The organism is Clostridium sp. MCC345 (assembly GCF_018785345.1).
GTDB classification, from domain to species: domain Bacteria; phylum Bacillota; class Clostridia; order Lachnospirales; family Anaerotignaceae; genus Anaerotignum_A; species Anaerotignum_A faecicola.
This window is the reverse complement of the sequence record NZ_WQPP01000009.1, coordinates 1-57,671: the sequence shown is the minus strand read 5'-3', so window position 1 is coordinate 57,671 and position 57,671 is coordinate 1. Positions and strand designations below refer to the sequence as shown.

Here is a 57,671-nt window from a genome sequence, read left to right as displayed (position 1 = left end):
GCTTTCTGCGGTATCCTTGCCGTATTATCGCCATATACTGCCCTATGCCATCCCGAAATTCAAGCGTTTTGCTGTGAATGTCTGGAACATCAATGCAGAGGGCAAGGCAGCAGAACAAGTAGCACAGGAGGGTCTCTCTGCTATGGAAGACTGGATGCGTGAAATCGGCGTAGTGCTGCATCTTGCAGAGCTTGGTGTAACCGAGGATATGCTGGAGAGCATCGCAGATGTCACATTGATTCTGAAGGGCGGCTATCACGTTCCCAATCGAGCGGAAATCATCGAGATTTTAAGAGAAAGCCTTTGATTCTACTCAGGCAAATCAAAAAAATACGATACACATTTCGACCCCACCGGGCAGAACCGAATTTTCGGCTTCTGCCCTTTGTAGTATAAAGCAGGTTTTTCCCAAAGAAACAGGCCGACATTTGCCGACCCATTTCCCTTGCTATCATTCATTTTTTAGGTATCCGTTTATGCTTCTGCGCCGCCCTGCCCTTCCAAATAATGAAACAGATTTTCCAATACCTTTTCTTGCAATCGCTCTAACGCCTGTGTTGTCCCACCGGAGGCTTTATTCTTAAAATATACATTATCAAAATCCAATAGGGTTAAATCCCCCAGAGCCAAATCCGAATCACAGGAAAGATATGTACCGGTGTGTTTCAACCACTCCCGCACAGCCGAAATCTCATAGGAAGGACTCAGCCCGGTATTGATGAGCAGCTTATGCTCTCCCAGCGCCGCAAATTCCTCCGCCCCCAAGAGAACAACATTCTTATTCAAGCAGGTGCATACAACCTCAGCTTCCGTCAAAAGCTCATGCAATGGCAAATATTGAATCCCCCTTGCCTCCTGCTCCGACTTTCTGGTTCTGCTGTAATAGCACACATCTGCCCCCAGCGCCTGCAAAGCATGCGCAATTTTTCTACCTGTATCCCCCAAACCGATGATTCCCATTTTGACTCCTGTCATTTCCTTTGCATAGGATTCAAAAATGTGTTTACCGTATCCATGAAAGAGACCGATGATTTCATATAATACAAATTCCACAACACCATTGTCACCATATTCCCTCACACCTGTTACAGTAATCCCCAACTCCTTTGCCGCCTGCATATCCACATTGGCACTTTCCGGAGAATAAAGACTACAGCACAGTCCGATATAGTGCAGCTTCGGGCAATTTTCCAAAACCTCTCTGCTAATGCTGCTGGTGTAACTCATCAAAATCCCATCTGCATCCTGAATACGCTTCAAAATCTCTGTATCACCCTTTGGTACGGTATCATAGGCAGTAATCTGTTTTGCCGTTTTTTTAAGCGTCTCCATCATTTCAGATGAAACATTGGAGGGCTCCATAATCACGAGATGTTCAAAAGTAAACAACTGCCTCCCTCCTTTTTTACTGCAATGTGTCGCGAAGAACCTTACCCAGACGGCGAACCCCCTCTACGATTCGTTCTTCATCCATATTCGAGAAATTCATACGAAAATGGTTTTTGCCGCCGCCATTGGGATAAAAAGCATCACCAATAATAAATGCAACCTTTTCATCTAAGGCTTTTTCGGAAATATCTGCGGCATCGATGCCCTCAGGCAGGGTTACCCAAACAAACAAGCCACCCTTAGGATTGGTATAGGTTACGCTTGCAGGGAATTCTTTTTCCATCTCTGCCAGCATCAAATCTTTTCTCTTTTTATAAACCTCTTTAATCTTATCAATATGCTTTTCAAGATCATACATCTCCATAAATTTCACAATTTCCATCTGAGAAATGGTGCTGGACTGCAAATCTGCGCCCTGCTTAATCAAATTAAATTTATCAATAATTTCCTCAGATGCGTTAATCCAGCCCAAACGCAGACCGGGAGAGAAAATCTTAGAGAAGGTGCCTAAAAATACAACTCTGCCTTCTGTATCATAATGCTTTACTGCCGGCAGCATTTCGCCCTCAAAGCGAAGCTCTCCATAAGGGTTATCCTCAAGAATGGCAACATCATATTGATTCGCCAGCTCTACTAAACGAATACGGCGTTCCTCCGACCATGTCTTACCGGAGGGATTCTGGAAATCGGGAATCACATAGATAAATTTAATTCTATCATTGGAGGACAAGGCTTTTTCCAATTCTTCCATATCCATCCCGTCATCATCTGTACGGATATCAATATATCTGGGTTCATAGGAACTGAAGGCTGTCATTGCACCAAGGTAGCTTGGGCTTTCACAAACGATAATATCACCGGGGTCAATAAACAGCTTTGCCATAAATTCCAAGCCCTGCTGAGAACCACTGGTTACCATAACTTCTTCCATCCTTGTCTGAACCCCTGATTTTTGCATACGTTCTGCAATTTTTGTACGAAGAGGGATATAGCCCAAGGTAGGCCCATACTGCAAGGCATCACTGCCGTTATCCTGAATTACGCTCTGTGCTACCTTCGCATATTCCTCCACCGGAAACAGCTCCGGTGCAGGCAAACCGCCCGCAAAAGAGATGACACCGGGTTTTCTTGTAATATTCAGCATTGCTCTTGCTGCGGAACCCTTCATAGAATTGACTCTCTGCGCAAATTTCAACATACCAATTCCTCCTTTTTGCCATTATGCTTGTTATTCAAAAAATATTTTTCACCAAATATGGTCAATACTATGCTTACAATTAAATTTAGCCAACAGAAAACTGTATACGGGATGAACTGCATCCCATTCAACTGAAACAGGCTTGTGTAGTATAAATAACTGGAATGCCATGGAATAAGCGGTGTTGTAATTGTTGTGGTTTCCTCTATCGTTCGGGATAGGATACTGCGGTCGATCCCCCTTTCATCGTAGTATGCCGCAAACAACTCTGCAATCAATACAGCAGATACATACAGAGAGGACAGCAGCAGAACCATGACAATGCCGCAAAGTATGGTAAACAGGACAACCGCCCGTTCACTCTGAAAGCGTTCCCTCATGCTGACAACCAATACATCCAAAATCCCCATTTCTCCAATCAAGCCGCCAATCGCCAGTGCCAAAAGCACAATGCAAACGGTTGGCAGCATCGAAATCAAGCCGCCCTTGGAAAGCATTGTATCCAAAAGCTCAATTCCCAAAGAGCTGTCCACGCCGCCATAAACAGCTTCCATTACCTGTGTGATGCTGTTTCCCTGCAATCCTATTGACAAAACCCCACCCAAAAGCCCGACTAAGAGAAGGGATAAGGTTGCCGGCACCTTTTTGATGCTCATTAAAATGATGGCTGTCGGCAATAGGAACAGTCCCCAGTGAAATGTGTAGCCCGCCTTCAAAGCCGCCCTCATTTCAGGTATGAAGGAATCCTGTATAACATGCGATTCTAAATGCTGCCCGATAACAATATAAATAATCATTGTCAAAATCACGGTTGGGATTGTTGTTTTCATCATAGAACGAATGTGGTCGTAAATATTCACATGCGTGATATAAGATGTGAATACCGTTGTATCCGAAAAGGGAGAGAGCTTATCCCCAACAGTTGCTCCGGAAATCGCAGCGCCCGCTGTGATATAAGCAGGAATCCCCATGCCTTCCCCAATGCTGACACAGGCAATGCCGATGGTACCGCAGGCACCCCATGAGGAACCGGTACAAACAGATAGCAGCACACACAGCAGGAAGGTGCAAAGAAGCAAAATTTGGGGAGAAAACAAACCCAGTCCATAATAAATAATCATCGGTACCATGCCGCTCTGAATCCACATGGATACAATTACGCCAACACAGAGCAGCAACAGAATTGCCGCACTCCCCTTCTTCGCCCCATTGACAAAGGCATTTTCAATTTCCTGACTGCTCATGCCGGAAAAAACTGCAACTGCGAAAAGCCAAATCAAAACAACAACGAGGATAGATGCTGTAGGAAAATGAAAAGAAAGGCCTGCTATGAAGATCAAAGCAATACTGATTAGCACAAATGCCGAGAATAAAGCAGTATGTTTTATATCTTTCCGTTTCATAGACACGCCTTCTTTCCACTCGCTCAGTTCCGGTTTCTTTTTATCTCAAACGCTGTTTATGTATTCTGTTTTCTATCACTTTTATACTCCTGCATTATTCTCCTACGGTATCTGCCACGGGAGGAACCGTCAAAGGCTCCGTCAGCTTATCATCCTTCAGCTTTACAACGCCAATTCCCAAATAGCCAAAGATGATGTTCATAATAATCGGCACATATACCAATGTCAGATAAGGAATAAATTGAATTGCCCTCACGCCTACAATACTCTGTGCGTATACCGTAACCGCACACCAGGGGAAAAGCAGTACGCCCATTGTACAGGAGAACTGGAACGAAGTAACCATATTTCTTCTGCTGATGCCGCTTCTTTCATAAACGCCTGTAAACATCTTGGAGGCAAGCACGCCGGGAGCCATAACACTACCGGTTGCTGCACACAGGAACATAGATGCAAAAGTGTTGACTGCAATTGCATTGCCTGCCTTTTTGATATCCTTCAGCAATGTTTCGGAAATCACCTGTGCTACACCAATCGTTTGCAGCACACCGCAATAAGCCATCATGATTGGAATGGAAATCAAGAAATCTGCCATGGAGAACATGCCGCCACGGCTCACCAGACTGACAAACTGAGGCATCAATTCTGTGCCCTCCGGAAGATTGAGCATGGAGGTGTTAAATCCGGAATAGGCAGAAGAAAATGCCGCCTGAATGGAGAAGCCCTGATAGAAAATCCCTACCAAAAGAGCTACGATACCGGAGGTAAAGAGCGTCGGGATAACATCAACCTTCTTAATAACCAGAAGGAACAGAACAACAGCCGGAAGTAAAACGATCGGAGAATTTTTAAAACAAGTGAAAACGGTTTCCACCAAACGATTGATTTCCTCCAAGGATTCGGGTGTGGTCTCTGCATTCATCCGCATCCCGATAAAGAAGAAAAATGCAATAGATACGATTGCACCAATCGCTTCTGCCGGCATACAAAGCTTGATTGCCGAAGACGGTGTATTGCCTGTGATGGAGGCATTGTAGTTAACCATATCTGCCAGCAGAGAACAAACCTGCCCGATGAAGGAGCCGCTGATAACAGCCGCCGCTGCGATACCGGGGTTTATACCCTGAATGGTTGCAACACCCAGCATGATAACACCGATGGTACCCATCGTTGCACTGGAGGTACCGATAATCATAGCGATAATGCCGCAAAAAACAAATGATAAAACCAAAACATATTTTACACTAATCAATTCAGCCAACCAGCCAATCATAACAGGAACCGTACCGGCAAATACCCATGTGCCGATAACAAAGCCGATGCCCAGCATAATTACCATCATCTCTGCATTTTCCGCAACACAGCCAATCATCCCGTCTTTGATTTCTTTATAAGTAAAGCCACATCTTTTTCCAATATAGCCTATAAAGAAGATGGCTACAACAAACATCAACTCTACTGATAACCCGAAGAATACATTCCCCACAACAATAATTATGATTAGGAACAGAACAGCCATTAAAGATTCCGCTAACGTTGGTTTCCTTTTTACCTTCCCTTGTTCTGTCATTGTGCATCCCTCCATATTTTCATTCGGTTATTTTGAGGGGAGGGATACGATTCACCGCTATGAACCGTATCCTCCAACCTCTTTATTTTTCTTCTTCATACATTACAGCAAGGGCATCCGCAATGGCAACGCCTTCGCCTTTTGGATAAACAAACAACGGGTTCATATCCAATTCTTTTAAGGTATCCTTCTTGCGATATGCAAAATCAGAGATTTTTACCATCATATCTGTCAAGGCCTCAATATCAGCGGGCGGATTCCCACGATAGCCGTTCAACAGCTTAAAGGATTTTAAGGACTGCAGCATGTGCAATGCCTCATCATGATTCAGCGGTACCGGATACAAAGCAGCATCCTTGAATACTTCTACAAAGACACCACCCATGCCTACCAGCAGCATTGGTCCAAACTGAGGATCGCTATTCAAGCCAATAATCATTTCTGTACCGGCTTTTAACATCTTCTGCATCAGAATACCGTTGATTTTCGCATTCGGTGCATGCTGTGCAGCATTTGCTAAAATCTTGTCATAGGCTTCTTCTGCCTGCTCCAGAGATTTGATGTTCAGCATAACACCGCCAACGTCGGATTTATGCAGGATATCATTGGATTCAACCTTCATAACCAAAGGATAGCCAATCTTTTCCGCATACTCTTTTATCTCTGCCTTTGTTTTTGCAATATATCCCAAATCTACAGGAACACCATTATCTGCCAAAAGCTTTTTGCTTTCATATTCACTCAACGCCCTTGTGTTTGCAGAATGGGCTTCCGGAATTGCCAGACGCGCCTCACGCTTTATAGTATCATGCGAAATAAAATCCTGTAAATGCTGTAATGCACGGAAACCATATTTTGTTGTCGGCAAAACAGGAATACCTGCATTCTGGAAGCGTTCCACCAATTCCTTATTTCTTGCTGCCTCCATGAAGCTCATCACAGCCAAAGGCTTATCGGGAATCTGCTCAAAGGCTCTGCGAATCCCTTCAAACATGATGTCATTAGAAACCGTTACTTTATCGGAAATTGTCAAACCAACCAAGCCCATTTCAATCGAAGGATCGGACATAACGGTTGTAATCCCCGATGCAAACGCATCTGCATCATAGCACAGGGCTGCTGTCATATCCAGAGGGTTTCTGGGTGTTGCAAAATCCGGCAGCATATCATTCAGCTTTTTCAAGGTTACCTCAGAAAAATCGGGATATTCAATGCCATGCAGGAAGCCGGTATCTGCGGAAACCGCTGTTTCCCCACCGGATAAGCACATTGCAGAGAATGCAGGCTTTTTCGGCAATACCCGCAGTGTTGCCAGCAGAGAGGCTGTGCTGCGCAAATCCTGCATATCATCTGCACGAATTACGCCGAATTTTTCAAACACTGCATCGTAGGTCTTATCACTGCCTGCCATACTGCCTGTATGAGAGGCTGCGGTTGCCTGCCCCTTCGGGCTTCTGCCTGCCTTCAAAATAACTACAGGCTTCTTCTTTTCCATCGCCTTTTGCAAACAAGCTTCAAACTTATGCGGATTCTTTACCCCTTCCAGATACAATGCAATTACTTTTGTATTGCTGTCATCAATCAGGAAGTTCAGGTAATCCTCCATCTGCACCATCGCACTGTTTCCGGCAGAAATTGCAAAGGAATATTTCATTTCCGCACTCTTCATCATATCAATACAGAACTGACCGCTCTGAGATACAAAGCCGATGTTGCCCTTTTTCCCTTTATAATCCCCAATGAATGCAAAGCTGAAAATATCATCACCGAAATTGATATAGCCTGCACAGTTGGGGCCCATAACAACCATATCCAGTGCCTTTGCCGCATCAACTAATTCCTTTTCAAAAGCCTTCCCTTCAGCTGTACCTACCTCGGAATAGCCGCTGGCATAAACAACCGCTGCACCTGCACCCTTCGCCTTTGCCTGCTTCAGGAAATCCACAATGGTTTTCTGAGAGGTACAAAGGATAACCAAATCAATCTCCTCCGGCAAATCTGCCAATGTCGGATAGCATTTTTTTCCAAATACAGTTTCTTTTTTCGGATTAACCGGATACACATGGGAAGTATCTGCTTGGTTTTCTAAAATATTCCGACAGGTGTCACCGCCAAAGCCGGATTTCTCACTGGCACCAACAACCGCAACTGCTCTAGGTCTTAATAATTTTGAAATATCCATACAATACCTCCTTATTTATGCACATAGGAAGCGCCTTCATCAAAACAAATATCATTTTTTGGGTTCTTTTTCCCCTTATCCGCAAAATATTGATTCATTGATTTTTTCAGATAATCCTTCTCAAAAATATCTGTTGCCTCTGCCAATGCGCCTAGCATAATGATATTCAGCCCCTTCGGGTTATTCGTCTGTGCTGCAATGTCATTTGCAGGAACCTGAATCACACGAATGTCATCACGATATTCTCTGTTGGGAGATACGATAGAGCTGTTTACCAGCAGAACCCCGTTGGGACGCAGCTTGCTTTCAAATTTATCAATAGATGTTTCGTTCATTGCCATCAAAACATCAATCTGTTTTACATAAGGGCTGGCAATTTCCTCTTCGCTGATTTTTACTGTACAGTTTGCTGTACCGCCACGCATTTCTGCACCGTAGGAGGGGAACCATGTGACCTGCTTTCCTTCGCCCATGCCTGCATAAATAATAATCATACCGGCTACCAGAACGCCCTGTCCACCAAAGCCCGCACAAATGATTTCCTTCATAATCACATACCTCCTTCCGCATTTTTATCAACGAATTCGCCAACCTGAAAGAACGCTTTCTGTTTTTCTCTCATAAAGGTCAGGCTATCCACAGGAGAAAGTCCCCAGTTTGTCGGGCAGGGGCTAAGTACCTCAACCAGACAGAAGCCTTCGCCTCTCTGCTGTTTTTCCAGTGCCTTTCTGATATACTGCTTTACCTTCATTACCTCGCCGGGGCTATCCACAGAACCTCTCGCCAGATAAGCAATGTCAAAATCCTTCAATGCCTTTGTTACATCAAAGGGGGCACCGTTATATGCCAAATCTCTGCCGGCGGGAGAGGATGTTGTTTTCTGCCCTATCAGTGTTGCCGGAGACATCTGACCGCCTGTCATGCCGAATACACAGTTATTTACAACCAGTGCCAAAATGTTTTCATTTCGCAGCGCTGCATGGATGGTGCTTTCCATACCGATGGAATACGCCGAACCATCGCCGGGATGCGCAATAACCAGTGCATCCTTCCGCACTCTTTTTACACCACAGGCTGTAATGATTGGTCTGCCGTGTGCGCCGCCTACGTTGTCAAATGTAACAACATTGGAAATCATTGCACCGCAAGCAACGTCTCTAACCATAATCACTTTATCGGAAACACCCATTTCTTCAGCGACCTCAGTCAAAATTCTTGCTACGATACCATGCCCACAACCGGGACACCAGCCGCTCTCCACAGATGTAATGGTTTTCGGAATTTGCAGTTTCATGTTTGATTCCCTCCCTTATTTCTTATACTGTTTCAACATATCTTCTGCCATCTGAATTGCAATGTCGGGTTCCGGCACATTTGCAAACTCATTATAGCAGTGTACGGGATATTTACCGTCTGTTGCCAGCTTAATATCATCTACCATCTGCCCCAGAATACTCATTTCCACACTCAGGAACCCAACAACGGAATCTCTCAGTGCATCGAATGCCTTTCTCGGATAAGGCCACAGGGTACGAGGACGAATCAGCCCAAGCTTCAAGCCCTTTGCTCTTGCAATCTTTACTGCCTCTTTGCTGACTCTGGAGCTAATGCCATAGGCAACCAGAACAATCTCCGCATCTTCTGTGCAGAAGGATTCCCAACGCTGTTCTGTTTCTTCAATCTCCTGATATTTTTTCAAAAGATATTCCTTATAATTATCTGCACCCATTGCATAATATACGTTTTCTGCGGTACGCTTCGGCTCGTCATCTTTTCTTCCTCTGACTGCCCAATCGTATGTATTGATATCATGCTCTTTAAATTCCTTCAGCTCTACCGCCTCTACCATCTGACCGATAGCTGCATCAGATGCTACAATTACGGGATGTCTATATTTTTCTGCCAAATCAAAGGCTTCGTACGCCATGTCTGCATTTTCCTGCACACTGTTAGGTGCCAATACGATGGTACGATAGTCCCCATGACCGCCGCCTCTGGTCAACTGCCAGTAGTCGCCTTGTCCTTGGAATACATTTCCCAGCGCAGAACCGATACGCATTACGTCTGCAATTACCGCAGGAAGCTCTGTCCCACACAGATAGGAAATGCCCTCCTGCTTCAAGGAGAAGCCGGGGCCGGAGGAGGAGGTCAAGGCTCTTGCCCCTGCCGCTGCTGCACCAAAGAGCATATTGATGCCGGCAACCTCAGATTCGGTCTGCACAAATTCGCCGCCAACCTCTTTCATTCTCCAAGACATATATTCCAATATCTCTGTCTGCGGTGTAATCGGGTATCCGCTGAAAAATCTACAGCCTGCACGCAAAGCGGATTCTGCTAATGCTTCATTGCCTTTCATTAACACTTTTGCCATCTGTCTACTCCCCCTTCTTTATAATACTTCAAATACATAATCGGGACACATTCTGTAACAGGAGCCGCAGCCAACGCACTTCTCCTGATCCACCTGGATTTCCGCATATCCCTTTTTGTTTACATGATCGGAGATGGAAATCGATTTCGTAGGACATACACTCATACATAAATAACAACCTTTGCATCTTGAAATGTTCAGCTTCAACTTTTCCATAATAACCTCCTTGAAAATTTAACTCTTTTTTGCTAAAATTAACGTATTGGTTTTTGTACAACACATCCTTTCAGGAAGGTTCTTCTTCTCATATTTTTATCCTTCCTGTTTGGATTTGTTGTATTTGCCTATATATAGAGCAAATTCCGTGCCAACTTTTACTGATACGTTAAAAAAGTTTCATTATTTTTAAATTTTAATTGTCTTTTTAACGTAAAAATAAAAAATGGCATCTTTTTTGAGATTTTTACGGCAAGAATAACGAAACAGTATGTCAGTTTATTTGCCAAATTGACAAACTCGTAAATTTTATTTGCCAAACTTAGCAAAAACTTAACAGAAAGTACTTATTTTGATACAAAAAGTGAGGGAAGTGGGATAAAATGACTCTTTTAAAGAAATGTCAACGAGAGATTCAATCTATTTTTGCCATGCTCAGCCACCATTACGGGTTAACCTGTGCCATTTATGACACAAATATCGACTTAGTTGCCTATACAGATTCCTACGAAAAAATTTGGGGAACAAAGGTCTATAAACCCCCTATCGAAAGAGTCTTTCACTTAAAACAGGTCGTCAATACCTCTCCCGGCGAAAAGGATATTTGCGGCGGCTGCTCCTGCTATCATAATTGTCCGGCCACCTTTGAAATTTCTCAGTGTGTTTGCTGCAACGGCGTTCCGATTGGTGTTTTGCTCTTTGTTTCTTTTTCCAAGAGCAGGCGCGCAAACACCCCGAAAAATATACAGGAAACGATTACCTTAATTGAGGACTGTGCTGCCTCCATCGGTACTATTGCCGCAGGGAAAAATTCTTTGGAATATCCCGATGCTGCACAGGAAATCATGAAAACCACATTGGAAATTGCTCCCTATCCCCTTTTGGCTGTGAATTCTAATGGGAGTGTTTTGGCAGAAAATACCGCCTTCGGCTTTTTCCGTGATTCCCATATTTTTCAGGAGCAGGCCTTTTTAGAGACCTTGCCAAAGGATTCTCTCTATCATTTATTATCCGGAAAAAAGCTGAATAACTATATTGTCTCTTTACAGGAGGATACACAAATTCAAATTGAAACCTTTCCCATTTTTAATGCAGGTGGACAACTGATTGCCACCATTATTAAACCGGAATATACCAAACAAACCAAATCGACTTTTTCCGAAGAAACAAGCACCCTCAATCAGGATATCGGCTTTTCCATTGACGACATCATCGGAACCAGCCAAGAAATCAAGCAGCTAAAGAAGCAGGTAGTTCGGATTGCAAACAGCCCTTCCACTGTATTTATCCATGGGGAAACCGGTACCGGTAAAGGTCTGATTGCAAAGGCACTGCACTATGAAAGCAACCGAAAGGAAATGCCCTTCATTTCCGTCAACTGCTCCAGTATTCCCGAATCCCTGTTTGAATCCGAGCTGTTCGGCTATGAAGAAGGTGCCTTTACCGGCGCAAGAAAGCAGGGAAAGCCCGGTAAGTTTGAATTGGCAGACGGCGGCACCATTTTTCTGGATGAGGTAAGCGAAATTCCTCTGAATATTCAGGCAAAACTGCTCACCGTAATTCAAGACCGGGTGGTAGAGCGCATTGGCGGCGTAACACCCCGTTCCATTGATATTCGTATCATCGCTGCCTCCAATAAGGACTTACTGCAAATGATACAAGAGAAAACCTTTCGAGAGGATCTCTACTACAGACTGAATGTTCTTCCTGTCTATCTGCCTGCATTGCGTGAAAGAAAACAGGATATCGAACTGCTGAGTGAATACTTCTTAGCGCGCTATAACAAAATTCTGAATAAAAACGTATTACGAATTGATAATGAAATTATGAAGCTCTTCCAATCTTATGATTGGCCCGGCAATATCCGCCAGCTGCAAAATATCATCGAATATTGCGTAAATGTAACAAATCGCAGTATTCTCACTTCTGAGGACTTGCCGATAGATTTCGTTGAGAACAAAAGGGAGCCTATTCCGGAAGCCCTGCTGCATTTGAATGGGCATGCAGAGCAAAAAATTATTCTGGAAATGCTGAATCACTATGGTTGGGGTGTCGAACAGAAAAAAATTATTGCCAAAAAGCTGAATATGAGCCTTCGCACGCTCTATCGTAAGATACAAAAATATCAAATAGAGCCGACCTTTAAAGAAAACAATTCCTCGGAGCAATAAAAAAGAATAAAAAAATAATATCTAAGCTACGCAAAAAAGGGAGTATCCCAAGGCTTTTGCAAACCTCCAAGCTGAGTAATTCTATCTTTCATCAGTTTGAAGACTGCACAAGCTTCGGGATACTCCCCTTTTGCATTTTCAAAAAAGCTTTTTCATTTTTGCCTTAATTATAATACAAATCCGCCACCGGCAACAAATTCCCCATCATACAGCACAAGTGACTGCCCGGGCGTGATCGCTCTTTGCGGTTCATCAAAGACAACCTCTAATTTATCCTCCCCGACCATCCACACAGTACACCATGCAGGCTTATGCGCATAGCGGATTTTCGCCAGAAAACGCTGTCCGTCCTCAAATTTATCATACGCCATGTATGCCAGATTGTCGGCACAAAGCGTTGTCCGGAATAATGCCGCATTATCGGAAAGAACAACCTCGTTTTTTTCCGTATCCAAACGATACACAAAGGCAGGCTTGCCAAGCGCAATGCCAAGCCCCTTTCTCTGCCCGATGGTATAATGAATCAAGCCCTTGTGCTTACCTAAAATAGTCCCGTCCATATCTACAAAATTACCGGGCGTTTCCGTCAGCTTGCCCTCTCTTTCAATGAAGGCGGCATAATCCCCATCGGGAATAAAGCAGATATCCTGACTTTCGCCTTTTTTTGCCACAAAGCCGTCCACGGCTTCCGCAATCTTGCGCACCTCGTCCTTGGTATATTCCCCAATAGGCAGAAGCATCGCGCCAAGCTGCTCCTGTGTCAGCCGATAAAGCGCATACGTCTGATCTTTTTCGGCGGTTGCGGAATTTCGGATGGCATAACGTCCCGTTTTCGGATGCTTTTCGATACGGGCATAGTGCCCCGTTGCAATGTACTTCCCACCGATTTCCTTCGCCTTATCCAGGAGAGATTTTTCCTTTACCATGCGGTTGCAGACGATACAGGGGTTCGGGGTTACGCCCTTTTGATACTGTCCGATAAAATCATTCACCACACAGGTACGAAAGGCTTCTCTGCAATCCAGTACCTCATGGGAAATCCCGATGGAATCTGCCACCCGTTTTGCATCGGCAATCGCCTTCTCTGTGCCTTCTCCGTCCCACATCCGCAGTGTTACGCCTGTCACCTCATAGCCCTGCTTGTTTAAAAGATATGCCGCAACCGTGCTGTCCACGCCGCCGCTCATCCCTACTACTACCTTTCCTTTGTTCATCTCATTCACCTCGTTTGCCCTGCTTTTTTCCAAAGCATTTTTTCCATCGGCTGATTCTGTCCTTTTGTACCAGCTGTTTTGCATAAGCGAAGGTCTTTTTCTCCCCCTCCTCTGCCAGCATTTGCAGTAAGTGATTGAGCAAAGCAAGGCTTTCGGGGTGCATCACCGCCTGTACACGCTTGCTTTTCTGATGATACAGCCAGGGGCTTGCATCGGTATAGTCTTCCTTCTGATAAACCTTGCATGCTGCAATGCGATCCATGAACATTTCCACCACATACCGCAGGGGCATTTTCATCCCAATCAGAAGCGGCCCCTTGCTGCCGGGCATGGAATAATCAATCCAATATTCAAAATGATGCTTATTTCTGCCCTTATGATGCAGCCAGGAGGAGGAATAGCCCTTCTCCTCCTTCTCTGCATTATTGGGGCTGCAATCACCCTGAAAATATTTCGCACCGACCAAAAATTCTGTCAGGCTGTATTTGCTCAAATCATGCGTCAACCCCTGCCAGTAAAGCCCAACTCGGAAGCAGCCCTGCCGCACCAGCCTTCTATGGTATGTAATTGTCTGAAAATGTTCTTTTATGTGCATTCTTCTCATTCCTTCTTGAAAACCTACTCAAAAAAGAAACCCCAATTCTCAGGAATTGAGGCCTCCAATCATTATTTTGTCAGCTTTGAAATTGCTTTGAAATGGGGTGTGCCTGCCCCCTGTGTCATTTCATACAGCGCGCCCTCGCAGGTAGTTACGAATGCACCCTCCTGCACAGCTCTCTGGATTGCATACTCCTTATTGTATACCACTCTGGAGCCAACGCAGTCCGCCACAATAAATACACGATAGCCTTCACCAATCAAATCTATAATACTCTGCAGCACGCAGATATGTGCTTCCACGCCGCAAACCAAAATTGTCTTTTTGCCCTGTGCCTTTACCCATTCCACAAAGGCATCACAGCCCATTGCGGAGAAAACTGTTTTTTCCATGGGTTCAAATGCGCCAATGGCTTCCTTCATCGCAGGAACAGTTTCGCCCAGTCCCTTTGTATACTGCTGTGTCACAGCCATAGGAACGCCAAATTCCTTCAACCCTGCCGCAAAAATAGCTGCCTTTGCAACAATTTCATCATGATCTGCAATGGCAGGCACCAGTTTTTCCTGAAAATCGATAATCAATGCCGCGGTGTCTTCTGCTTTTATTTTCATATTTTTCCTCCTGATATTCAAAAAGCCTTCTTTCCTTCGGGTATCTAAAAATTCCCCTTTGCTTTTCATTTTATCCTATCAAAAGAAAATTGTCTACACCTTTTATAGGAATATTCGACTACCTTTTTTCGTTTTCCCATAATCCCTTACATAAACTTTCGCATGTGCTGCAAAGCAGATTTTTCCAGACGGGAAACCTGCGCCTGACTAATGCCGATTTCTGTGCTGACCTCTGTCTGTGTTTTGCCTTCAAAAAAGCGTAGATTTACGATTTTCTTTTCGCGCTCATTGAGGTGCTGCATAGCTTCGCTCAGAGAAAGATTTTCCAGCCAGAGCCTATCGCCGTTCTTTTCATCACTCACCTGATCCATCACAAAAAGCGTGTCGCCGCCGTCATGATAAATCGGCTCAAAAAGGGAAACCGGATCCTGAATGGCATCCATTGCCATCACGATATTTTCTCGGCTCATCCCCATTTCCTTCGCAATTTCCTCTATGCTCGGCTCCTTTTCCCTCTCTGCCATCAGCCGTTCCTTCACCTGTAACGCCTTATACGCCGTATCCCTGAGAGAACGCGACACCCGAATGGTGTTGTTATCCCTGAGATATCTGCGAATCTCCCCAATAATCATGGGGCAGAAATATGTTGAAGGCATCACATCCATCTCAATATTAAAATTATCAATCGCCTTAATCAGCCCCACCACACCAATTTGAAACAAATCATCCATATTTTCATTGCGGTTTTCAAAGCGCTTGATAATACTAAGCACCAGCCGCAAATTCCCCTCTATCAGCTGCTGACGGGCAGCTTCGTCCCCTGCCTTGCATTTTATAAACAGTGCCTTTGCCTCTGTTCCTGTCAGAACGGGCAGGTTTGCCGTATTCACACCGCTGATTTCCACCTTTCCGTAATAAGCCAATCCTGTCACTCCATTCGTTCAAAGGTATATGAATACCTTCTCCCTTTGCGCACAAAAATATACGAAGCAAATCTCGCCAATCCTCGTATAAAATCACATTCTTTTTCGTATCCTAGCAAAAAAGCTGTTATAGCAATTGAAAGGAGTTTTCTTCATGCGTCTGACAGAAATCCATGACGGCATTCCCACAGCAGCCGCCCTGCGCGAAAGCACACGCATCCAGCGCCACGGCGGAAAAAATGGCAATCAGCAGTATATTGACCGTGGGTTTGGCAAGGCAAAAAATGTCGATTATGAACCGCTTCATTATCTGGATGTATAGCAAAAAACGGATATCCTTCGACATCCGCTTTCGGTGCGTCCCAATCGGGCGCACCTTTTTCTTACATCATTTTGCTTATTTCCTTTTTCAGCCGCCGCATAATCTTTTTTTCCAGTCTGGAAATATAGGACTGCGAAATCCCCAGAATATCCGCCACCTCCTTCTGCGTTTTTTCCTCTGTTTCCGGCAGAATGCCAAAGCGCATTTCTACAATCCGCCGCTCCCGTCCGCTCAGCTTCTGCATGGCATCCTGCAAAAGCTCTCGGTCAACCTTATTCTCAATATCCTTCGTGATGATATCGTTCTCCGTCCCCAGAATATCGGAAAGCAGCAGCTCATTTCCTTCCCAGTCCACATTTAGCGGCTCATCAATGGAAACCTCTGTTTTCGTCTTGCTGTTTCGTCTCAGATACATCAGAATTTCGTTTTCGATACAGCGTGAAGCATAGGTTGCCAGCTTAATTTTTTTATCCACCTTAAACGTATTGATTGCCTTAATCAGCCCAATCGTGCCAATGGAAATCAAATCCTCCACATTGATGCCCGTATTTTCAAACTTCCTTGCGATATAGACCACCAGACGCAGATTTCGCTCAATCAGAACAGCTTTAACCGTCACATCCTCCTCTCCGCCCAGCTGCTCCAGAAGCACCAGCTCCTCCTCCGGCTTGAGCGGCGGCGGAAATACATCGCTCCCCCCGATATAGAATACCCCTCCCTGCTTCTTTTCCTGTATCCAACGGTTCAGATGGTATTTTACAAGAAAAACTAAATATCTCCATTCCTTCATTCCGAATCCTCCTTCCATAAAGAGGGTGGCACAATGCCCTCATAACTGCCCGTAAACGCTTCCTCGGCAATCCCGACAAAAATATCCCGATGGCAGATGCTTTTTTCCCCGAAAAACAAAATCAGCTTCTCTGCCCGTATACCCCAGAGCCTGCCATCCGGGTTCCCCAGACTACTGAACGCAAGCCATTCCAAGCCCTCTCTGCTCCCGGAAAGCAGCCGCACGCCCTCCTCTGCTGAAAACAGCGGCAAAACCGCCTGCATCTCCAGAATCGCAACCCCTCGGTCATCCTCCTGCTTCAGCCCGTTTCCCGTATCAATCAGCACGCGCACCTCGGCGCATCTGCCCTGCCGAAACACAGCAGCCGTGCAGAATTCACGTCTGCGGCAAATATGCGTCTCCATCCACCCTGCACCCAATTTCAGCAATACATACGCCAAAAGCACCGCCCATGGCAGCAGCCACCACGGATAAATCTGCTCTACGATAAGACCCTGCCCAAACAATCGCTGTGCCTGCGTAAAGGTAAACAAAAGCTGTGCGCCGCCGCCAAGCAGGAACGAAGAAAGCAGTGTTGTCCCCATCAGCCGCAAAAATATTTTTCCGCTTTTCGGTGTATAGGCAATGAAAACGCCGCCCGCCAGAAGCAAAAGCGAAAATAGCGCACCGCCGCTTCTTTGCAAAAAGAAAAGCCACACGCAATCACACACCGCCGCAAAAAGACCGCCGAATGCAAATCGCCACCGCTTCCTTCGCAGGCCCAGAATCCGTCCTGCCATCCAGAGCAGAAAGGCATCCATCCCCCATGTCACCGGAAAAACGATATCTATGTAAATCTTCGGTTCCATTCCTTCCCTCCTTCTATGATTATAAAACGAAGAACCTGCGAAACCTGTCGTTTTTCCTGTAAAAAGCAGAAAAATCTCGACAAAAAAAGAACACACAATGCTGTCATCATGTGCTCAGTCTGTAGACAAAGTAATTTTGAGGTAGCGGAAGGGCTTGGGAAACAAATCCGTTTCCCAAATGGAATCCGCAGTCGGAATTCACTTCCGACGAGGAAAACAGCGAGTTTCAAGGCTTTTAAGCTGATGGAACTCGTCTGTTTATTCCTCTGCTTCAACAAGTCGAAATCCTGATTTCGACTTAGGGTGTCATCATGTGTTCTTCGTTTTATTTTTCCGCAAGCAGTTCTCTTGCCGCCGCCAGTGTGGTTTCCGTCACATCATTCATCAGTCTCGCCACCTCGCGCACCGCGCCTTCCTCGTCCAGTGCCGTCACGCGCGTCACGGTTTCTCCTGCGTCGCTTTCCTTTTCAATCAGAAAGTGATTATCCGCCATCGCGGCAATCTGGGGCAGATGCGTAATGCAGAGAAGCTGTCGTTTTCCGCCCAGAAAGCGCATTTTCTCGCCGACCCTTCTCGCCGTTCTGCCGCTGACCCCTGTATCAATTTCATCAAAAATAAATGTCCCGATTTCATCCGCATCCACAAGCACCGTTTTCAGTGCAAGCATCACACGGCTCATTTCGCCGCCGGATGCAATCTTTGCCAAGGGCTTGAGCGGCTCCCCTGCATTGGCAGAAATCAGAAATTCCACCTTATCCTTGCCGTCTGCGCCCCAATCGGCTTTTTCTTCTATCTGAATATGAAACCGTGCATGCTTCATTTCCATGTCATGCAGTGCCGTTTCAATCTGCTCCTCCACCTGTTCGGCAGTCGCCCTTCTTCTTGCTGTCAGTGTTTCCGCAAGAGCAGACAGGCGCTTCTCCTCCGCTGCCTTCTTGGCAGAAAGTTCCGCCGCCTTTTCGCTGCTGTTGGAGAGAAATTCCAGCTCCTGTACGGCTTTTTCGTAAAATTCCAATACCGCCTCGATGCTGCCGCCATATTTTCGCTTCAATTTATAAAAAAGCTGCAAGCGCTCCTCAATGCGTTCCAGCTCCTCTGGGTCAGCCTCTTGCTTTTCCGCCTCGCGCTTCAATTCCCGCGCGCAGTCCTCCACGGCAGCATAGCCATCCGCCAATGCATCCGCCAAGGGAGACAGAGCCGCATCATATTCCGCCGCTTCCCGTAATTTCGCAAGGGCATCCCCCAGCTGGTCGCAGGCAGAGGGCGCGCGGTCATCCCCGTCATACAGAAGTGTTACGCTTTCGCCCGTCAGCCGTATCAGCCTTTCCATGCTGCTCAGGCGTTTTTTCTGCTCCAGAAGGGCATCCTCCTCGCCCTCCTGCAGCTCTGCCGCTTCGATTTCTTCCTTCTGAAACAGCAGCATATCCATCCGCTGTTCTCTTTGGCTTTCATCTCCAATCAGAATCGTAAGCTGCTTTTCTAAGTCCTTCAGCCTTTGCCGGCTGTTTTTGTATTCCTCCATTGCCTCACCAAAGCCTGCGCCGCAGAAGCGATCCAGCAGGCGAATGTGCTTCACCGGATTCAAAAGAGACTGATGCTCATGCTGTCCATAAATATCAATCATATCCTCGGCAATCTCCTTCAGCATACCGACCGTCACCGTAGAGCCGTTAATACGGCAGACAGATTTTCCCGCTTCGCTGAGCGTGCGGGTAATCAGAAGCGTCCCGTCCTCCTCAGGGACAATGCCGTTTTCCGCAAGCTTTTCCGTAAGCGCCTGCGACTGTACGGAAAACAACGCCTCAACCGCCGCCTGCTTTTCTCCGTGGCGCAGAAAATCCTTCCCTGCTCTGCCGCCAAGGGCAAACTGCAAAGAATCAATAATCATGGATTTGCCGGCACCCGTTTCGCCCGTCAGAATATTCAGCCCATCTCCAAAGGAGATTTCGCTTTCCTTAATCAGCGCCACATTTCTGATGTGCAGATGTTCCAGCATAAAGCGTCCCTCCTTTAGGCACTATGGATGATGCGATACAGCTTTTCGATGATAACTGCCGCCTGATTATGCGTACGCACCACGCAGAAAACAGTATCATCCCCTGCAATCGTGCCAAGAATTTCGCTGTTCTGCATATTATCAAGCGCAACGGCAACCGCCATGCCCATACCATCCAGTGTTTTCACTACAATCATGTTCTGCGCATAGTCCATTTTCAGCACAGCCTCCTTGAATACGCGCGTTAGTCTCTCTGTCACTTCCGTATCATTGCCCGTAATCACGGCATATTTCTGCCGTCCCTTTTCTGTTGCGATTTTCGTCAGCTTCATTTCACGAATATCACGAGAAACCGTTGCCTGTGTCACCACAAAGCCTTCCTCACAAAGTCTCTGTGCCAGCTCGTCCTGCGTTTCAATGTCATAATTTTCAATCAATTCCAAAATTTTTGCATGTCTGGCGATCTTCATCGCACTCCCCCTCCTTACTGTTTCAGAAAGATATCCAAAGGCTGCTCGTTCAGCCATTCTTATTTCAATTTATGCCGCAGTACATCGTAAAAGCTCTGCGGCTTTGTCTTAATAATCGTGGTGCAGACATCCGCACGACGAATTTGCACAACATTCTGCCCCGTCAACGTAAAGTTGTTCTGCCCGTCCGCACTGACCGTAAAGGGCGTGTCCTCTCTGCTTGGCTTCACCTCAACCGTAACCACATCATCCGCAGAAACCACAATGGGTCTGCTTGTCAGCGTGTGCGGCGAAATGGGCGTAATTGCAATAATCTGTGCATCCGCTTTCAATACAGGCCCCCCTGCGGAAAGGTTATATGCCGTTGAGCCTGTCGGCGTACAGATGATAACACCATCCGCAAGCAGGGTATCCACAAATTCATCATTTACAAAAACGTGAAACTCCAGAATTTTATATAAATCGCGCGTAATGCAGATATCATTCAAAGCAATAATGCCCTCCGTGCGTTCATCCCCCTTGGCAATGCCGCAGGTCAGCATCATGCGCTTTTCCAGCTTAAAATCGCCCTTCAGCACCTTATCAATCGCCGCTTCGGCATAATTCTTATCCTCCGCCGTCAGAAAGCCGAGCGTCCCCAGATTGATACCCAGAATCGGCTTTTCAAATTTCGCCGTTCTTCTGCCGATGCCAAGCAGTGTCCCATCACCGCCAAGCGAAATCAGCAGATCACTGTTCTGATACAGCTCCGTTTCCGTCTGCGCATACTGCGGCAGCTCCGCCAAATCCGCCACCGCTTCGGAAAGGCGCGGCTGACAGCCCTTTTCCTCCAGATAACGCACCAGCCGCTTTGTCACCGCCAGTCCCTTATCCTTCTGTATATTCGGTAAAATTGCTACTTTTTTCATCTTCCGCACCTCATTTCTCGCCCGAAAGGATTTTATGCGATTGTGCAACAACGGTATCTACTCTCGCCTGCACCTCGTCCTCGTGCATGCCGCTCCGGCTCTTATCCAGATAAATGAGATACTCGATATTGCCTTCAGGCCCCTTAATCGGGGAGAAATCCAGGCCGAGAATCCCAAGGCTCTGTGTGCGGACATACTCCACAATCATCTCGATGACCTCGCGATGCACGCTGCTGTCCCGAACAACGCCCTTCTTGCCGACCTTCTCCCGTCCGGCTTCAAACTGCGGCTTAATCAGACAGACCAGCTGCCCCTTTTCGCCCAGCACGCCAAGCACCGCAGGCAGTACCTTTGTCAGAGAAATAAAGGAAACATCAATCGATGCAAAATCCCCTTCATCCGGTACCTGCTCATGCGTCACATATCTTACGTTTGTTTTTTCCAGACAAACAACTCTTTCGTCATTTCTTAATTTCCACGCAAACTGACCGTAGCCAACATCAATGGCATAAACCTTGCTTGCACCGTTTTGCAGCATACAATCCGTAAAACCGCCTGTCGATGCACCAATATCCAGACAAATTTTCCCATCCAGACGGATACCGAATACATCCATCGCCTTTTCCAGCTTATAGCCGCCGCGGCTGACATATTTCATCTGGTTACCCTTTACCTCAAGCTTCGCTGTCACCGCCACCTTTGTGCCGGCCTTGTCCTCCTTCTGTCCGTCAACGTATACATTCCCTGCCATGATATACGCCTTCGCCAGCTCTCTGGAGTTTGCCAAGCCCTGCTGCACCAGTAAAACGTCTAATCTTTCCTTTTCAACCTTTTCTGCCATGGTCATTCTCCCAATCTTTCCTTGATGCTGTTATAAATGCCCGCCGCATCCAACCCATATCTTTCAAAAAGCTGTGCCTGCGTGCCCTGTTCGATATATTTATCGGGAAATGCCAGATTCAGCACATCCGTCTGTATCCCTGCATCCCCGTAGTATTCCAGTACCTTTGAGCCGAAGCCGCCCTTACGCAGATTATCCTCCACCGTCACAATATGGGCGCACGTTTCAGCGATCTCCTTCAGCAGCTCCGTATCCAGAGGGTTCAGAAAGCGCATATTCACAAGCATGGGGTGATACCCTTCCGCCTCTAAGCGTTCTGCCGCCTCTGCCGCCGGCTTCAGCATGTGTCCCTCCGCCAGAACGGCAATGTCTCTGCCCTTCTGAATGACCTCTGCCTTACCGTATGTAATCGGCTCCTTCTGCTCTGCAAAAGCGGTTTCCGCCGTTCCTCTCGGATAGCGCACCGCAATCGGGCCGTTCCATTCATTCACCGCAAAATCAAGCATTTCCTCCAATTCCCATGCGTTTTTTGGCGAAAGCACCGTCATATTGGGGATGTGGCTGAGAAAGGAGATATCGAAAACGCCCTGATGGGTTTCTCCGTCTGCCCCAACAATCCCTGCACGGTCTATCGCAAATACAACATGCAGCTTCTGCATACACACATCATGCACGATCTGGTCATACGCCCTTTGCAGGAAGGAGGAATACACCGCAAACACAGGTGTTACGCCGCCCTTTGCCAGACCCGCCGCAAAGGTTGTGCCGTGCTGCTCCGCAATGGCAACATCAAAAAAGCGTTTCGGAAAGGCTCTCTGAAATTTCTCAAAGCCTGTGCCGCCGCTCATCGCTGCCGTAATCCCTGCGACCTTCGGGTTTTTCTTCCCGATTTCCACCATTTTATCCCCGAAAACAGAGGACCAGCTTCTGCCGCCCTTGGAAAGCGGCTGTCCTGTTTTCAAATCAAACGCGCCTACGCCATGATACGCCCAGGGACGCTCCTCCGCGTAGGGATAGCCCTTGCCCTTAATCGTTTTTACATGAATGAGCACAGGGCGGTTCATTTCCTTCACGTTTTCAAACAGTTCAATCAGATCCGGCAAATCATGTCCATCCACAGGGCCGATATATTTAAGCCCAAGCTGTTCAAACAATGCGCCGCCCGTCAGGAGCATTTTCGCCCCGTCACGCACGTTTTTCAGCACCTGATATGTCCCTTCACCAATCACAGGCACATTATCTCGGAACTGCTTGACCGCCTCCTTCCACCCACGGTACTGATAGCTTGTCCGCAGGCTGTTCAGATGGCGGCTGATGGCCCCCACATTCGTATCAATAGACATCTGGTTATCATTCAGAATGACAATCATTCTGGTATGCTCCTTGCCGACATTATTCAGCGCCTCATACGCGAGTCCACCCGTCATGGAGCCATCCCCGATGACTGCAATCACATGCTCCTTTCCGCCCGTCAGGTCTCTTGCCTTCGCAAGCCCAAACGCCGCTGAAATGGAAGTGGAGCTGTGCCCTGCCGCAAAGGCATCACAGTCGCTTTCCGTCGGCTTGGGGAAGCCGCTCAGTCCATCCAACTGCCGCAGATGGTCGAAGCCCTCTTTTCTGCCCGTCAGCATCTTATGAATATACGCCTGATGTCCAACGTCCCAGACAATTTTATCCTCCGGCAGATGAAAGCAGTATTCCAGTGCTACGGTCAGCTCCACAATGCCCAGATTGGACGCAAGATGTCCTCCTGTTTTGGATACCTTCTGCAAAAGGAACCTCCGCAGCTCTTTGCAAAGCTGCTTTAACTCTTTTTCGTTTAAATTCTTTATATCTTCAGTGGAATGGATATGCTTTAAAATACCGTCCACAGTTTCACCAACTCTCTATTCTCACAACCTCAAAAAATCTCTCGGAAGGATCTTCTTAAAATGTTCTGGTTGTAAGATATTTTGTCAACTCTAATAAAAATGCACAGCCCTCGCCCTGCTCCTCCCAGATGGAAACAGCCTCGGCGGAAAGCCTTGCCGCAATCTCTCTTGATTTTTCAATCCCAAACAGCGTCACATACGTTGTTTTCTGATTTTTTTCATCACTGTGGATGGGCTTGCCCAATTCCTCCAGTGTGCTTGTCACATCCAGAATATCATCCAGAATCTGGAATGCAATGCCGATTTTTTCGCCTGCCAGTGCAAATGCCGCAACTGTTTTTTCATCCGCACCGCCGCAGATTGCCCCTGCCTGCAGTGCGCCGCGAATCATTGCCGCCGTTTTATGCAGGTGGATAAAATCAAGCGTTTCGATATCCAGAGGCTTCCCCTCCATGAAAACATCCACCACCTGCCCAACAAGCATGCCTTCCACACCTGCGCCGTGTGCAATCGCTTTCACGGCACCTGTTGTCTGCGGTGTAGGGTTTTTCACGCAGGCATCCGCCATCGTTTCCATGGCATGATGCAGCAGACCATCCCCTGCCAGAATCGCCATATCCTCGCCAAAAACCTTATGGTTCGTCAGTCTCCCCCTGCGGTAATCATCGTTATCCATCGCAGGCAGGTCATCATGAATCAGCGAATAGGTATGAATCATTTCCAATGCACAGGCAAAGGGAAGGGCATCCTCCTTTTTGCCGCCGACTGCCTCGCATGCCGCCAGAACCATCATCGGGCGCAGACGCTTGCCCCCTGCCAGAAGGCTGTAGCGCATTGCTTCAAAAATCACAGGCGGAAAGTCCTTCTGTTCGGGTACTGCCTGCTCCAGCGCCTGTTCAATATAGGCACAGCGTTCCTTCATTTCCTGCTTCAAATCCATCATTCTTCCACCTCCGCCTGAAACGGCTCCTCCTGCCAAAGCCCTGCTTCTTTTCTCAGCAGAACGATTTCTCCCTCCGCCGCAGAAAGCTTTTCTCTGCAAAGTGCCGCAAGAGTCAGCCCCTCTTTATACAACGAAACAGCCGTCTCCAAGGAGACCTCCTCCTGTTCCAGCTGTTCTACAATTTCCTCTAAGCGTTCCATTGCTTCATCAAAGGTTTGTTTCTTTCTCGCCATCGGCAAATACCGCCTTTCCTGTCACCTCTGCCTGCAAAATGCCGTCCTTCATGCGAATCCGTACCGCCTGCCCGATTGCCGCCGCCTGTGCCGTTGTGAGCGGCGTGCCTGCCTCATCCATCAGCATGGCATAGCCGCGGTTCATCACAGAAAACGGCGAAACCGCCGCCAGCCTGCCCTCTGCCGCCAGAAGTCCTCGGCTGAGCCGCTGCAGCTGTCCTGCCGTTTCTTTATACAGAAGCCGTTCCTGCTCCGCAAGCACGCGCTCCTTTTTCTGCATCAATTCCAACGGACGCTTCAGCACAGGGCGTTCCTTCAGAAATTCCAGTCTCCGTTTAGATACCGTCAGCACCGCCTGCAAATTCCGTTCCAATCGTTCCGCCAGTGCCCTTGCATCCTCCTTTTTGTCCGCAAGTCTTGTGGTTGCCAGCTCTGCCGCCGCAGATGGGGTCGGCGCACGCAAATCCGAAACAAAATCGGCAATCGTAAAATCCGTTTCATGCCCGACAGCAGAAATCACGGGCAGCTCCGAAGCAAAAATGGCTCTTGCCACGCTTTCCTCGTTAAACGCCCATAAATCCTCCATCGAGCCGCCGCCGCGCCCCAGAATAATCACGTCTGCCTTGCCCCAGCTGTTCGCCGCCTTCAGGCTTTTCACAATATCCACCGCAGCCGCTTCTCCCTGCACCAGTGTCGGGAATATGGCAAGCTTCACTCTCGGGTCGCGTCTTTTTGCAATCTGGATAATATCGCGCACCGCCGCCCCCGTCGGGGAGGTGATTACCGCAATACAACCGACATTTTCGGGAATCTCCCGCTTATAGTCCGCATCAAAGAGCCCCTCTGCTGCAAGCTTTTCCTTCATCTGCTCAAAGGCAAGCTGCAAGGCACCCATGCCGACCGGCTCCAGAAATTCGCCGTACAGCTGATACTGCCCTGTCCTTTCGTACAGGGAAACATGCCCGTATAAAATCACCTGCATCCCGTTTTCTGGCAGAAAAGGCACCTGTGCCGCATCCTGCTGAAACATCACGCAGGCAATCGCTCCCTGTGCGTCCTTGAGGGTAAAATACCAATGACCGCTCGAATGTGCCTTGAAATTGGAAATCTCCCCCTGCACCAGAAGGCTGTTCAGTATAAAATCATTTTCCAGCAGATTTTTGATATAGCGGTTAATCTGCCCAACCGAGAACACCTTCGGCTCTATCATTTGATTACTTTGCCCAGTACGCCGTTGATAAAGGCAGGTGCTTCATCAGAGCTGAAGCGTTTTGCAAGCTCCACCGCCTCATTGATGGCAACGCCGATGGGAGTTTCCCCGTATTTCATTTCATATACTGCCAGACGCAGAATCGCCAAATCCACCTTATTCATCCGTGCAGGATCCCATCCGTTTGCACTTGCTGTAATCATTTCGTCAATTTCCGCCATGTGGGCATGTACGCCCTCCACCTCGGAAAGAATAAATTCCTTATCTTCTTCCTCTACAGGCTCTTCCTTTTCCGCAAAGAAAAGCTCCTTCACCTGCTCAAATTCCTCCGCTTCGCTGAAATCCATCTGGAACAGCAGATAAAACGCATTTCTTCTCGCACCTCTACGGCTCATAGTATCCCTCCATTATTTCTCCAACCAACGGCACACTTAAAAATAAGCAAGGGCCTCAGATAGCCATGAGACCCACCGTTTTTCACGATTATTCTTCTTCCTCCGCCTTTGCTTCCGTTTCCTTCACAATGCCGCAGATGCTTACATTCACCGCCGCAACCGTAAGTCCTGTCATGGTTTCCACTGTGGTTTTCACCTTTTCCTGTACTTCCTTGGCAGCGTTCTGCACCTTTGTGCCGAAATTTACGATAATATCCATATCCAGAACGGCTTCATCCGCATCCTTTGTGATTTTTGCACATTTGGTATGGCCCTTCTTGCCAAACAGTTCCACAAAGCCCTTACCGCCGCCGGCAACTACGCCTTCCACCTCCAGTGCAGCTGTTGTGGCAATCACGCCGACAACCTCATCCGCAATCTGAATCTGACCGTTTGTTTTATTTTCAGACATGTGTAATCCCTCCTGTTGTTTCTATCTCCTGTTTTTGCAAAACAATATATTCACGCATAATTATGATATGAGTATAACAGATATTCGCCCATTTTGCAACGAATTATGCACCATTTTATGCATAAAAAAGAAGGCAGTATTCGGATTTTATTCCCACTGCCTTCATCTGATTTTCTGTAATTTCTTACTTTTGCAATGTATTGATGCGGATTTTATCGGCAGGCATCCCTGTTTTTCTCTGCACGATATCCTCAATCTGTGCAACATCCTTATCCGTCAGCTTCACCGCATCCACCACCACATCCACCGTTTCGTTATCCATGCGGACATACGCCTGTTTGAACCCCTTGGATTGGATCATTGCCTCTGCGGCACTTTCCTTTTCCATCCGCTCCTGCAATAGCAGCATGCTTTCGGTGCATTTTGCCTTCTGCTCCTCGGTAATATTTTCGTTATTGAGCATTTCCGTCAAAATATCCTTTTCCTTCGCGCGAGACTGCTCCCGGTTCAGCTTTGCCTCCGCAAAATAAGCAGATCCATTCCCATTCGCCGAAACATAAACCGCCGCACCGTCGCCTGTGGTTTCCGCCGTAATCGGGTCTAGCTCCGTTTCGTCCGCATCATCCGGCAGAGCGGAATAATCCACCAACGCCGTCACATCCCCTTCCTCGGTCAGCTGCAATGCCGTCTGCTTTCCTTCGGAAGAGCGGCTTTCCTGAAAATTCAGATAGCCTGCCGCCGCAATCATCACCGCCAGTGCCGTAACCACAACCTGATTCCTTTTGATGACAAACATACCTTTTCCCCCTCTGCAAAAATTCTATTTCATCTGCAAAACTGCAATTTTATGCGCAGGCACATTGCAAAGTGCCTCTGCCGCCTGATGCAGTGCCGCCTGCACCGTGGCATCTCCGCCGCCCTCCGCAACAATAACCACCCCTTCAATCACAGGGGCATTTTCCGAAAGGATGAACGGCGCAGTATTGCCGCCCTTTTCCTCGGTCAGCACCGCCTTCTGCTCCACGCGGAATTTTCCGTCCCTCTCCGATTCCTCCCGTACCTCATCCTGTGCAATGGTGCGTTCCTCCGTTCTGCAATAGGTCAGCATGACATCCACCGCACCTGCCCCCTGCACCTTGGAAAGAATTTCCGCCATGCGCGTTTCTGTCTCCCGCTCCGCCGCATCGGAAACCGTCTGCGTTTCCGCCTGTGCAGGCGTTTCCTTTTCTCCGCCGAAAAAGCTCTTCCCCATTGCCAGAAGCAGCACCCCTGCCAGAAGTGCCAGAAAAATATTGCTCCGCAGCTTTTTGTTTTCGGGGCGAAATAACCCCTTCCACAAATTCTTTTGCATCCTCTCACCCTTCTTCTCTGTATCCGTTGTATGTATCCGACCATTCCTGCTCTATCCTCGTCAAGGGCAAATCTCCCGTTTCCGCCGCATGAAACAGCCCAAGCAACGGACGCAGCACCGCCGTCAGCACCAGAATCCCCAGCACCAGCTCCGTATAACGGCGATATTTCCCCTCCGGCAGAAGCAGTCCCACCAGAGCAGAGAAAACAGCCAACGCAGTTATGGTTTTAATATATGCCGCAAATGCCGCCATCATGCCTACAAGCCCCCCAACAAAAGTAATGCCGAAAAGAAAAACATCCCTTCGCCCAGAAAAACAATCCCCAGCAGAAGTCCTATGTATTCCCCTGCCGCCGCAATGCACTCTACTAAGCGTTCCTCGCAGATAAATTCCGCCGCAGCCGCCGTCAGCCGAAACACAAGCAGGATCACAAGCAGCTTGATGAGCAATGGCAGACAAAGCAGGAGCAGAAGCACTACTGCTGCAACCAGTGTGCCGCTTTTGAGCGTTCCTGCCATAGCCGCTGCCGTTTCCACCGCGCCGCCCATCACACCCCCGACCACCGGCACCGCCCCGACTGCGATTTTCGCTGTTTTCGCCGCCAGACCGTTCAGCGCACCGCCGCCGATTTTCTGCAGGGAAAGCAGGAGCATAAAAAGCATTGCCGCCCCCTTCATCCCCCAGGAAATGCACTGCCGCAGCAGCTCCGCAAATTTCCCCAGAATCGGTTTTTCGGAAATATGATCCGTCATCTCCAAGGCAATCGAAAGCTGAATCGCAGGAATCAGCACATAGCTGATGCCAACGGAAAGTGCCGTCGCGCCGCCCATCAGCGTCGGCCCCATCAGAGCCCCCTGCGTCAGATTCCCCGATGAAGCGGAAAGCACCAGAAAAATGGGCACCATCGCCCCAAACACCCCACATAGTCCTCGCATCCGCTCCACAACAGACTGTGAAATGCTGTAAAACGAGGTCAGAATCGCCACAATCAATACCATGTAGCAAACATAAAATCCCATTTCGCCCACATTTTTCCCTTGAAAGGAATCACTGCACTGCTTCAGAATTGCACTCAGAATGACAATCAGCACCAGCTGTGCCAAAAGCCTGCCCTGCATGCGCAGCTCTCCGAATGTCAATTCCAGAGCCTTCTCCTTGATATTTGCGAATGTAAAATCAAATTCCCCCGAAAGGATTTCTGCAAGCAAATCTGAAAAGCTGACCTCTGCGTCCATTTCCTCCGTCGCCGCATCCACAGCATCCGTATCCAGCCCTTCCGTTTCGCCTTCTATGCAGATTGCATCCGCCGTTTCCTCTGCGAATGTCGTCCTTGGCAGAAGGGAAAGCAGCAAAATCAGAAGCAACCCCCATTTCTTCATCCTGCCCCCTCCTATACCAAGCCCATGACCAGTTCCAGCAGTCCAATCAGCACAGGAGCCGCCGCCGTCATCATGAGAATCTTTCCTGCCAGTTCAATTTTTGCCGCAACCGTTCCCTCTCCCGCATCCGCGCAAAGCTGTGCGCCGAACTGCGTCAGATATGCAATGCCGATCACCTTCAGCACCACTGCGAAGTAGCCGTCCCCGACCCCCGCCGTTTCTGCCGTTTCTCGCAGCAAGCCGATGAGCCTTCCCAGCGGCACACAGATTATTCCGAAAATCAGAATCCCCGTCACAGCGGCAAGAAGCATCGCAAGCTGCGGATTTTCCTTTTTCAGCAGAACGGCAAATATCGTCCCCACCAGACCAATGGCGATGATTTTACCAATTTCCATCCGACCGCCTCCTCAAAGCTGAAATAAGGTCTGCACCGTATCAAACAGCTGGCTGATGTATTGAATCACCCAAAACAGCACCACAACCAACCCTGCCAGCGTGGTCAGCATCGCCTGTTCTTCTCTGCCTGCACGCATCAGTACCTGATGCAACACTGCCACCAGAATCCCGACCGCCGCAATCCGAAACACAATATTGATTTCCATTTTCTCCCCCCTCACAGCAGTGTTACAATAATGAGCAATCCCGAAAGTCCGCCGATGCCGTAGTAAAGTCTGCCGTTTTTCTCCAATCGTTTTCTGCCCTGCGCCAATGCCTCCTCCAGATACCGCAACAGCAGACAAATGCTCCCCTCCTGCTGCGCCTTATCCAGATAGCCGAGGGTTTTCCCGAAGGAAAGCACCATATCCAAATCCTCCGCCGTCAGGAAAATCTGATTCCGCTTCTTCGACCATGCCTCTGTCCAGATTTCCTCCGCAGAAGCCCTTTCCCTCTCTGCCATGACTGCCGCCGCCTGCGCGAAAATCTCGCCAATCACGCCCTCCGCCTTCCAGCTGATGCTTTCCAGAACCTCTGTCAGAGGAGCGGAAAGGTAGGCAATCTGGCTTTGCAGAAGCAGGATTGCACGTTCCAGCTCTGCCAGCTCCTGCAAACGATATTTCTCCTTTGCCGCAAAATATGCCCCGAACCAGAGCGTCGCACCAAGCACAAGCACACTGCCGAGCAAACGCATCATGCTTCCTCCTCCTTTTTCATCGTCATTTCTTCTTCCGCAATCATTTTCCCCTCCCTGTCGCACAGCCCCTCTATGGTGCCTGTGCCGTTTCGGTTGGAAAGAAAAAGATACCGTTCAAATATTTTTCTGCGGACAAGCGCACGCAGCTGCGGTCTTGTTTCAATGTCGGCAAAGTCCCGCCCATGTGCCGTCGCAATCAGCTTCACCCCTGCGTTTAAAACCTCCTCCACCGCGGCAACATCCTCACGCCTGCCCAGCTCATCCACAGCGATGATATCAGGAGACATGCTTCGCAGTAAAAGCGTCATCCCCTTCGCCTTCGGGCAGCCCTCCAGAATGTCCGTACAGGGGCCGACATCCATCTGCGGCATACCGTCTCTGAGCGGTGCAATTTCTCCGCGCTCATCCACCACGCCGACCGTTTTTCCTCTCTCACTCAGGCAACGGATGAGATCGCGCAAAAGCGTTGTTTTCCCGCATCCCGGCGGCGAAACAATCAGGGTATGGCAAAGCGTATTCTTTTCCAACAGAAGCGGCAGAAGCGTCTCTCCCCACCCCTTCCTTTCCCTCGCAATGCGGATATTTAAGGCATTGATTTGCCGCAGCGTGCGAATCTCGCCGTTTTCCAGAACCGCCTTGCCGCAGAAGCCGACTCTGTGTCCGCCCTCTATGGTAAGATAGCCCTGTCGCAGCTCTTCCTCAAAGGCATAGAGAGAATAGCCGCTCAGAAGCGAAACGGTTTCACGCAGATCCGCCATGGAAATGCGCATCCCCTTTTCATCCGCCGCAGGCAGAAACACCCCCTCCTTCCCCAGAGAAAACAGTCGATTCTCTCTTTTTAAAAGCAAGGGCTGTCCGCTGCGCAGGCGAATTTCCTGCAAATCGTGCAGATCCTTCTCCGCAAGCACCTCCCGTATTTTTCTCGGCAATGCACGCCAAACTGCCTCTGTCTGCATTGGCTCGTCCTCCCTTCTTTTCTCATCCTATGCGGAAAAGGTGAAAAAATACCTGCGATGGCATTATTTCACAGAGCGCGAATTTTGTAGTATTCTTTTTATAATTTTTATGTACGAAAACATTTACAAGAAATTACATTTTATGTTAAAATTTAAGAAAATTCCCTTGGTGTAATTTTAAATATAAGTCTAATTTCATAAGTTTTACCACGAAAGAGGAGATAATTATGTGCAAAAATTCAATCCATACGACAGGAGCAGCCGCTTCTGCTGTAAATGAACTTTGTACTGACAGGGGTTCCGTTTGTGTCACAAATAGCGAATCCACACATGATGAACCCCTTTATTGCCGCATCAGTACGCAAAAAGCAATCTATAAAATTCCGTATCAGGATATTCTTTTTATCGAAAGTGAGCAAAAAAAATCTGTCATCCATCTGTTGAAAAAAACCATCTGTGTTTCGGTTCCGTTATATCGTATTCTGGAAGTGCTGCCCAAGGAAACCTTTGTGCAGACACATCGCTCCTTTATTGTCAATCTGAAAAATGCATCCTCCATCGATAAATCCCAAAATCCTTGGACGATTTCTTTTTTCGGTTCGGAGCAGCTTGCCTTCGTCGGGCGTTCCTTCAAGGATAACATCATGCAGATTATCCGCCCCACGTTGGATCTTCATACAGGCAAATGACAGCCTTGCTTTGATTGACATTCTCCTGCTTTCTCTTTAGAATAGAGAAAAAAGGAGGTCTGCCCCATGAAAGAATTTCGTTTGGTTGCCTTTGGCGACAGCTTAACATACGGCTATGGTGTTTTGTCCCACATTGCATATCCCTCCCGCTTGGCAAGGGAGCTGCCGGAGAAAAATCCGCAGCTTCGTTGGAAGGTATATAATCGCGGCATCAACGGAGAAACCACCAGAGAAGCGAAAGAACGGCTGGAAAGTCAGGTGCTTTGGTTAAAGCCGCATCTTACTGTAATTCTGCTGGGTTCCAATGACAGTGCCCTCAACGAAGGGCAATATCGTACACCTTGGGAATATGAACACAATATGATGTTCATTCTGGAACGCCTTCTGGCAGAAAAGCACGGAGATTCTGCTTTCCATAGCGGTGTCTGTCTGCCCGTTCTGGTTACGCCGCCGCCCGTGGTGGATACGGATTTCTACCCCTTCACCACAACCGACCGCATTGAAAAATATGGGGAAATCGTCAAAAAGCTGGCAAAGGGCTATCATTGTCCCGTCATTGATGTATATCAGGCATTTCTGGACATTAAGGAAGCACAAGGCTTCGAAGCGTATGATGCACTGTTTCAGTTCGATGGCGTGCATTGGAGCAACGCAGGCTATGATGTGTTCTATGCCCTTCTGGAAAAGGAAATTCTGGCTTTGACAGAAAATTTCTGAAATCCGGATCAAAAAAAGCCCTGCATGGGAAAATTCTCCCGTGCAAGGCTTTTTTTCTGTTCTGTATACTTTTTTCTTTTATTCCATTTTTTACTGACCGCAAAGGTCAACCGTTACATAAAGTTCCTTGGATTTTGCAGAAATCCCCACGCCTGCCTCCTGCATGGTGCCGTCTGTCAGGCTGTTCTCCTTCGCAGCGGTACGCATCCATTCCTGATAAATCTGCACCACATCGCCGCGCTGCTTGGCAATGGTTTCGGATGCCGTGCGGAAGGCTTTGCCCTTCGCCAGAATCCGACTGAAGGGTGTCGAGTCGTCAGAGCCGGTATAGTCGAAATATCCCTTCGCCGTCATATCCTCGGAATGTGCTCTTGCTACGCCCCCCAGCTTACTGTCTGCCGTAAGCAGGGACAGACCCTTTTCCAGACGACACACCTGAATCAGTTCAAGCAGCTCCGCTTCCATGGCTTCTCTTGTGGTATACTGCAAGGTACTCCGGTAATCCTTTGTCTGGGCAAAGCTCTTTTCCTGCAAAAGCACACCGCAGATTTTCCCCTCATAATCCAGAGGAACATGCACCTCAGAATTGGCATTGTATACAATACCGCTGTGCTCTAAGCTGCTGACGTGGGAAAGATTCTTAATATTCGCCGCAATGCCCTTGCCGCTTGTACCGTTATAGGTAAAACCTGTGCCCGGCACAAAAATTTCGACAATTTTCCCCTCCTGCATCGTTGCAAAGAAATAATTCTGATACTTGTTGAGATAAACATATCTCTCTAAGCCATACACAGAATCGTCAATACGGTCGGGTTCGCCCCAGACAGCCTTCAGCTCTGCCGCCGTCCAGCCGAGACAAACCTTTTTTTCGCCGACAGTAACCGTTTCTGTTGCCGCCGCATCCGTCACCTTCACTTCCTCTGTCTTGGTGTCCGCTTTCGTGTCCGTTTTGGTGTCCACTTTTGTGTCATTTTGGGTGTCCACTCTGTCCACCTTGTCCACCTTTGGTTCGGTAATTTCCACCTTGCCGCCGGTCTGCTCCTCAATATAGCGATATGCCTTCACAAAGGAAACCACAGCCTCCTGCACCGTCATTTCGCGGAAGGGATGATAGCCGCCATCCTGATAGCCCGCAAGAATCCCAATGCCATACAGCTGGTCGATATATTTATTGGAGGAAGCAAACAGCTCCGCGGTATCGTTGAAGGGATTTTTCTTTGCCTTCTCCGTTAAATCCACGCCGCAGGTTTTCATCACGCGCGCCACCATAATTGCCATCTGCTCGCGGGTCAGCGTGCTGTTCGGCTCAAAAATACCGGGGTCTGTGCCGCCGATAATACCCAGCTCATACGCCGCTGTCACATCTGCATCATCGCAGTCTGTAAAGGGCGTTTTACCTGCCGCTTTCCATTCCTTTCCGGTGATTACATTCAGAAAACGCATCACCATCTTGCAGAAATCCTTTCTCGTCATGGGCGATTTTGCCTTCTGCAAATCCGCCTCCGTCAGAAGTCCCTGCTGATAGGCAAATTCGATGGAAGGCTTTGCCCATTTGCCTGCATTCGTCGCAACGGCGGCAAAGGAAGGCACTGCGGCGGAAAGGCTCAGCATCCCTGCAAGAAGAATTGCCATAAACCGTTTCATACTCGTCATCCTTTCTTATTCCCCCAACGCCATCTGCCCGGGCAGATGATTGGTAGTTTTATCCTTTTCCTGTATAAAATGTCCCGTGGTGGGAATTTTTTTCGTGCGATAATATTCGTATTCCTCTGTTTCAAATTCTGCCTTGGCAAACACCGCAGTAACTGTACTGTTTTTCTTGAGTGTAAAGACCTGCACGCCACCGGCGTTCTTTGTAGCACTCAACGGAATCAACTCTGTATTCAAGAGCGTTGCCTTATCCGCATTGCGCATCAGCATAAAATCTGCTTCCTCCGCGATTTTCGCCATTCGCACCAGCTCTGCCCTTGCGGAATAGGCATTGACCAGCTTGCGGCGATTTGTTTTGGTTTCATAGGCGGAAAGCGGCACCTTCGCCGCCTTGCCGTTTGCAAAGAAAAACACCATCTGACCGCTGTAATCCGCCGTTGCAGTCATGTAAATAATGGTTTCCTCTGCGTCAAGCTGCAAGAGATTCGGCAGATAATCCCCCAAGGCACTCGCCTTGGCATCCGCTACATCCGAGGCCTTCAGCTTATACACATTCTGCCGATTGGAGAAAAACAGCAGATCCATACGGTTTGCGCCCTCCTGCTCCATCAGAAGAACGTCCTCCTCCTTCAGCTTCTGCTCCCCTGCCATACGCAGAGATGCCTGACTGATTTTCTTGAAATAATTCTCCTTCGTCAGGAAGAAGGTTACAGGGTAATCCTCGATAAAATCCTCCTTGGAAAGCACCGTCACATCATCCTCATGGATGATTTCGGTTTTTCTGGGCTTGCCGTATTTTTTTGCCACATTGCGCAGCTGCTTACAGATGATATTTTTGATTTTTGCATCCGAGCGAAGTGTTTCATGCAGACCTTTGATTTCCTTTTCCAGTGCATCCAGCTCTGCAATGCGTTTCAGAATATATTCCTTATTGATGTTGCGCAGCTTAATCTCCGCGATATATTCCGCCTGCACCTCATCAATTTCAAAGCCTGTCATCAGATTCGGCACAACCATTTTTTCCTCCTCGGTGCCACGGATAATGGCAATCGCCTTATCAATATCCATCAGGATTTTGGAAAGCCCTTCGAGCAGGTGATATTTTTCGGATTTCCTCTGAATATCAAATGCAAGCTGTCTGCGGATGGAATCCATGCGGAAGTCCGTCCAGTGCTTCAAAATTTCGCCCACGCCAAGCGTCATGGGCTTGCCATGAATCAGCACATTAAAATTACAGCTGAAGCTATCCGACAAAGGTGTCATGGCGAACAGCTTGTGCATCAGCAACTCCACATTTGTGCCGCGCTTGAGGTCAATCGTAATTTTCAGACCGTTTCTGTCTGATTCATCGCGCACATCGGTGATATCCTTGATTTTCCCTGCCTTAACCAATGCGATGATTTTATCCACAATGGCTTCGATATTGGTGGTATAGGGAATTTCATAGACCTCGATACAGTTATCCTTTTTATCATAACGATATTTTGCACGCAGCTTCACACTGCCGCGTCCCGTTTTATAAATCTGCTCCAAGTCCTTCCGGCTGTAAATCAATTCGCCGCCGGTAGAAAAATCGGGAGCGGAAAGCACCTCGCACAAATCAACCGTATCATCCTTGATATACTGCGCCGTTGCTTCGCACAATTCTGCAAGGTTGAAGCTGCAAATGGAGGATGCCATACCAACCGCAATGCCAAGGTTCGGGTTTGCCAGAATATTAGGGAAGGTGGTCGGCAGAAGCGCCGGCTCCTTCATGCTGCCGTCATAGTTATCAATAAACGAAACCGTGTCCTTGTCAATATCCGCAAAGATTTCCTGACAGATGCTCTCCAGCTTTACCTCGGTATAACGGGAGGCGGCATACGCCATCTCTCTGGAATAGTATTTCCCAAAATTCCCCTCGGAATCCACAAAGGGCACCAAAAGCGCTTCATTATCCTTTGTCAGACGCACCATGGTTTCATAAATCGCACTGTCCCCATGGGGGTTCAGCTTCATGGTCTGCCCTACCACATTGGCAGATTTGGTTCTGTCCCCCTTCAGAAGCCCCATCAGATACATGGTATACAAAAGCTTTCTATGGGAGGGCTTGAAGCCGTCAATCTCAGGAATGGCACGGGAAACAATGACACTCATGGCGTAGGGCATATAATTCAGCTCAAGCGTATCGGTAATGCGCTGCTCCTGTATGAAATTATCGTGATATTCTTTTTTCGTTGTTGTTTTTTTCTTTGCCATACATCCACCTCTTAGCTGAGGTCAATCATATCCAGATATTTATGACCTTCCTCTGCAATGTGTTCCTTTCTGCCGGAAAGATTTTCCCCAAGCAGGAGTTCAAAAATCGCCTGTGTGCGCTCCGCTTCATCGGGCGTAACCAGAATGAGCCTGCGCGTTTCTGGGTTCATGGTGGTTTCCCACATCATATCTGCGGCATTTTCACCCAAGCCCTTGGAGCGCTTGATTTTTACCTTCCCTTTCAGCTTGGCGGTGATTTTTGCCTTTTCGCTGTCGGTATAGGCGAAATATTTATCCTTGCCGTGGCGGATTTCATATAACGGCGATTCCGCAATATAGACCTTTTTTTCGTAAATCAGCGTCGGTACAAGGCGGTAAAGCATCGTCAAAAGGAGGGTGCGTATCTGGAAGCCGTCCACATCCGCATCGGTGCAGAGGATGACCTTGCTCCAACGAAGCTGCGCCAGATCAAAGGAATTCAGCCCCTTATCATGCTTGGATTTCACCTCAACGCCACAGCCGAGCACCTTCAATAGGTCAATGATGATGTCGCTATTGAAAATCTTATTATAATCTGCCTTCAAGCAGTTCAAAATCTTTCCTCGGATTGGCATAATCGCCTGAAAATCCGCATCTCTGCCCTGCTTACAGGAGCCAAGCGCGGAATCGCCCTCCACGATATAGATTTCTCTGCGGGAGACATCCTTTGTACGGCAGTTTACAAATTTTTCCACGCGGTTATTCATATCCAGACTGCCCGTCAGCTTTTTGCGGATATTCACACGGGTATTTTCCGCCGTTTCACGGCTTCTTTTATTCGCAAGCACCTGTGCCGCAATCTTATCGGCATCCATTTTATTTTCAATGAAATAAATCTCCAGCTGTCGGCGGAAGAACTCCGTCATGGCCTCCTGAATGAATTTATTCGTAATGGATTTTTTCGTCTGGTTTTCGTAGCTTGTTACGGTGGAGAAGGAATTGATGACCAGAATTAGGCTGTCCTCCACATCCGCAAAGGTGATCTTCTTTTCATCCTTTTTATATAAGCTATTGCTTTTCAGATATTTATCAATCGCAAAGACAAAAGCATTGCGCACCGCCTTATCGGGGGAGCCACCGTATTCCAGAAAGCTGGAATTATGGTAATATTCCAGTACATTCACATGATTATTGAAGCAGAATGCCGCTTCAAATTTCAGGCGATATTCGGGCTTATCCTCTCTGTCGCGTCCCTTGGTTTCGGTCTGGAGATACTGCACAGCGGTCAGTCCATTTTCGCCGTTCAGCTCCGCAAGATAATCGCGAATCCCGTTTTCATAGCAATATTGGAAGGTTTCGCCGCTTTTCTCATCATATAATTCAAACAAAAGCCCTGCGTTCACAACCGCCTGCTTTTTCAGCACATCCTGAAAATAGGAAAGGGGAATATGAATTTCGGTAAAAACATCTCTATCGGGCCGCCATGTAATCTGCGTGCCGGTGGGGTGCTTTTCCGCCGCCTCCTTCATCAGACCGCCGATATTTTCACCCTTTTCAAAATGCAGCTGATAGCACATGCCGTCGCGGTAAATCACCGCCTCCATAAATTCGGAGGCATACTGCGTTGCACAGGTGCCCAGACCGTTCAGACCCAAGCTGAATTCATAGTTTTCTCCTGTATTATTCTGATATTTGCCGCCTGCGTACAGCTCACAGAACACCAGCTCCCAGTTGAAGCAATCCTCCTTTGGGTTATAATCCACAGGAATCCCCCTGCCATGATCGCGCACGAGAATGGAATCATCCTTGAAACGGGTAATCTCAATCTTTTTGCCGTAGCCTTCTCGCGCCTCATCAATGGAATTGGAAAGGATTTCAAAAAAGGCATGCTCGCACCCATCCAGACCGTCCGAGCCAAAGATAACCCCCGGGCGCAGGCGGACGCGTTCCGCCCCCTTCAGGGAAGTGATGCTTTCATTATTATAATTGGAATCTTGCTTTTTCATGGTGCCACCTCTCGTTCTCTGCCGAAATCTGCATGCAAATAAATGCACAGTTACGGCACTATTTTTTACTTTACAGGACGAAACATCCCCTGTCAAGCGAACAGGCAGAATTTTCTTTATCGTGTGCCTTCCTAAGACGAAATCAGGCGTTTGGCTTATTTCACAATTTTACTTCTTCAATTTCTTGAAAACGCGTGAAAATCGTGTTAAAATATCCATTTAGAAATTCAATCAATCTACACAAAAGAGGTTTTGCAAACATGAAAAAATTACGAGAAATTCGTACAAAAATAGATGCGTATATACAAACGCATAAGCCTGCCGCCTTCATCATGTGGCTGCTGGTGCTGCTGTTTCCCCTCTGGCTGAGCCTGAGCGGCAACGCCATTTCCTTTCTTTCCGGGGAGGACGGCGCGGCGGTGTTGCTGCGCACGCTTTTAACGGAAAATTACGGGGCGTTCCTGTTAGGGATGCTTCTGATTTATCTTTTCTTCGGGGCGATGGTCTGCCTCTGGAAACACGTTCCCCTGGCAGCACTTTTGACAGGCTTAATATTTACGATTATGCCGACGGTTGATTTCCTGAAAACAGAAATCCTCAAGGAGCATTTTCTTCCTTGGGATATGCTGCTGGCAAAAAATGCAGACAGCTTCACCACATTTCTTTCTGCGCTGAAAATCCCCACACCGTTATGGTGGCTCTGGGGCGGCACAGTGGCATATCTTACGGTGCTTGCGATTCTGCGTCCGACACTTCCAATCGCATGGAAAAAACGCGTGCTTGGTGCGCCGATTCTATTGGGGTGTCTGTATCTTTGCACCATGAACGGCACCGTACGAGCCGATTACAGCCTGTTGGGGCTTTCCTCCGAGGCACCGACCGACCAGACAAAAAACTACACCGAAAACGGCTTTCTGACCGCTTTTGTGCTAAACCTTTCTTCCTTAAACATGGGTGACCCGGATAATTACAGTGAGAGATATCTGGAAAAGGCATTTGCACAATATCAACCGGACGAAGCTAGCGGCGCAGATTTTCAGAATCCCGATGTCATTGTGATTCTTTCGGAATCCTTCTGGGACCCTACCACGCTGAAAAACGTGAGCTTTACAGAGGACCCGATTCCCAATTACCGCAGGATTCTTGCGGAAAACCACGGCGGCAGCATGGTTTCCTGCACCTTCGGCGGCGGCACGGTGCGTCCCGAATTTGAGATTCTGACCGGCATGACTACAAGTATGCTGCCCTCCGGCAATGTGCCGTATCAGCAGTATGTATTCAACAATATTTATTCCTATGCACGCGAATTTAAGAATCAGGGCTATGATACCATTGGGATTCATACCTATCAGAAGGAATTTTATGAACGTGACCGCGCCTATCCCCTGCTTGGCTTTGATGAAATGCTGGGGGAATATGATTTACACGCAGAGCAGCATTTCAACAGCGGTCCCTTCCTGACAGATGAAAGCCTTGTGGAGGAAATCATGTATCAGCTGGAGCAGCCGCATGAAAAAGGCGTTTTCATTCAGGGCATTACCATGGAAAACCATGGGCTGTATCTGAATAAATTTGACCCCTCCGAATGGAATATTGATTTTACCTCCGATACGCTTTCGGAGGAGGAAAGCAACCTGCTGCACAATTACTGCAAGGGCGTTTCCGATTCGGATGCACAGCTTGGCAGATTGTATGAGTACGTGATGAACAGAGAAAAGCCGACCGTTGTGCTTTGGTATGGCGACCACCTGCCGACGCTGGGGAACGATTTCGGTGTTTATGCCTCCACCGGCACAATCACCTCCACCACTGCCGCAAACTGGACAGAGGAAGAGAAATATCAGATGTTCTCCACGCCCTATGTTGTATTCAGCAATTACGATACAGGGCACGAATACCGCGCAGACGGCACACCCGTTTCGCCGTATCTGCTGACAGCACTGATGTATGATTACATCGGCGCACCGGAAACACTGCGGAGCAATTTCCTTCTGGATTTATATGCGCATTGCCCTGTCATCAGCCCGTATTACAATCTTTATTCCGAGGGCTGTGATGAGGAAACGAGAAACAAATATATCAAGCTGCATGAGCTGCTGACGTATGATGATTTGATGGGAGAACAATATCTGACGAAAAAACTTTTACCACAGGAGCAAAAGCAGGAATAAAAACAGAAAATTAAGAACCTTCTGATTAAACACAAAATCGGAAGGCTCTTTTTCTTTTGAACCCTGTTTTTGGCAAAAAACTCTTGACTCTGCAGTAGTTGTAGCGTTTAATGTAAACATATAAATTTTATGTATTTTTACAAAAGCATATACCATGTACAAAAGATTTTTTAAAGCAACGAAAGGAGTTCCCTATGGAAAGAAACCTTACCACCGGCAATGTCGGTAAAAATATACTCATATTCTCCCTGCCCTATCTGCTTTCTTATTTCTTACAGACGCTTTACGGCATGGCAGATTTATTCATCATCGGGCAATTTGACGGGGTTGCTAGCACAACCGCCGTTTCCATCGGCTCGCAGGTGATGCACATGCTGACCGTTATGCTCATAGGGCTTGCGATGGGGACAACCGTCAGCATTGCGCGCGCAGTGGGCGGCAGAAACCATAAGCAGGTTTCAGAAAACGTCGGCAACACTGTGACGCTCTTTTTTGGGCTTTCCATTGTGCTGACGGTCGTGCTGCTGCTTCTGGTGCGCCCGATTGTCGGTGTAATGTCCACCCCTGCGGAGGCGGTAGACGGCACAGTTGCATATCTGACCATTTGCTTTCTGGGGATTCCCTTTATTACGGCATATAACATCATCAGCTCCATTTTCCGTGGCATGGGTGACAGCAAAAGCCCGATGTATTTCATTGCGATTGCATGTGCGGCAAATATCATGCTGGATTATCTTTTCATTGGCGCGCTTGGCTTCGGCCCTGCCGGTGCGGCACTCGGCACAACCCTCGCGCAGACCATCAGCGTGGCGGTTTCTCTGTTTATGATTCTGAGGCGGAAAAGCATTTCTCTTTCCAAAGGGGATTTTCATCCGCGCCGCTCTGTTGTGGGGCAGATTTTGCAGATTGGTGTACCTGTTGCTTTGCAGGACGGGCTAATTCAGATTGCGTTTATCGTGATTACGATTATTGCAAACCGCAGAGGGCTGAACGATGCTGCGGCAGTCGGGATTGTAGAAAAAATCATCGGGTTTGTGTTCCTTGTCCCCTCTTCCATGCTTTCCACCGTTTCGGCACTGGGGGCGCAGAACATCGGGGCAGGCAAGCCGGAACGCGCTGTACAGACCCTACGCTATGCCATCTGCATTACCGTTGGCTTCGGGCTTTGCGTCTGCATCGGGGTACAGCTCTGCGCGGAACAGCTTGTCGCACTCTTTACCGACCGACAGGCGGCAGGCGGCGCAGAGGTCATTCGCTTCGGCGGACAATACCTGCGCAGCTATATCCTCGACTGCGTTTTTGCAGGGATTCATTTTAGCTTCAGCGGCTATTTCTGCGCCTGCGGCAAGTCGGTTCTTTCCTTCCTGCACAACATCAGTTCGGTTTTGCTTGTGCGTGTACCGGGGTCCTATCTTGCTTCCATGCTCTTCCCCGATACGCTGTTCCCGATGGGGCTGGCTTCGGCAGGCGGTTCTCTGCTTTCCGTAATGCTCTGCATCCTTTTCTATCTGAAATTTTGCCGAGGGAAAAATCCGGCAGCAGAGAGCGCATGAGGTTCATGGAAATTCTATGAAAAATTTCTGATGGAGATTTCCATTCCTGTCAGATGAATTTCCGAATAAACAACAAAAACGCCGTATCAGAGAACAATCTTCTCTCACGGCGTTTTTTATTTATGCGTATCAAAAAATTTTACACCAATGCCGAGACTGCGGCAAAAAATGCTTCTACCTCCGCCATTTCGGGGAAGGTTGCCATATAGAACTGATTGCCCATGGCAACACTCAGCGCATCCGGCAGGCGACCGGACATACGGACAGCATCCCCATAGTGCGAGAGGATTTCTTCGTGGCTGAGCTGATACTGCTTGCCATCCCTTCTGCCGACATAGGCGCAGAACGCATGCGCTCCCTCCGACTTTGTGGAGCGGTCGAAGGCAATCATATCCGCCCAGATTTTATAGACATCCGTACTGTTTGCATAGTCCATCATATCGGGACCAAAGCCGCCGCAGGGACGCATATTGACCTCAAGCGCCATAATTTCGCCCCTCCTGCCTAATCCCTTCTGGTCCTGACGCAGACGGAAAAATTCAAAATGCACAAAGCGGCTTTTCACGCCAAAGGCTTTCACCGTGGCGCGCCCTGCCCGTTTGGTGTCCTCAGGCAAATCCTTCACGATATAGAATTTGCAGTCATCGCTTTGGTTGACCATATCCATGATGGAGCCGGGGGTTACGTTGCCCGTTTCAAAAAGAATATTCCCCTTGGAATCAATAATGGCATCATAGGAGCAGACCTCACCATTGACAAACTCCTCCATGATATAGACAACCCCTTCGTGACGCTGCTTATAGAACGCCGCAAGCTCCTCGTCATTCGTAATCTTGAAATTATGGGAGGCACCCACGCCGTTATCCGGCTTTGCCACAACGGGATAGCCGGCCTCGGCAACAAAGCGGCGGCAGCCCTCCATGCTTTCCACAAGGGTATAGCGCGCGACTGCAAGCCCTGCCTCTCTGTATGCTTCCTTCATTTTGGATTTATATTTCATCCGCGGCATATCCTGCACCTGAAAGCCTGTGGTGATATTGAAATCCGTCCGCAGCTTAGCATCCTGCTCCAGCCAGTATTCGTTATTGCTTTCCAGCCAGTCAATCCGCCCGTATTTGAAGGCAAAAAAGGCAACCGCACGATAGACCTCATCATAATTTTCCAGACTGCCAACCTTGTAATATTCGTGCAGGCTGTTTTTCACATTCTCATCCAGCTGCTCATACGGTTCATCGCCAATGCCCAGTACGCGCATGCCGTTTTCCTTCAGCTCTTTACAGAATTTCCAATAATTTGTTGGGAAATTCGGGGAAAGAAATACAAAATTTTTCATAGAACATCCCTCCTGTTATCTTTTGTTCGGATTGCGCCTTATTCAAACAGCGTTTTCATAAAAAACGGAATCTGCTTTTCCCAGCTTGCTTCGCAGTGTGTTCCCCGCGGAACAATACGACTATTGAGCAGAACACGCTTTTCTATCAGCAATGCACTGACTTCCGCAAAGAGACTGCGGCTGTGCGGATGATCGGCAAATTCCAGTGCGCCGTAATCCATATAAAGCACAGTATTTCGTTTCACTCTGGCATGCCGAATCATCGCCTTGACCTTTTCCGCATCAATCCAGAGTGAAGGCGAAAGTGCCGCGCCGCGCGAAAAGACCTCCGGATACGCCAGAAGCCCATAAAGTGTCATCAGTCCTCCCATAGAGGAGCCTGCCAGAAAGGTATGCCTGCGGTCTGCCTTGGTGCGGTACTGGGTATCTACTGTCCGCTTGAGAACTTGGACAATCCAATCCATAGTGATATCCCCGTTGCCTATAATTCCGCCCGTTTCCTCTGTGGTAAACGAAAAAGGGGCATATTCCTTTAGTCTGCCATAATCAGGCGCGCGGCTCGATTCCAGCGCAACCACCATCAGCTTTCTGCCGCTTTTCTGCAAATACTGCTCCATCCCCCAGCTTTTGCCGTAGGTAGCATCTTCATCATAAAAAACATTATGCCCATCAAACATGTATAAAACAGGATACTGTCGCTTGGGCTTCTCGTAATATTCATCGGGCAGGTAGATATAAACCCTCCGCCGCTCCATGCCATGCTCCCCGGGTGCCCAAACGGGAAATCGCTCAATCATACACCTCACTCCTATCTTTTCTGAGTATAGCACAGGTCTCCCTATTTTTCACGCAAAATCAACGGCTTTCTTGCAAAAACAGAAAATCTATCATAATTTATCTATAGAATTTCCGAATTATTTTCTAGGACAAAAACTAATATATCGAAATAATTTATTGTTTTCTATAGAAAAATTTTTATTGTATTTTTTAAAAAACCTTGTAGATTCAAATAAAACATGATTTTTCATCATTTTGTCATATATTCAATTTTTTTATCGTTTTCTCTTGACAGACGGCACTATGATTGATATATTCTATAAATATAAAACATCGTGCAAAGCACTTGTTTTTGTATGATAAACAAATCCAGATAGAAGGAGTGAGAACTTTGATCACTTATAACGACAAAACCAATCTTTTGGAACTCAGACGCTATAAATACAGCCTTCAGGATATTCCTGAGCCCAACCTGTATCGTGATAACTACAGCTATGACGAAGTGCCGAAGGTTACGTTCAACTACCGTCAGGTACCCATGAATGTGCCTGAGGAAATCTGGCTGACAGATACCACCTTCCGTGACGGACAGCAGTCTCGCGCTCCCTATACGGCAAAGCAGATCGCAACGCTGTATGATATGCTGCACCGCTTAGGCGGCCCCAAGGGCAAAATCAGACAGTGCGAATTTTTCCTGTATAGCGAAAATGACCGCAGGGCGATCGAAGCATGCCGCGAGCTGGGCTATGAATTCCCCGAAATCACAGGATGGATTCGTGCCACAAAGGAGGACTTTAAGCTGGTCAAGGAAATGGGGATGCCCGAATGTGGGATTCTGGTTTCCTGCTCCGACTATCATATTTTCAATAAGCTGCACAAAACCAGAAAGCAGGCAATCGACGGCTATCTGGAAATTGTAGAGGCTGCTCTGGATATGGGCATTACCCCTCGCTGTCATTTTGAGGATGTCACAAGAGCCGATTTCTATGGCTGCGTGGTTCCCTTTGCAACGGAGCTGAAAAAGCTGATGGATAAATATCAGCTGCCCGTAAAAATCCGCTTCTGTGATACGATGGGCTACGGCGTGCCTTACCCCGGTGCTACCCTGCCCCGTTCTGTCGGCGGTATCATTTATGGTGTAAACCACTTTGCGCAGATCCCTTCCGAATTACTGGAATGGCATGGGCATAACGATTTCTATAAGGCGGTTGTCAATTCCACAACGGCATGGCTGTATGGCTGTTCCTCCGTAAACTGCTCTCTCTTGGGCATCGGGGAACGCACAGGCAACACCCCTCTCGAAGCAATGGTAATGGAATATGCTTCCTTGAGAGGAACATTAGATGGCATGGACCCTACCGTGATTACGGAAATCGCAGAATTTTATGAAAAAGAGCTTGGCTATAAAATCCCCCCTCGCACCCCCTTCGTCGGGCGTGACTTTAATGTAACCAGAGCCGGTATTCACGCAGACGGCGTTGCGAAGGATGAGGAAATTTATAACATCTTCAATACAGCAAAGCTGCTGAACCGCCCCCTCAGCGTAGAGGTCAACAAAAACTCCGGTCTTGCCGGCGTTGCATACTGGCTGAACCAGACATTGCATCTGGAGGGCGAAAGCAAAATCAGCAAGAATGACCCTCGCACCGCTATCCTCAAGGAATGGGTAGATAAGCAGTACAGCGACGGGCGTATGACCTTCATCAGTGAGGAAGAGATGGAGGCAGCCACATGCGCGCTTCTGCCGGAGCTGGCAAAGCAGGCAGGGCTTCTGTAAAAAGGATTTGTTAAAAAAATAGAATTTCATCAAACAGTTTTCTTAGGAGGAAGAGAATATGGGAATGAATATTACCGAAAAACTGATTAAAAACCATCTGGTATCCGGTGAAATGGTGGCAGGGAAGGAAATCGCCATCAAAATCGACCAGACACTGACACAGGACTCCACAGGCACCATGGCGTATCTGCAGTTTGAAGCCATTGGGATTCCCCGTGTCAAAACAGAGAAATCTGTTGCTTACATCGACCACAACACCCTGCAGACAGGCTTTGAAAACGCAGATGACCATAAATATATTCAGACAGTGACAAGCAAGCATGGGATTTATTTCTCCAAGCCCGGCAACGGCATCTGTCATCAGGTGCATCTGGAGCGCTTCGGCAAGCCCGGCAAAACCCTACTTGGCTCCGACAGCCACACCCCTACAGGCGGCGGCATCGGGATGCTTGCGATTGGCGCAGGCGGTCTGGATGTAGCCGTTGCAATGGGCGGCGGTGCGTATTATCTGGCTATGCCCAAGGTTTGCCGCGTGAACCTGACAGGCAAGCTTTCCCCTTGGGTAACCGCGAAGGACGTTATTCTTGAGGTGTTGCGCCGCCTGTCCGTTAAAGGCGGTGTCGGCAAGGTGATGGAATATGCAGGCGAAGGCGTAAAAACACTTTCCGTTCCCCAGAGAGCAACCATCACAAACATGGGCGCAGAGCTGGGCGCAACCACATCCGTATTCCCTTCTGACGAGGTGACAAAAAGATTCCTTGACGCGCAGGGACGCGGTGAGGATTGGATCGAGCTTTCCGCTGACGCAGATGCGACCTATGATGAGGAAGTAACGATTGCTCTGGATGAAATCGCACCTCTGGTTGCCTGCCCTCATTCCCCCGATAATATCAAGCAGGTAAAGGATGTTGCAGGTCTGAAGGTGGATCAGGTTGCGATTGGCTCCTGCACCAATTCCTCTTATACCGATATGATGACGGTTGCGGCACTCTTAAAGGGCAAATCCGTTCATCCCGATGTCAGTCTGGTTATCGCACCCGGCTCCAAGCAGGTGATGAATATGCTGGCGGCAAACGGCGCACTGGCAGATATTATTTCCGCAGGCGCGCGTATTCTGGAATGTGGCTGCGGCCCCTGCATCGGCATGGGACAGGCTCCTGCAACGAATGCGATTTCCCTGCGTACCATCAACAGAAACTTTGAAGGCAGAAGCGGGACAAAATCCGCACAGGTTTATATCGTCAGCCCCGAAACAGCCGTTGCATCCGCGCTGGCAGGCGTTGTGACAGATCCCCATACACTGGGAGAAGCCCCTCTGGTTTCCATGCCTGAGCATTTCATGGTAAACGATAACCTCATCATTCCTCCTGCACCCGAAGGCGAATGTGTAAAGGTTGTCAGAGGCCCCAATATTCAGCCCTTCCCCAAAAACACAAAGGTACCCAAGGAAATCAAGGGCGGCGCGCTGATTAAGGTAGAGGACAATATCACAACAGACCACATCATGCCCTCCAACGCGAAGCTTCTGCCCTTCCGTTCCAACGTACCCTATCTGGCAGATTACTGCCTGACCCCCTGCGACCCTGAATTCCCCGCAAGAGCAAAGGCGGCAGGCGGCGGCTTTATCATTGCAGGGCAGAACTACGGGCAGGGCTCCAGCCGCGAGCATGCGGCACTGGCTCCCCTGCAGCTTGGCGTAAAGGGTGTTATCGCAAAATCCTTCGCGCGTATCCACATGGCAAACCTGATTAACAACGGTATCCTGCCTCTGGTATTCGTAAACGAATGGGACTATGACAACATCCGCCTTGGGGACGAATTTGTCATCAAATATGCCGCAGACCAGATCAAAGGCGCAGTAGAGGGACAGAACGTAATGGTAACACTGGTGCGTACCGGCGAAGAAATCCCCACAAGACTGAATATTTCCGCAAGACAGTGCGACATTCTGCTCGCAGGCGGTCTGCTGAACTATACAAAGGAGGCAAAATAATATGGCACATAAAGTAACTCTTATCCCCGGGGACGGCAGCGGCCCTGAGGTTGTTGCAGCAGCGAAGCGCGTTGTAGAGGCAACCGGCGTTGCCATTGAATGGGATGAAATGGAAGCAGGCGCAGCCATGATTGAAAAATACGGCACGCCCCTGCCCGACCATGTCATTGATTCCATCCGCAAGAACGGTGTTGCGCTGAAAGGGCCTATTACGACCCCTGTCGGCAAGGGCTTCCGCAGCGTAAACGTAGCACTGCGCAAAACTTTTGACCTTTATGCAAACGTGCGCCCTGCCAAAACCTATCCCGGCGTAATCACAAGATATGATCATATTGACCTTGTTATCGTGCGCGAAAATACAGAAGACCTGTATGCAGGGATTGAACACATGGTTGGCGAGGATGCGGCGGAAAGCATCAAGCTGATTACCAGAAAGGGCTGCGAGCGCATCTGCCGTTACGCCTTTGAATATGCCGTAAGAGAAGGAAGAAAAAAAGTAACAGCCGTACATAAGGCAAACATCATGAAATGCACAGACGGTCTGTTTCTGGATGTTGCAAGAGAGATTGCAAAGGAATATCCGCAAATCGAATTTACAGACAGCATTGTCGATGCCATGTGTATGCGTCTGGTGATGCACCCTGAGGAATATGATGTTCTGGTCTGCCCCAACCTTTACGGCGATATCGTTTCCGACTTGTGTGCAGGTCTGGTTGGCGGTCTTGGTCTGACCCCTAGCGCAAATATCGGTAAGGACGGTGCAATTTTCGAGCCTATTCATGGCTCTGCTCCCGATATTGCAGGACAGCACAAAATCAACCCGACTGCCTGCATCCTTTCCGCTTCCCTGATGCTGGCACATTTGGGCGAGGCAAAAGCGGCAGCGGCAATCGAAAAAGCCGTAACCGATGTCATTTCCGAAGGGAAAACACTGACGCAGGATATGGGCGGCACCGCAAGCACAGAGGAATTTGCGGACGCGGTCATTGCAAAGCTGTAAGCCTACAGCTTTATCAGACAAAAAAATTGACATCCCGTCTTTACGATGGGATGTCTTTTTTCAACCGAAAAATCCTTCAACTCAAAAAAGGAGCGGCAAAAACCGCTCCTCTTTTATTTCAATTTTTCTTATCTGTACTGATGCAGAACATGGTCTACGATACCAACGATTTCGCCGTTTTCTTTATAAACACGGGGAACACGCTTTGTCAATACGCAGGGCAGTTCATAGTTGATTGTGCCAAGGATTGCAGCCATATCATCGAATGTGAAGTGCTTATCACCGTCTGTACCAACAACGATAACTTCATCCCCCATTTTTGCTTCGGGAATATCTGTAACGTCAATCATCAGCTGATCCATGCAGACACGACCAACAACGGGTGCATATTTACCATGAACAATCATTTTCGCCTTGTTGGACAATGCTCTGTTGTAACCATCTGCATAGCCAATAGGGATGGTAGCAATTCTTCTGTCTGTTTCCGCTGTATAGGTTCTGCCGTAGGAAAGCTGAGAGCCTGCGGGAACATGCTTTACCAGACCGATTGTGGATTTTACTGTCATCAAAGGCTTCAAATCAATCATGCCTTCGCATTCGCTAGAGGGCAGCATACCGTATGTAATGATACCGGAACGGCACATATCAATATGTCTTTCGGGATAAGCGATTGTGGTTGCGCTGTTTGCACAGTGGCGGAGACCAACATGTACGCCTGCATCCTGCAAAGCTGTTACCATTTTATCGAAGCGAGCAAACTGCATTCTTGTGAAATCGGGGTTATCACCTGTGTAGGAGTCAGCAACTGCATGGTGTGTAAAGATACCTGTAATCTTTACGTTGGGCATTTTGCTTACTTCAATGATATCCTTCAGGGACTGATCGAAGTCTGCATCATCTGTCTGGAAACCAACACGAGTCATACCTGTATCCAGTTTAATATGACCTTCTACAACAACATTTGCTGCTGCCGCTGCTTCCTGCAGGCTTCTTGCATGTTCAATCCCAACAATTGCGTTTGTGATGCTCTGCTGGCAAAGAATTTCTACGCAGCTTGCGGGTGTATAGCCCAGAACCAGAATGGGTTTTGTGATGCCTTCGTTTCTCAGGCTCATACCTTCTTCGATGTTGGAAACGCCGAACCAGTCGAAGCCGCCTGCCTGCAGCTTGCGTGCTACAAAGCCGTCACCATGACCATACGCATCCGCCTTTACAATACCCATAACCTTATGCTCGGGTTCCATTTTGGATTTGATGCTCTTGATGTTGTAATCCAGTGCATCCAAGTCAATTTCTGCCCATGTTCTTTTGATAAAATCCATAACTTTCCGCTTCCTTTCCAAGAAAAATGGTGATATTTCTCAGTATTTTTTTCATTGCCAACGAGAATGTACTGCGATTTTCCCTGATTTCTTGGCAATTATTTAACACTTGTACTAAATATAGCACAATGTTTTTCTCTTGGCAATATCTGCCGAAAAATATTTCATCAATATCTCGAAAAAATACAATATACACAAATCTTGTCATGCAAGGTACAAATGTGTGTACAATTCATACGCATCTTTGATTGCTGTGCCACCATCGCCGATTTCATTTGCATCCCCCACAACGGCATAGCTCATCCGCTCATCCATCAGCCACATGGTCAGCTCCGTATCCACAACAGGCTCGCCGCCGCCTGCCCAGATAACTGTATCCGCGGAAACAAACAGCGTCATTTCGCCGATTTTGACATACAGCTTGCTGCCATCCATCAGCGTTGCGGTGGTAGTTGTCAAAAAGCTGACATTCTTTTTCTTCAATTCATTTAACAGCGGACGCGCCATTGCGCCCATGTCCATGCCCATTTTTTCCTTCTGCTCGATAATCTTAATCCCGAATTCCGCTGCGCCCTCCGGCAGACGCTGCGCCAGAAATGCTGCCGTTTCCAAACCAACTGCGCCGCCGCCCAGAATTGCCACAGTTCCTTGAAGCATTTCCGCAATTTTTTCTTCCGGCATCTGCAAGATTTCCTGCGCCGTAAAATATTTTTCATCAGACAAGCCTTCAATTGGCTGCTTTTCGGGTTGACTGCCTGTTGCCACAACTGTAAAATACGGTTTTCTTTCTTTAATAAAATCAAGCGTTGCTTCTGTTTCTGTCAAAACGGTAACGCCTAGCTCCGCAAGGGTTGCTTTCATGTAGGCAATATAATCCAGCAGACCCTCCTTTTTCGGAGGTAATGCTGCCAGCCGCAGCTGACCGCCAAGCTCCTTTTCCCTGCACAGCAGTGTTGTGACAAAGCCGCGCTCTGCGGATTTTTTCGCCGCTTCCATGCCGGCAGGACCGCCGCCGATGACGATACATTCCTTTCTGGTTGCAATCTTTCTTCTCTGATGCTCAAAGGCTTCATTCCCTGCTTCGGGGTTGAAGGCGCAGAAAAGCTCCTTCCCCTTCAGCACTGCCGCAATACACTTATTGCAGCTCTGGCAGGGCAGATAGGGCTTGCCTGCCTGCAAGCGATTGGCAAATGCCGCATCTGCCAGAAATGCCCTTGCCGTACCGCAGAAATCACAGAGACCCTGCGACAAAATCCGTTCCGCCGTTTCCGCATCATGAATCCGATTGCAAGCAATCACAGGCACAGAAAGATATTTCTTCAAAGCGCCTGCAAACGGCGCATATCCCCCCTTGGAAACATGATAGGAAATCTGCTCCACCGGAGATTCATGCCAGCCGCCCGTTACCGTCACACCATCAATCGTCCCTGCATCCTCTGCCTTTTTGCAGAAACGCAGCGTATCTGTCAGCTCATAGCCGCCCTCTACCATCTGCGCCGCAGAAACCTTTACCAGTATTGGGAAATCCCCTACTGCCGCACGCACTGCCGCCAGAACCTCCAATGGATAGGTCATGCCGTTTTCTGTCTGATAGCCATATACATCCGTTCTCTGATTTGTCAACGGAGAGAAAAATTCCGAAAGCAGATACCCTGCCGATGCGCTCACCTCTACGATATCCGCGCCGATTTCCTTGCACAATGCCGCCGCATTGGCAAACGCCGCCTTTGTTTTGGCTAATTCCTCTGCCGTCATTTCCTGCGGCTCTGCCCTGAAAATAGGCGAAGCCACCGCAGAAGGCGCAAGCAAGGGCTTTTCGCCGTGGTTCTTCGCGCTTTCGTTTCGTCCGCAGTGGAACAGCTGCACAATCAGCCTGCAATCGTGCGCGTGGACGCGTTCCGCAAGTGTCCGCAGGCTTTCCTTCTCTACCGTTTCCGCGTCATACATTCCCTTAAGTGCCCCTGCTTCATTCACAGCAAGCAACACCGTCACTGCCGCCGCGCCGCCCTTTGCCCGCTCCTCATAGAAGGCATAGTCACGCTCTGTCAGCGCATTGCCTGTCGCAAAGCCTGTGTGCATGGCAAGCATAATCCAACGATTTTTCAATTCCAACTCTCTCAGCCTAAATGGCGTAAAAACCATGTAAATCCCTCCGTTTCTCCTCCGCTTCTGCTGTTAGCATATCATATCTGCCTGCCTTTTTCCAGAGAAATACAGACAGAACCCTCAAACGAAATTTTCTTTCAAAAAGTCACTTCCTTTTTATTGTAGCGTGTTCCTTTATCTGATAGAATAGATAGAATGGGCAGGTGATACTATGAAATACATAAAGCTGGTTGCCTCTGATCTGGATGGCACCCTTCTCGATAAAAATAAGGAAATTACCCCTCGCTTATATCATGCGTTGGAACAGATGAACGAACAGGGCATTTATTTTGTGCCTGCCACAGGCAGACCCTTCAGCACAGTGCCACAGGCAATCAAGGCACTGCCCTTTCTGCGCTATGTTATCACCAGCAACGGCGCGGCGATTTATGACGCAGTGGAAAAAAAAGCCATCATTGAAAATAATCTTTCGCCCAATGCAGTCGATGCAGTGATTCCCATTGCCAAGCGTCTGCCTGTCATCACGGAATATTTTATCCATGGCAAGGCGTATATTGCGAAAAGCGTCTATGAAAATCTTTCCCCCTACGGGCTGACGGAAAGCCATGTGCGCTATATTCTGAACAGCCGCACCCCTGTAGAAAATTTCTGGGAGAAAATGCAGAAAAGCCATGCCATTTTGGAAAATATCAATCTGATTTTTCGGGATATGGACTTGCGAAAGCAGGTCTGGGCGGAGCTGCGGGCACTCGGTCTTTGCTCCGTTACCGCATCTACACCGGAAAATATTGAAATCACCTCTCCCCTTGCCACCAAGGCGAAGGCATTGGAAACGCTTTGTGCCCTGCTTGGCATCGAAGCGGAGCATGTGCTTGCCATGGGAGACAGCGATAACGATTTGCCCATGCTGGAATTTGCGGGCATTGGCGTTGCCATGGCAAACGGCGAGGCACACATCAAGGCTGCGGCGGATATGATTGCGGAGGACTGCAATCACTTTGGCGCGGCAAAAATTCTGGAACAATTACTAAAGGAAAGAGCATAAGGAGAACGATACATGAGTATTTTAAATGTAGTAAAGCTCAGCCACGGCTTTGGTGACAGAGCCATCTTCACAGACGTATCCTTCCGCCTTCTGAAGGGGGAGCACGTCGGCTTTGTTGGGGCAAATGGCGAAGGGAAATCCACATTTATGAATATTATCACAGGAAAGCTGATGCCTGATGAGGGCAAAATCGAATGGAGCAAAAATGTCCGTGTGGGCTATTTAGATCAGCATACCGTTCTGGAACAGGGACAGACCATCCGAGACGTTCTGCAATCTGCCTTCGGCTATCTTTTTGACCTTGAGGCGCAGATGAACGCCTACTATGCCGAAATGGCGGAGGCTGACGCAGAGCGCATGGAATTTCTGATGGAGGAAACGGGTAGTATACAGGAAACTCTGGAGCATCATGATTTTTATATCATTGATTCCAAGGTGGACGAAATCGGACGTGCCCTCGGTCTTGCGGATATCGGCATGGACAGAGATGTCACAGAGCTTTCGGGCGGACAGAGAACCAAGGTTTTAATGGGTAAGCTGCTTCTGGAAAAACCGGATATTCTTCTTCTGGATGAGCCGACCAACTATCTGGACGAAAATCATATCGAATGGCTGAAACGCTATCTGATTGAATACGAAAACGCCTTCATCCTTATTTCGCATGATATTCCCTTCCTTAACAGCGTGGTCAATCTGATTTACCATGTAGAAAATGCAGAGCTGACACGCTATGTCGGGGATTATGATAAATTCCAGGAGGTCTATGCCATGAAAAAGGCGCAGCTTGAGGCGGCATACCGTAAGCAGCAGCAGGAAATCGATGACCTAAAGGACTTCGTTGCCCGCAATAAAGCGCGTGTTTCCACAAGAAATATGGCAATGTCCCGTCAGAAAAAGCTGGATAAAATGGATGTTATCGAATTGGCGAAGGAAAAGCCCAAGCCGGAATTCAGCTTCAAAGAGGCGCGTGCCGCAGGCAGATACATTTTCCAGACAGAGGATTTGGTGATTGGATATGATAAACCCCTTTCCAGACCTCTCACCCTTTCCATGGAACGCGGACAGAAAATTGCGCTTGTAGGTGCAAACGGGATTGGGAAAACCACTCTGCTGAAAAGCATCCTCGGCGAAATCCCACCTCTCAGCGGCAAAACGGAACTGGGGGATTATCTTTATACCGGCTATTTTGAGCAGGAAAAGAAATACACCGAAAATGTCACCTGTATTGATGAAATCTGGAAGGAATTTCCTTCGTTTACGCAATATGAGGTGCGTTCCGCTCTGGCAAAATGTGGCCTGACCACAAAGCATATCGAAAGCATGGTGAAGGTACTCAGCGGCGGCGAGCAGGCAAAGGTTCGCCTTTGCAAGCTCATCAACAACGAAACCAATGTTCTTCTGCTGGATGAGCCAACCAACCATTTGGATGTGGATGCAAAGGAAGAATTAAAGCGTGCTTTGCAGGCATATAAGGGCAGTATCCTGCTCATCTGCCACGAACCGGAATTTTATCAGGATGTGGTGACTGAGGTATGGAACTGCGAGGATTGGACGACAATCCGGCTATAAATAAGAGAGAATAAAAGATAATGAGAGATAATGGAGGAAAAGGAATGAATTATGATGTCATTATTATCGGCGCAGGTCCCGGTGGTATCTTTGCTGCTTATGAACTGATGCAGCAAAAGCCCACGATGAGGGTTGCTGTTTTCGAGGCAGGTCATGCGCTCGATAAACGCCACTGTCCCATTGATGGGGATAAAATCAAAAGCTGTATCAGCTGTAAAAGCTGCAGCATCATGAGCGGCTTTGGCGGTGCAGGTGCTTTTTCCGATGGGAAATATAACATCACCAACGATTTCGGCGGTACTTTATATGAATATATCGGCAAAAAACGCGCTCTGGATTTAATGCAGTATGTTGACACCATCAATATGCGTTATGGCGGTGCAGGCACAAAGCTGTACTCCACCGCCGGCACAAAGTTCAAAAAGCTTTGTATCCAGAATGACCTGCACCTTCTGGACGCATCTGTGCGTCATTTGGGTACGGATATAAATTATATTGTTCTGGAAAATCTTTATGCACATCTGAAGGATAAGGTAGATTTCTTCTTCGATACACCCGTCAATTCCGTCACCATTCTGGAAAATGGCTATGCGGTAAATTGTGCAGAGGAAAGCTTTTCCTGCGAAAAATGTATCATTTCCGTTGGACGCAGCGGCAGTAAGTGGATGGAACGCATTTGTAATGAACTGGAAATCCCCACAAAATCCAACCGCGTTGACCTTGGTGTGCGCGTGGAACTGCCCGCGGAGGTTTTTTCTCATCTGACCGATGAGCTTTACGAAAGTAAAATCGTATACCGCACCCAGAAATACGGAGATAAGGTGCGTACCTTCTGCATGAACCCCAAGGGTGCTGTTGTAAATGAAAACACAAACGGCATTATCACTGTAAACGGGCATAGCTATGAAGACCCTGTCCTGCAAACAGGCAACACAAACTTTGCTTTGTTGGTTGCCAAGCATTTTTCTGAGCCATTCAAGGATTCCAACGGCTATGGCGAATCCATTGCCCGCCTGAGCAATATGCTGGGCGGCGGTGTAATTGTGCAGCGCTTCGGCGATTTGATTCGTGGACGACGTTCCACACCAAAGCGTATAGAGGAATCCTTCGTTACACCTACATTGAATGCAACCCCTGGTGATTTGAGTCTTGTTCTGCCCAAACGCCTGTTGGATGGCATTATCGAAATGATTTATGCACTCGATAAGGTTGCGCCCGGCACAGCAAATGATGATACCCTCCTCTATGGTGTAGAAGTAAAATTCTATAATATGGAGGTTGCAGTTAATGAACAGCTTATGAGCCGCTATGATGGGCTGTATATCATCGGCGATGGCAGCGGCATCACCCATTCTCTTTCTCATGCCTCCGCAAGCGGCGTGCATGTTGCAAGAAATATAGCAGCAAACTAAACAAATCACAATAAAAAAGAAGAAGAAATCCACTTTAATTTAATAAGGAAGGATTTCTTCTTTTTATGCCGATTTTTCTTTAAAAACAGCAAAAAATAGAACCGCATTTGCGATTCTATCTGAATTGGATTCCGGCGACCATCTACTCTCCCAGGCAGCTGCCCACCAAGTACCATCGACCGCCTAGGTCTTAACCGTCGTGTTCGGAATGGGAACGGGTGTGTCCCCTAGGCGCATCATCACCGGAAATCTTTCTTTTATTAAGGTATTACACCTTCAAAACTGAACACAAGTTGCAAATCTTATCAATCTTTTTTGGTCAAGCCCTCGATCTATTAGTATTGGTCAGCTGAACATGTTACCATGCTTACACCTCCAACCTATCAACCTC

The 57,671-nt window shown here is 48.0% G+C and carries 53 protein-coding genes and 2 rRNA genes (1 of these 55 running past the window's edge); 13 read left to right on the top strand and 42 right to left on the bottom strand.

The window, feature by feature from the left end:
• On the top strand, positions 1-307 hold the end of the coding sequence (locus tag GPK49_RS02185) for an iron-containing alcohol dehydrogenase (protein WP_215676598.1). It extends 863 nt beyond the left edge of the window; 307 of the gene's 1,170 nt are visible here — the last part of the coding sequence; its start codon lies off the left edge, out of view; its stop codon occupies positions 305-307.
• Between the two features lie 167 nt (positions 308-474).
• Here the strand turns inward: GPK49_RS02185 and GPK49_RS02180 are convergent, their stop codons facing one another.
• The 9 genes from GPK49_RS02180 to GPK49_RS02140 form a co-directional block, all read right to left on the bottom strand.
• The gene (locus GPK49_RS02180) at positions 475-1,389 is read right to left on the bottom strand and encodes an NAD(P)-dependent oxidoreductase (RefSeq protein WP_318283814.1); all 915 of its coding nucleotides are present in this window, start codon (positions 1,387-1,389) and stop codon (positions 475-477) included.
• Between the two features lie 16 nt (positions 1,390-1,405).
• Entirely contained in the window at positions 1,406-2,587 is a 1,182-nt protein-coding gene (locus tag GPK49_RS02175) for an aminotransferase-like domain-containing protein (protein ID WP_215676597.1), read from the bottom strand.
• The gene (locus GPK49_RS02170) at positions 2,581-3,990 is read right to left on the bottom strand and encodes a Na+/H+ antiporter NhaC family protein (RefSeq protein WP_318283813.1); all 1,410 of its coding nucleotides are present in this window, start codon (positions 3,988-3,990) and stop codon (positions 2,581-2,583) included. Before GPK49_RS02170 ends, GPK49_RS02175 begins: the two co-directional genes overlap by 7 nt.
• A gap of 94 nt (positions 3,991-4,084) precedes the next feature.
• The gene (locus GPK49_RS02165; protein ID WP_215676595.1) at positions 4,085-5,560 is read right to left on the bottom strand and encodes a Na+/H+ antiporter NhaC family protein; all 1,476 of its coding nucleotides are present in this window, start codon (positions 5,558-5,560) and stop codon (positions 4,085-4,087) included.
• 82 nt (positions 5,561-5,642) lie between these two features.
• A complete protein-coding gene (locus tag GPK49_RS02160; RefSeq protein ID WP_215676594.1) occupies positions 5,643-7,742 on the bottom strand; it encodes an acetate--CoA ligase family protein in 2,100 nt (699 codons plus the stop codon).
• Positions 7,743-7,753: 11 nt separating this feature from the next.
• Positions 7,754-8,290 carry a 2-oxoacid:acceptor oxidoreductase family protein gene (locus tag GPK49_RS02155; protein WP_331479472.1) on the bottom strand — a complete coding sequence of 179 codons (537 nt, stop codon included), beginning with the start codon at positions 8,288-8,290 and terminating at the stop codon, positions 7,754-7,756.
• 2 nt (positions 8,291-8,292) lie between these two features.
• Positions 8,293-9,036: a thiamine pyrophosphate-dependent enzyme gene (locus tag GPK49_RS02150; protein WP_215676593.1), complete on the bottom strand. Its 744-nt coding sequence runs from the start codon at positions 9,034-9,036 to the stop codon at positions 8,293-8,295.
• Between the two features lie 15 nt (positions 9,037-9,051).
• Positions 9,052-10,113, bottom strand: coding sequence for a 3-methyl-2-oxobutanoate dehydrogenase subunit VorB (vorB, locus tag GPK49_RS02145; RefSeq protein WP_215676592.1), 1,062 nt, complete (start codon positions 10,111-10,113; stop codon positions 9,052-9,054).
• 18 nt (positions 10,114-10,131) lie between these two features.
• Positions 10,132-10,329: a 4Fe-4S binding protein gene (locus tag GPK49_RS02140; protein ID WP_215676591.1), complete on the bottom strand. Its 198-nt coding sequence runs from the start codon at positions 10,327-10,329 to the stop codon at positions 10,132-10,134.
• Positions 10,330-10,712: 383 nt separating this feature from the next.
• Here GPK49_RS02140 and GPK49_RS02135 point away from each other — a divergent pair, with 383 nt between their 5' ends.
• The gene (locus GPK49_RS02135; protein WP_215676590.1) at positions 10,713-12,500 is read left to right on the top strand and encodes a sigma 54-interacting transcriptional regulator; all 1,788 of its coding nucleotides are present in this window, start codon (positions 10,713-10,715) and stop codon (positions 12,498-12,500) included.
• Between the two features lie 167 nt (positions 12,501-12,667).
• On the opposite strand, the gene mnmA is transcribed toward GPK49_RS02135, so the two are convergent.
• From mnmA to sigG, 4 genes are all read right to left on the bottom strand, one after another.
• Entirely contained in the window at positions 12,668-13,714 is a 1,047-nt protein-coding gene (gene mnmA, locus GPK49_RS02130; RefSeq protein WP_318283812.1) for a tRNA 2-thiouridine(34) synthase MnmA, read from the bottom strand.
• Position 13,715: 1 nt separating this feature from the next.
• Positions 13,716-14,309 carry a DUF5662 family protein gene (locus GPK49_RS02125; protein ID WP_215676588.1) on the bottom strand — a complete coding sequence of 198 codons (594 nt, stop codon included), beginning with the start codon at positions 14,307-14,309 and terminating at the stop codon, positions 13,716-13,718.
• Positions 14,310-14,380: 71 nt separating this feature from the next.
• Positions 14,381-14,923, bottom strand: a complete 543-nt coding sequence (locus tag GPK49_RS02120; protein ID WP_016408122.1) for an isochorismatase family protein — start codon at positions 14,921-14,923, stop codon at positions 14,381-14,383.
• Between the two features lie 146 nt (positions 14,924-15,069).
• Positions 15,070-15,846 (bottom strand): RNA polymerase sporulation sigma factor SigG, encoded by a 777-nt coding sequence (gene sigG / locus GPK49_RS02115; protein ID WP_215676587.1) that lies wholly within the window; start codon positions 15,844-15,846, stop codon positions 15,070-15,072.
• Positions 15,847-16,000: 154 nt separating this feature from the next.
• Here sigG and GPK49_RS02110 point away from each other — a divergent pair, with 154 nt between their 5' ends.
• Positions 16,001-16,168 carry a hypothetical protein gene (locus tag GPK49_RS02110; protein ID WP_016408120.1) on the top strand — a complete coding sequence of 56 codons (168 nt, stop codon included), beginning with the start codon at positions 16,001-16,003 and terminating at the stop codon, positions 16,166-16,168.
• Positions 16,169-16,229: 61 nt separating this feature from the next.
• On the opposite strand, the gene sigE is transcribed toward GPK49_RS02110, so the two are convergent.
• From sigE to spoIIIAA, 20 genes are all read right to left on the bottom strand, one after another.
• Positions 16,230-16,958: an RNA polymerase sporulation sigma factor SigE gene (gene sigE, locus GPK49_RS02105; RefSeq protein ID WP_215676586.1), complete on the bottom strand. Its 729-nt coding sequence runs from the start codon at positions 16,956-16,958 to the stop codon at positions 16,230-16,232.
• The gene (locus tag GPK49_RS02100) at positions 16,955-17,806 is read right to left on the bottom strand and encodes a sigma-E processing peptidase SpoIIGA (protein ID WP_215676585.1); all 852 of its coding nucleotides are present in this window, start codon (positions 17,804-17,806) and stop codon (positions 16,955-16,957) included. Before GPK49_RS02100 ends, sigE begins: the two co-directional genes overlap by 4 nt.
• 325 nt (positions 17,807-18,131) lie before the next feature.
• On the bottom strand, positions 18,132-19,802 hold the full coding sequence (recN, locus tag GPK49_RS02095) for a DNA repair protein RecN (RefSeq protein WP_215676584.1): 1,671 nt from the start codon (positions 19,800-19,802) through the stop codon (positions 18,132-18,134).
• A gap of 14 nt (positions 19,803-19,816) precedes the next feature.
• On the bottom strand, positions 19,817-20,272 hold the full coding sequence (argR, locus tag GPK49_RS02090; protein ID WP_016408116.1) for an arginine repressor: 456 nt from the start codon (positions 20,270-20,272) through the stop codon (positions 19,817-19,819).
• A gap of 59 nt (positions 20,273-20,331) precedes the next feature.
• Positions 20,332-21,180: an NAD(+)/NADH kinase gene (locus tag GPK49_RS02085; RefSeq protein ID WP_215676583.1), complete on the bottom strand. Its 849-nt coding sequence runs from the start codon at positions 21,178-21,180 to the stop codon at positions 20,332-20,334.
• A 10-nt stretch (positions 21,181-21,190) separates the two neighbouring features.
• A complete protein-coding gene (locus tag GPK49_RS02080) occupies positions 21,191-22,021 on the bottom strand; it encodes a TlyA family RNA methyltransferase (RefSeq protein WP_215676582.1) in 831 nt (276 codons plus the stop codon).
• Positions 22,022-22,023: 2 nt separating this feature from the next.
• On the bottom strand, positions 22,024-23,892 hold the full coding sequence (gene dxs / locus GPK49_RS02075; protein ID WP_016408113.1) for a 1-deoxy-D-xylulose-5-phosphate synthase: 1,869 nt from the start codon (positions 23,890-23,892) through the stop codon (positions 22,024-22,026).
• Between the two features lie 55 nt (positions 23,893-23,947).
• On the bottom strand, positions 23,948-24,835 hold the full coding sequence (locus GPK49_RS02070; RefSeq protein WP_318283811.1) for a farnesyl diphosphate synthase: 888 nt from the start codon (positions 24,833-24,835) through the stop codon (positions 23,948-23,950).
• On the bottom strand, positions 24,832-25,068 hold the full coding sequence (gene xseB, locus GPK49_RS02065) for an exodeoxyribonuclease VII small subunit (RefSeq protein ID WP_016408111.1): 237 nt from the start codon (positions 25,066-25,068) through the stop codon (positions 24,832-24,834). The genes GPK49_RS02070 and xseB overlap by 4 nt, the downstream gene beginning before the upstream one ends.
• A complete protein-coding gene (xseA, locus tag GPK49_RS02060) occupies positions 25,043-26,278 on the bottom strand; it encodes an exodeoxyribonuclease VII large subunit (RefSeq protein WP_215676581.1) in 1,236 nt (411 codons plus the stop codon). The genes xseB and xseA overlap by 26 nt, the downstream gene beginning before the upstream one ends.
• Entirely contained in the window at positions 26,275-26,673 is a 399-nt protein-coding gene (gene nusB, locus GPK49_RS02055; RefSeq protein ID WP_016408109.1) for a transcription antitermination factor NusB, read from the bottom strand. The genes xseA and nusB overlap by 4 nt, the downstream gene beginning before the upstream one ends.
• 88 nt (positions 26,674-26,761) lie before the next feature.
• Positions 26,762-27,124 carry an Asp23/Gls24 family envelope stress response protein gene (locus GPK49_RS02050; protein WP_016408108.1) on the bottom strand — a complete coding sequence of 121 codons (363 nt, stop codon included), beginning with the start codon at positions 27,122-27,124 and terminating at the stop codon, positions 26,762-26,764.
• Positions 27,125-27,308: 184 nt separating this feature from the next.
• Positions 27,309-27,920, bottom strand: a complete 612-nt coding sequence (locus GPK49_RS02045) for a SpoIIIAH-like family protein (RefSeq protein WP_215676580.1) — start codon at positions 27,918-27,920, stop codon at positions 27,309-27,311.
• A gap of 24 nt (positions 27,921-27,944) precedes the next feature.
• Entirely contained in the window at positions 27,945-28,475 is a 531-nt protein-coding gene (locus GPK49_RS02040; protein WP_215676579.1) for a hypothetical protein, read from the bottom strand.
• A 4-nt stretch (positions 28,476-28,479) separates the two neighbouring features.
• On the bottom strand, positions 28,480-28,731 hold the full coding sequence (locus GPK49_RS02035; RefSeq protein ID WP_118582409.1) for a stage III sporulation protein AF: 252 nt from the start codon (positions 28,729-28,731) through the stop codon (positions 28,480-28,482).
• Positions 28,732-28,733: 2 nt separating this feature from the next.
• A complete protein-coding gene (locus GPK49_RS02030) occupies positions 28,734-29,855 on the bottom strand; it encodes a stage III sporulation protein AE (RefSeq protein ID WP_215676578.1) in 1,122 nt (373 codons plus the stop codon).
• 11 nt (positions 29,856-29,866) lie between these two features.
• A complete protein-coding gene (gene spoIIIAD, locus GPK49_RS02025) occupies positions 29,867-30,250 on the bottom strand; it encodes a stage III sporulation protein AD (protein WP_016408103.1) in 384 nt (127 codons plus the stop codon).
• A 12-nt stretch (positions 30,251-30,262) separates the two neighbouring features.
• Complete coding sequence (gene spoIIIAC, locus GPK49_RS02020; RefSeq protein WP_016408102.1) at positions 30,263-30,457, bottom strand: stage III sporulation protein AC; 195 nt, start codon at positions 30,455-30,457, stop codon at positions 30,263-30,265.
• Positions 30,458-30,468: 11 nt separating this feature from the next.
• On the bottom strand, positions 30,469-30,987 hold the full coding sequence (locus GPK49_RS02015) for a stage III sporulation protein AB (protein WP_118582412.1): 519 nt from the start codon (positions 30,985-30,987) through the stop codon (positions 30,469-30,471).
• A complete protein-coding gene (gene spoIIIAA, locus GPK49_RS02010; RefSeq protein WP_215676577.1) occupies positions 30,984-31,943 on the bottom strand; it encodes a stage III sporulation protein AA in 960 nt (319 codons plus the stop codon). Before spoIIIAA ends, GPK49_RS02015 begins: the two co-directional genes overlap by 4 nt.
• Positions 31,944-32,170: 227 nt before the next feature.
• Between spoIIIAA and GPK49_RS02005 the strand changes: the two genes are divergently transcribed.
• Together GPK49_RS02005 and GPK49_RS02000 are read left to right on the top strand one after the other, a co-directional pair.
• A complete protein-coding gene (locus tag GPK49_RS02005) occupies positions 32,171-32,632 on the top strand; it encodes a LytR/AlgR family response regulator transcription factor (RefSeq protein ID WP_118582415.1) in 462 nt (153 codons plus the stop codon).
• 66 nt (positions 32,633-32,698) lie between these two features.
• Positions 32,699-33,349: an SGNH/GDSL hydrolase family protein gene (locus GPK49_RS02000; protein WP_215676576.1), complete on the top strand. Its 651-nt coding sequence runs from the start codon at positions 32,699-32,701 to the stop codon at positions 33,347-33,349.
• A 90-nt stretch (positions 33,350-33,439) separates the two neighbouring features.
• On the opposite strand, the gene GPK49_RS01995 is transcribed toward GPK49_RS02000, so the two are convergent.
• Genes GPK49_RS01995 through GPK49_RS01985 form a run of 3 tightly spaced genes read right to left on the bottom strand, consistent with a single transcriptional unit; the run spans position 33,440 to position 39,222 of the window.
• The gene (locus GPK49_RS01995; protein WP_318283808.1) at positions 33,440-34,993 is read right to left on the bottom strand and encodes an S-layer homology domain-containing protein; all 1,554 of its coding nucleotides are present in this window, start codon (positions 34,991-34,993) and stop codon (positions 33,440-33,442) included.
• Between the two features lie 15 nt (positions 34,994-35,008).
• Positions 35,009-37,237 (bottom strand): DNA gyrase/topoisomerase IV subunit A, encoded by a 2,229-nt coding sequence (locus GPK49_RS01990; RefSeq protein ID WP_215676574.1) that lies wholly within the window; start codon positions 37,235-37,237, stop codon positions 35,009-35,011.
• 11 nt (positions 37,238-37,248) lie between these two features.
• Complete coding sequence (locus tag GPK49_RS01985; RefSeq protein WP_215676573.1) at positions 37,249-39,222, bottom strand: toprim domain-containing protein; 1,974 nt, start codon at positions 39,220-39,222, stop codon at positions 37,249-37,251.
• A gap of 260 nt (positions 39,223-39,482) precedes the next feature.
• Between GPK49_RS01985 and GPK49_RS01980 the strand changes: the two genes are divergently transcribed.
• Positions 39,483-41,393, top strand: coding sequence for an LTA synthase family protein (locus tag GPK49_RS01980; protein WP_118582424.1), 1,911 nt, complete (start codon positions 39,483-39,485; stop codon positions 41,391-41,393).
• Between the two features lie 194 nt (positions 41,394-41,587).
• A complete protein-coding gene (locus tag GPK49_RS01975; RefSeq protein ID WP_215676572.1) occupies positions 41,588-42,946 on the top strand; it encodes an MATE family efflux transporter in 1,359 nt (452 codons plus the stop codon).
• A gap of 139 nt (positions 42,947-43,085) precedes the next feature.
• On the opposite strand, the gene GPK49_RS01970 is transcribed toward GPK49_RS01975, so the two are convergent.
• Together GPK49_RS01970 and GPK49_RS01965 are read right to left on the bottom strand one after the other, a co-directional pair.
• Positions 43,086-44,279, bottom strand: coding sequence for an ATP-grasp domain-containing protein (locus tag GPK49_RS01970; RefSeq protein WP_215676571.1), 1,194 nt, complete (start codon positions 44,277-44,279; stop codon positions 43,086-43,088).
• 38 nt (positions 44,280-44,317) lie between these two features.
• Complete coding sequence (locus tag GPK49_RS01965; RefSeq protein ID WP_215676570.1) at positions 44,318-45,076, bottom strand: alpha/beta hydrolase; 759 nt, start codon at positions 45,074-45,076, stop codon at positions 44,318-44,320.
• Between the two features lie 371 nt (positions 45,077-45,447).
• Between GPK49_RS01965 and GPK49_RS01960 the strand changes: the two genes are divergently transcribed.
• Genes GPK49_RS01960 through GPK49_RS01950 form a run of 3 tightly spaced genes read left to right on the top strand, consistent with a single transcriptional unit; the run spans position 45,448 to position 49,826 of the window.
• Entirely contained in the window at positions 45,448-46,833 is a 1,386-nt protein-coding gene (locus GPK49_RS01960) for a pyruvate carboxyltransferase (protein ID WP_016408090.1), read from the top strand.
• A 58-nt stretch (positions 46,834-46,891) separates the two neighbouring features.
• Positions 46,892-48,826, top strand: a complete 1,935-nt coding sequence (locus GPK49_RS01955; RefSeq protein WP_215676569.1) for an aconitate hydratase — start codon at positions 46,892-46,894, stop codon at positions 48,824-48,826.
• A 1-nt stretch (position 48,827) separates the two neighbouring features.
• Positions 48,828-49,826: an isocitrate/isopropylmalate dehydrogenase family protein gene (locus GPK49_RS01950; protein ID WP_016408088.1), complete on the top strand. Its 999-nt coding sequence runs from the start codon at positions 48,828-48,830 to the stop codon at positions 49,824-49,826.
• A gap of 128 nt (positions 49,827-49,954) precedes the next feature.
• Here the strand turns inward: GPK49_RS01950 and alr are convergent, their stop codons facing one another.
• Positions 49,955-51,148: an alanine racemase gene (alr, locus tag GPK49_RS01945; protein WP_016408087.1), complete on the bottom strand. Its 1,194-nt coding sequence runs from the start codon at positions 51,146-51,148 to the stop codon at positions 49,955-49,957.
• 204 nt (positions 51,149-51,352) lie between these two features.
• A complete protein-coding gene (locus GPK49_RS01940) occupies positions 51,353-53,290 on the bottom strand; it encodes an oxidoreductase (RefSeq protein ID WP_215676568.1) in 1,938 nt (645 codons plus the stop codon).
• A 175-nt stretch (positions 53,291-53,465) separates the two neighbouring features.
• On the opposite strand from GPK49_RS01940, the gene GPK49_RS01935 reads away from it, so the two are divergent.
• Genes GPK49_RS01935 through GPK49_RS01925 form a run of 3 tightly spaced genes read left to right on the top strand, consistent with a single transcriptional unit; the run spans position 53,466 to position 57,280 of the window.
• Positions 53,466-54,299, top strand: coding sequence for a Cof-type HAD-IIB family hydrolase (locus GPK49_RS01935; protein ID WP_016408085.1), 834 nt, complete (start codon positions 53,466-53,468; stop codon positions 54,297-54,299).
• Between the two features lie 12 nt (positions 54,300-54,311).
• Positions 54,312-55,868 (top strand): ABC-F family ATP-binding cassette domain-containing protein, encoded by a 1,557-nt coding sequence (locus tag GPK49_RS01930; protein WP_215676567.1) that lies wholly within the window; start codon positions 54,312-54,314, stop codon positions 55,866-55,868.
• A 44-nt stretch (positions 55,869-55,912) separates the two neighbouring features.
• Positions 55,913-57,280, top strand: coding sequence for an FAD-dependent protein (locus GPK49_RS01925; RefSeq protein WP_215676566.1), 1,368 nt, complete (start codon positions 55,913-55,915; stop codon positions 57,278-57,280).
• A 129-nt stretch (positions 57,281-57,409) separates the two neighbouring features.
• On the opposite strand, the gene rrf is transcribed toward GPK49_RS01925, so the two are convergent.
• A 5S ribosomal RNA gene (rrf, locus tag GPK49_RS01920) occupies positions 57,410-57,527 on the bottom strand.
• Between the two features lie 68 nt (positions 57,528-57,595).
• Positions 57,596-57,671, bottom strand: a 23S ribosomal RNA gene (locus tag GPK49_RS01915); the annotation flags it as partial.

Coding starts and splice junctions, on each gene's coding strand:
- GPK49_RS02175 (WP_215676597.1), bottom strand. CDS start 2,587: ATGTTGAAATTTGCGCAGAGAGTCAATTCTATGAAGGGTTCCGCAGCA.
- GPK49_RS02170 (WP_318283813.1), bottom strand. CDS start 3,990: ATGAAACGGAAAGATATAAAACATACTGCTTTATTCTCGGCATTTGTG.
- GPK49_RS02165 (WP_215676595.1), bottom strand. CDS start 5,560: ATGACAGAACAAGGGAAGGTAAAAAGGAAACCAACGTTAGCGGAATCT.
- GPK49_RS02160 (WP_215676594.1), bottom strand. CDS start 7,742: ATGGATATTTCAAAATTATTAAGACCTAGAGCAGTTGCGGTTGTTGGT.
- GPK49_RS02155 (WP_331479472.1), bottom strand. CDS start 8,290: ATGAAGGAAATCATTTGTGCGGGCTTTGGTGGACAGGGCGTTCTGGTA.
- GPK49_RS02150 (WP_215676593.1), bottom strand. CDS start 9,036: ATGAAACTGCAAATTCCGAAAACCATTACATCTGTGGAGAGCGGCTGG.
- vorB (WP_215676592.1), bottom strand. CDS start 10,113: ATGGCAAAAGTGTTAATGAAAGGCAATGAAGCATTAGCAGAATCCGCT.
- GPK49_RS02140 (WP_215676591.1), bottom strand. CDS start 10,329: ATGGAAAAGTTGAAGCTGAACATTTCAAGATGCAAAGGTTGTTATTTA.
- GPK49_RS02135 (WP_215676590.1), top strand. CDS start 10,713: ATGACTCTTTTAAAGAAATGTCAACGAGAGATTCAATCTATTTTTGCC.
- mnmA (WP_318283812.1), bottom strand. CDS start 13,714: ATGAACAAAGGAAAGGTAGTAGTAGGGATGAGCGGCGGCGTGGACAGC.
- GPK49_RS02125 (WP_215676588.1), bottom strand. CDS start 14,309: ATGCACATAAAAGAACATTTTCAGACAATTACATACCATAGAAGGCTG.
- GPK49_RS02120 (WP_016408122.1), bottom strand. CDS start 14,923: ATGAAAATAAAAGCAGAAGACACCGCGGCATTGATTATCGATTTTCAG.
- GPK49_RS02110 (WP_016408120.1), top strand. CDS start 16,001: ATGCGTCTGACAGAAATCCATGACGGCATTCCCACAGCAGCCGCCCTG.
- sigE (WP_215676586.1), bottom strand. CDS start 16,958: ATGAAGGAATGGAGATATTTAGTTTTTCTTGTAAAATACCATCTGAAC.
- GPK49_RS02100 (WP_215676585.1), bottom strand. CDS start 17,806: ATGGAACCGAAGATTTACATAGATATCGTTTTTCCGGTGACATGGGGG.
- recN (WP_215676584.1), bottom strand. CDS start 19,802: ATGCTGGAACATCTGCACATCAGAAATGTGGCGCTGATTAAGGAAAGC.
- argR (WP_016408116.1), bottom strand. CDS start 20,272: ATGAAGATCGCCAGACATGCAAAAATTTTGGAATTGATTGAAAATTAT.
- GPK49_RS02085 (WP_215676583.1), bottom strand. CDS start 21,180: ATGAAAAAAGTAGCAATTTTACCGAATATACAGAAGGATAAGGGACTG.
- GPK49_RS02080 (WP_215676582.1), bottom strand. CDS start 22,021: ATGGCAGAAAAGGTTGAAAAGGAAAGATTAGACGTTTTACTGGTGCAG.
- GPK49_RS02070 (WP_318283811.1), bottom strand. CDS start 24,835: ATGATGGATTTGAAGCAGGAAATGAAGGAACGCTGTGCCTATATTGAA.
- xseB (WP_016408111.1), bottom strand. CDS start 25,068: ATGGCGAGAAAGAAACAAACCTTTGATGAAGCAATGGAACGCTTAGAG.
- xseA (WP_215676581.1), bottom strand. CDS start 26,278: ATGATAGAGCCGAAGGTGTTCTCGGTTGGGCAGATTAACCGCTATATC.
- nusB (WP_016408109.1), bottom strand. CDS start 26,673: ATGAGCCGTAGAGGTGCGAGAAGAAATGCGTTTTATCTGCTGTTCCAG.
- GPK49_RS02050 (WP_016408108.1), bottom strand. CDS start 27,124: ATGTCTGAAAATAAAACAAACGGTCAGATTCAGATTGCGGATGAGGTT.
- GPK49_RS02045 (WP_215676580.1), bottom strand. CDS start 27,920: ATGTTTGTCATCAAAAGGAATCAGGTTGTGGTTACGGCACTGGCGGTG.
- GPK49_RS02040 (WP_215676579.1), bottom strand. CDS start 28,475: ATGCAAAAGAATTTGTGGAAGGGGTTATTTCGCCCCGAAAACAAAAAG.
- GPK49_RS02035 (WP_118582409.1), bottom strand. CDS start 28,731: ATGATGGCGGCATTTGCGGCATATATTAAAACCATAACTGCGTTGGCT.
- GPK49_RS02030 (WP_215676578.1), bottom strand. CDS start 29,855: ATGAAGAAATGGGGGTTGCTTCTGATTTTGCTGCTTTCCCTTCTGCCA.
- spoIIIAD (WP_016408103.1), bottom strand. CDS start 30,250: ATGGAAATTGGTAAAATCATCGCCATTGGTCTGGTGGGGACGATATTT.
- spoIIIAC (WP_016408102.1), bottom strand. CDS start 30,457: ATGGAAATCAATATTGTGTTTCGGATTGCGGCGGTCGGGATTCTGGTG.
- GPK49_RS02015 (WP_118582412.1), bottom strand. CDS start 30,987: ATGATGCGTTTGCTCGGCAGTGTGCTTGTGCTTGGTGCGACGCTCTGG.
- spoIIIAA (WP_215676577.1), bottom strand. CDS start 31,943: ATGCAGACAGAGGCAGTTTGGCGTGCATTGCCGAGAAAAATACGGGAG.
- GPK49_RS02005 (WP_118582415.1), top strand. CDS start 32,171: ATGTGCAAAAATTCAATCCATACGACAGGAGCAGCCGCTTCTGCTGTA.
- GPK49_RS02000 (WP_215676576.1), top strand. CDS start 32,699: ATGAAAGAATTTCGTTTGGTTGCCTTTGGCGACAGCTTAACATACGGC.
- GPK49_RS01995 (WP_318283808.1), bottom strand. CDS start 34,993: ATGAAACGGTTTATGGCAATTCTTCTTGCAGGGATGCTGAGCCTTTCC.
- GPK49_RS01990 (WP_215676574.1), bottom strand. CDS start 37,237: ATGGCAAAGAAAAAAACAACAACGAAAAAAGAATATCACGATAATTTC.
- GPK49_RS01985 (WP_215676573.1), bottom strand. CDS start 39,222: ATGAAAAAGCAAGATTCCAATTATAATAATGAAAGCATCACTTCCCTG.
- GPK49_RS01980 (WP_118582424.1), top strand. CDS start 39,483: ATGAAAAAATTACGAGAAATTCGTACAAAAATAGATGCGTATATACAA.
- GPK49_RS01975 (WP_215676572.1), top strand. CDS start 41,588: ATGGAAAGAAACCTTACCACCGGCAATGTCGGTAAAAATATACTCATA.
- GPK49_RS01970 (WP_215676571.1), bottom strand. CDS start 44,279: ATGAAAAATTTTGTATTTCTTTCCCCGAATTTCCCAACAAATTATTGG.
- GPK49_RS01965 (WP_215676570.1), bottom strand. CDS start 45,076: ATGATTGAGCGATTTCCCGTTTGGGCACCCGGGGAGCATGGCATGGAG.
- GPK49_RS01955 (WP_215676569.1), top strand. CDS start 46,892: ATGGGAATGAATATTACCGAAAAACTGATTAAAAACCATCTGGTATCC.
- GPK49_RS01950 (WP_016408088.1), top strand. CDS start 48,828: ATGGCACATAAAGTAACTCTTATCCCCGGGGACGGCAGCGGCCCTGAG.
- alr (WP_016408087.1), bottom strand. CDS start 51,148: ATGGATTTTATCAAAAGAACATGGGCAGAAATTGACTTGGATGCACTG.
- GPK49_RS01940 (WP_215676568.1), bottom strand. CDS start 53,290: ATGGTTTTTACGCCATTTAGGCTGAGAGAGTTGGAATTGAAAAATCGT.
- GPK49_RS01935 (WP_016408085.1), top strand. CDS start 53,466: ATGAAATACATAAAGCTGGTTGCCTCTGATCTGGATGGCACCCTTCTC.
- GPK49_RS01930 (WP_215676567.1), top strand. CDS start 54,312: ATGAGTATTTTAAATGTAGTAAAGCTCAGCCACGGCTTTGGTGACAGA.
- GPK49_RS01925 (WP_215676566.1), top strand. CDS start 55,913: ATGAATTATGATGTCATTATTATCGGCGCAGGTCCCGGTGGTATCTTT.